Raw genomic sequence first — 57,671 nt, forward strand, 5'->3', positions numbered from 1 at the left:
CGGTGGTCAGGTCTCGGGGCGGCAGCGGGCGCAGCCCTTCGGTCAGGCAGGCGTCGTACGTGAGCAGGCCGAGCGACTCGGAGTTGCCGAAGATCGCCACCCGCGGCCCTGCGGGCAGCGGCTGGTCCGCCAGCATGAGGCCGACGTCCACGAGCTCCGTGACCGTGTCGACCCGGATCACGCCGGCCTGGCGCAGCAGCGCCGAGACCGTCGCGTCCGGAATGCGCGTGACCGGCACCGCGTGCCCCGGCGGCGCGCTGCCGCTGTGCCGGCCGCCCTTGACGACGACGACCGGCTTGACCTGCGAGGTGCGCCGGGCGAGGCGGGTGAACTTCCGCGGGTTGCCGAGCGTTTCGAGGTACAGAAGGGCCACATCGGTGGCGGGGTCCTCGTACCAGTACTGCAGGAAGTCGTTGCCGGAGACGTCGGCTCGGTTGCCCGCCGAAATGAACGAGGACAGCCCCGCGCCGCGCCTCAGCAGCCCCGACAGCAGGGCGATCCCGATCGCGCCGGACTGGGTGAACAGGCCGATCCGCCCCGGCGTGGGCGGCTCGGGTGCCAGCGAGGCGTTCAGCAGGACGTCGTCCGCGGTGTTGATGATCCCGAAGGCGTTCGGGCCGATGATGCGCATGCCGTACGACCGCGCCTGGCGGACCAGTTCCCGCTGCCGCTCCCGGCCGTCCGCGCCGCTCTCCGCGTAACCGGCCGACAGCACGACGAGGCCCTGCACGCCGTGCTCGCCACAGTCCGCCACCGCTTCGGGCACCCGGTCGGCGGGGACGGCCACGACGGCCAGGTCGACGGGCTCACCGATCTCGCCGACGGACCGGTACGCAGGGACGCCGTCGAGCGTGGTCCCTCCGGCCGGGAGGGCGCGGTTCACGGCGTACGTACGTCCGGTGAACCCGGAGTCGAGGAGGTTGCGCAGCACGGACCGGCCGACACCGCCGGGCGCGCGGCCGGCACCGATGACGGCGACGGCCCCCGGGGCGAGGAGGCGCTGCACGGAGCGCGCCTCGGCGCGCTGTTCGCGGGCGCGCTGCACGGCCACCGACCGGTCGGTGGGTTCGAGGTCGAAGGTGAGATGGACGGAGCCGTCCTCGAAGCTGCGCTTCTGCGTGTACCCGGCGTCCGTGAACACCTTGATCATCTTGGTGTTGGCGGGAAGCACCTCCGCGGCGAACCGCCGGATACCGCGCTCCCGCGCGACCGCGCCGATGTGTTCGAGGAGGGCGGAGGCGACGCCGCGCCCTTGGTGTGCGTCCTGGACGAGGAACGCGACCTCGGCCTCGTCCGCGGGGGCCGAGGCGGGCCGGCCCTCCGCGTTGATCCGGTCGAAGCGGACGGTGGCGATGAACTCGCCGCCGACCGTGGCCGCGAGGCCGACCCGGTCCACGTAGTCGTGATGGGTGAAGCGGTGGACGTCACGGTCGGAGAGGCGGGGGTACGGAGCGAAGAAGCGGTAGTACTTCGACTGGTCCGACACCTGCTCGTAGAAGCTGACCAGGCGTTCGGCGTCCTCGGTGGTGATGGGCCTGATCCGCGCGGTGCCGCCGTCGCGCAGCACCACGTCGGCTTCCCAGTGGGCCGGGTAGGCGTGGTGCAGATTCGGGGCCGGCGAGGGCTGCATGGGGAAAGAGTACGGGTCGCGGCGGCGCGGGGCGCGGGGCAGTCTGAGGAAGGCCGGACGGCCACCGGATTCGGGCCGGAGTCTGGACCCGAGCACTCCGCACCCCATGAGAGACTGGTCTAGACAACCGTAAAAACCTGAAGGGCATCACCATGGTTGAGCGCCGCGTCAACGTCGGCTGGGCCGAAGGCCTGCACGCCCGGCCCGCCTCGATCTTCGTCCGCGCCGCGACGGCCTCCGGCGTCCCCGTGACGATCGCCAAGGCAGACGGCAACCCGGTCAACGCCGCCTCCATGCTCGCGGTGCTCGGCCTCGGCGCTCAGGGCGGCGAGGAGATCGTGCTCGCGTCCGAGGCGGACGGCGCGGACGCGGCCCTCGACCGGCTCGCGAAGCTGGTCGCGGAGGGCCTCGAAGAGCTTCCCGAGACCGTCTGACCCGTAACCGGCTCTTGCCGGACCGTGCAGCGAAAACGGCTTTGCCGTTTTCACTGCCTTTTTTGTTCCCCGCGTTTTCCGCGCCGACCGCGTCACCGAATGCGGGCAGCAAAAAACAGCCCCCGCCAATAGCCCCTCTTTATATACGGCGGATCTGTTAATTGTGGGCGCTCGCGATGTTTACGGCATGTTGCGAAGTCCTCACCCTTTCGGCGCGCCGCAGCCGGTGCGCCGCGGCCACCCGCTCCGAGTGCTGCGCCGTCAGCGCCCGTGCCCGCTCCGCGTCTGCGCGCGCCACCGCGTCCACGATCGCGCCGTGCTCCGCCCACGACTCCAGCGGCCGGGCGGGCGCCTCGACCGCGTACATCCAGGCGATCTTGTGCCGGAGCTGAGTGAGCAGCGCCGTGAGGCCGGGACTGCCCGAGGCCTGGGCGAGCGTCTCGTGGAACCAGCCGCCCAGCGAGCGCAGGTCCTCGCCCTGCCCCCGGCGGACCCGCTCCTGCCCCAGCCTCACCAGGCCGCGCAGCACCTTGAGGTGCGCCTCGGTCCGGCGCTGGGCGGCCCGCGCCGCACCCAGCGGCTCCAGCAGCATCCGGATCTCCAGCAGGTCGGCCGCCTCCTGCTCGGTGGGCTCGGCCACGCACGCGCCCGCGTGCCGGCGGGTGACGACGAAGCCCTCGGACTCCAGGGTGCGCAGGGCCTCGCGGACGGGGACGCGCGAGACGCCGTAACGGCGCGCGAGCAGCTCCTCGGTGAGCCGGCTGCCGCGTTCGAAGACACCGGAGACGATGTCGTCGCGGATTGCCGTGCATACCGAGTGCGCGGGAATGCGCATGACCGGACCTCCGCCTTAATCCCCGCGAAACGCGGTCGAACGACACCTGTTCAGCGACTCTATTGCAGCGCGCGCCAATTTCCGATGGCGCCCGGGAATTCCTGCATATCTTTTGGCCGAAAGTCGTGCCGGAGAACGCGGGCGAACGCTGAAGGCCCCGGCGGGGAGCCGGGGCCTTCAGAAGCGGTGGGTACCTGGCGTCAGAGGTTGACACCGTGCGCGCGCAGGTAGCCGATCGGGTCGATGTCCGATCCGTACTCGGGGCTCGTCCGGGCCTCGAAGTGCAGGTGCGGGCCGGTGGAGTTGCCGGTCGAGCCGGCGAGGCCGATCTGCTGGCCAGGGGTGACGGACTGGCCGACGGCGACCGAGAGGGATGACAGGTGGCCGTACTGGGTGTACGTGCCGTCGTTCATCTTGACCACGACGTTGTTGCCGTACGCGCCGCCCCAGCCGGCCTCGACGACGGTGCCCATGCCCACGGCCCGCACCGAGGTGCCGGAGGCCGCGTGGAAGTCGATGCCAGTGTGGCTGCCGGAGGACCAGGCGGCGCCGCCCGCCTGGTAGGCGGTGGAGACGTAGGAGCCGGCGATCGGGGAGACGAAGGTGTTCAGGCGCTTGCGCTCGGCCTCGCGGGCGGCGCGCTCCTTGGCCTCGCGCTCCGCCTTGGCCTTCGCCTCGGCCTTGCGCTTGGCCTCCTCGGCCCTCTTCTTCGCCTCGGCCTCGGCCTTGGCCTTGGCGGCGGCCGCGTCGGCGGCCTGCTGCTGGGCCTGCGCCTGGGCGTCGATCTGCTCGGCGAGGGTGTCGGCGACGACGATGGCGTTGAGGCCGGTGTCCTCGACCGTCGCGGCCACAGGCTCGGCGGCGGCGAAGGCCGGAGAGCTCAGGGTGCCGACGACGCCTGCGCCGGCGAGGGTGGCGATGCCCGCGATGTTCGCGCTCCTGCGCGTCATACGGCTCGGACGACGGTGCTTCCCGGTGGCACGGGTGAACGCCATGAAGAGGCTGATCCTTTCCTTCCTTCTCGCCTACCGGGTTAGCTGACGGGTTCGGAGCAGGAAGGTCTCCTACGGGCTTCCTCTGGCGAGGAGGCCCGATTCACCCCAGGGACGCAAGTGGGTCCCCGGCTCCCCAGGCTCGCGCCTGACGGGGACTCGGCGATGGCTGTCCGGTGCCGCGGGTGCGGCGCTCACATCTGACGGACAGCCGGACAGACGCTAAGCGGCTCATCTGTCAATCACCAAACAGACACGCTTTTTTGTAGCGCACGCCACAGGCCAGACACCCAACCTCCACACCAAACCGGACATATAGCCGGACATGCACGAGGGACCCGGGTGGCCGGCCGGCCACCGGGGTCCCTCTTGTCCCTCTTGCTGCCGCTTACGCCCTATCAGCCGGTGACAACAGTCACTTCGCCGATCCCGAGCGCCTTCACCGGCTCCTCGATCTGCGACGCGTCGCCCACCAGCACGGTCAGGAGCCGGTCGACCGGGAAGGCGCTGACGACGGCCGTGGTGGCTTCCACGGTGCCGGTCTGGGCCAGCTGTACGTACAACTGCGCCTGGTAGTCGTCCGGGAGGTGCTGTTCGACCTGGTCGGCGAACGTGCCGGCGACGGACCCGGCCGTCTCGAACTTCAGCGGGGCGACGCCCACCAAGTTCTGTACGGCGACGTCCCGTTCGGCGTCGGTGAGCCCCTCGGCCGCGAGCGTGCGCAGCACCTTCAAGAGGTCGTCCAGCGCCGGGCCGGTGTGCGGGGTGTCGACCGAGCCGCTGATGGCGAGCATGGCGGCGCCCGGAGCGGCTCCGGAGGGAGCAGGAGCGGCGGAACGCAGCACCTGGCCGAAGGCGCGAACGCCGTACGTGTAGCCCTTCTCCTCCCGCAGGACGCGGTCCAGCCGGGACGTGAGAGTGCCGCCGAGGCAGTACGTGCCGAGAACCTGGGCCGCCCAGACACGGTCGTGCCGGTCGGGGCCGACGCGGCCGATCAGCAGCTGTGTCTGCACGGCGCCGGGGCGGTCCACGATCACCACGCGGCCCGTGTCGTCGGCGGTGACCGGGGGCACCGGACGTGGCTGCGCGGCGCCGCCGGTCCAGGCGCCCAGGGTCTCGGCGAGCACGGCGTCCAGGTCGGTACCCGTGTAGTCGCCGACGACCACCGCGGTCGTGGTGGCGGGGCGAACGTAGGCCTCGTAGAAGCCCCTTACGGCCGTGGAGTCGATCCGCGCGACGGTCTCCTCGCTGCCCTGCCGGGGGCGCGACATGCGCGCCTCGGCGGGGAACAGCTCCGCGGAGAGCTGCTTGGCCGCGCGGCGGGAGGGGTTGGCCAGCTCGTGCGGGATCTCGTCGAGGCGGTTGCGTACCAGCCGGTCCACTTCGCTGTCGGCGAACGCGGGCGCCCGCAGCGCCTCGGCGAGCAGCCCGAGTGCCTTCTGCAGCCGGGAGGCGGGCACTTCGAGAGAGACCCGCACGCCCGGGTGGTCGGCGTGCGCGTCCAGCGTGGCGCCGCACCGCTCGAGCTCCGCGGCGAACTCCTCGGCGGTGTGCTTGTCGGTGCCCTCGGACAGGGCGCGCGCCATGATCGTGGCCACGCCGTCGAGGCCCTCCGGCTCGGCGTCCAGCGGCGCGTCGAGGATGATCTCGACCGCGACGACCTGCTGGCCCGGGCGGTGGCAGCGCAGCACGGTCAGGCCGTTGTCCAGTGTGGCGCGCTCAGGGGCCGGGAAGGCCCACGGCTTGGCCTCGCCCGCCTGGGGCTGCGGGTGGAACTCCATGGCGGTGATCTGTGCGTCGCTCACTGCTGCGCCCCTTCGGTGTCGCTCTCGTCCGTGTCCTGTGCGCCCTCGGCGGCCTCCGCGTCCTCGGCGGCCATCGGCTCGTACACGAGGACCGCCCGGTTGTCGGGGCGCAGCCGGGCCGCGGCCACGGCCTGCACCTCCTCGGCGGTGATGTCGAGAACGCGCTGTACGGCGGTCAGGGCGAGCTGCGGGTCGCCGAACAGCACGGCGTACCGGCAGAGTTCGTCGGCGCGGCCCGCGACCGTGGAGAGCCGGTCCAGCCACTCGCGCTCCAGCTGTGCCTGGGCGCGCTCCATCTCCTCCTCCGTCGGGCCCTCGGCGGCGAAGCGCGCGAGTTCGTCGTCGACGGCAGCCTCGATCGTCGGCACCTCGACGCCGCCGGACGTCTTCACGTCCAGCCAGCCGAGCGAGGGCGCGCCGGCCAGCCGGAGCAGGCCGAAGCCGGCGGCGACCGCGGTCTGGTCGCGGCGGACCAGCCGGTTGTGCAGCCGCGAGGACTCGCCACCGCCGAGGACGGTGAGCGCCAGGTCCGCGGCGTCGCATGCGCGGGTGCCGTCCTGCGGGAGGCGGTAGGCGGCCATCAGGGCGCGGGCCGGCACCTCCTCGACGATCTCCTCGCGCAGCTGCTTGCCGATGACGTCCGGGAGCGAGCCGTCCCGGGGCGGCTGCTTGCCGTCGTGGGACGGGATCGAGCCGAAGTACCTCTCGATCCAGGCCAGCGTCGTCTCGGGGTCGATGTCGCCGACGACCGACAGCACAGCGTTGTTCGGCGCGTAGTAGGTACGGAAGAAGTTCCGCGCGTCCTCCAGGGAGGCGGCGTCCAGGTCGGCCATCGAGCCGATCGGGGTGTGGTGGTACGGGTGGCCCTCGGGGTACGAGAGGGCGGTCAGCTTCTCGAAAGCCGTGCCGTACGGGACGTTGTCGTACCGCTGGCGGCGCTCGTTCTTGACGACGTCGCGCTGGTTTTCCATCGAGTCGTCGTCGAGCGCGGTGAGGAGCGAGCCCATCCGGTCGGCCTCGAGCCACAGGGCCAGCTCCAGCTGGTGCGCGGGCATGGTCTCGAAGTAGTTCGTCCGCTCGAAGCTGGTGGTGCCGTTGAGCGAGCCGCCCGCGCCCTGGACCAGCTCGAAGTGGCCGTTGCCCGGAACGCTCGCCGAGCCCTGGAACATCAGGTGCTCGAAGAGGTGGGCAAGGCCCGTACGCCCCTTGACCTCGTGCCGTGAGCCGACGTCGTACCAGAGGCAGACCGCGGCGACCGGGGTCAGGTGGTCCTCGGAGAGCACCACGCGCAGCCCGTTGGCCAGGCGGTGCTCGGTCGCTGTCAGGCCGCCGGAACCGGCCTGCGCTGTGGCCGTGTGACCCATGGGCATGTACGTCCCTTCGATCGCGTGATGACTGCGTCACCAAAACAGTCCTGCCACTGTATGCAAGCGTGCCGAGACCTGGCGAAGTTCCCGTTCCGGAGCACCCGTACCGGGGACCACTCCTGTGAGGGAACTCCGAACGAACAGGGAACGAGGAGGGTCGAGGTCGGCGTTGTCAGTGGCGCGGTCCACAATGGTCCGCGACAGATCCAGACCATGTTGGTGAAGGAGCCGCAGCAGCGATGGCCCGCCGCAGCACGAAGACCCCGCCGCCGGAGGATTTCGAGGAGAAGATCCTCGACATCGACGTCGTCGACGAAATGCAGGGCTCCTTCCTCGAGTACGCCTACTCGGTGATTTACTCGCGGGCCCTGCCGGACGCCCGCGACGGCCTGAAGCCCGTACACCGGCGCATCGTGTACCAGATGAACGAGATGGGCCTGCGCCCCGACCGCGGCTATGTGAAGTGCGCCCGCGTCGTCGGCGAGGTGATGGGCAAGCTGCACCCGCACGGTGACGCCTCCATCTACGACGCGCTCGTACGCATGGCGCAGCCCTTCTCCATGCGGCTGCCGCTGGTCGACGGCCACGGGAACTTCGGTTCCCTCGGCAACGACGACCCGCCCGCCGCCATGCGGTACACCGAGTGCCGGATGGCCGACGCCACCTCGCTCATGACCGAGTCGATCGACGAGGACACCGTCGACTTCTCGCCGAACTACGACGGGCAGGAGCGGGAGCCGGTCGCGCTGCCGGCGGCCTATCCGAACCTCCTGGTCAACGGCGCCTCCGGGATCGCGGTCGGCATGGCGACGAATATGCCGCCGCACAACCTGGGCGAGGTGATCGCGGCCGCCAGGCATCTGATCAAGCACCCGGGCGCCGACCTCGAGACCCTGATGCGGTTCGTGCCCGGACCCGACCTGCCGACCGGCGGGCGGATCGTGGGACTCGCCGGGATCAAGGACGCGTACGACAGCGGGCGCGGCACCTTCAAGATCCGTGCCAAGGCGACCGTGGAGGACGTCACCGCGCGCCGCAAGGGCCTCGTCGTCACGGAACTGCCGTTCGCGGTCGGTCCGGAGAAGGTGATCGCCAAGATCAAGGACCTGGTCGGTTCGAAGAAGCTGCAGGGCATCGCTGACGTCAAGGACCTGACCGACCGGGCGCACGGGCTGCGCCTGGTGATCGAGATCAAGAACGGTTTCCACCCGGAGGCCGTCCTGGAGCAGCTCTACAAGCTGACGCCGATGGAGGAGTCCTTCGGCATCAACAATGTGGCGCTGGTCGACGGACAGCCGTTGACACTGGGCCTCAAGGAGCTGCTGGAGGTCTACCTCGACCACCGCTTCGAGGTCGTACGGCGGCGCAGCGAGTTCCGCCGCGGCAAGCGGCAGGACCGGCTGCACCTGGTCGAGGGCCTGCTGGTGGCGCTGCTCGACATCGACGAGGTCATCCGGATCATCCGGTCCAGCGACAACTCCGCGCAGGCGAAGGAGCGGCTCATCGAGCACTTCTCGCTGAGCGAGATCCAGACGCAGTACATCCTGGACACCCCGCTGCGCCGGCTCACCAAGTTCGACAAGATCGAGCTGGAGTCCGAGCGCGACCGGCTCACCGGCGAGATCGACGAGCTGACCGGGATCCTGGACTCGGACGCCGAGCTGCGCAGGCTGGTCTCCTCCGAACTGGCCGCGGTGGCCAAGAAGTTCGGCACCGACCGGCGTACGGTCCTGCTGGAGTCCGCGGGCGCCCCGGTCGCGGCGGTGCCGCTGGAGGTGGCGGACGACCCGTGCCGGGTGCTGCTCTCCTCGACCGGCCTGCTGGCGCGTACGGTCACGGGCGAGCCGGCCGACGACAGCGGCAAGCGGACCAAGCACGATGTGATCGTCTCGGCCGTCCTGGCGACGGCCCGCGCGGATGTCGGTGTGGTCACCTCAGCCGGCCGGCTGCTGCGGCTGCCGGTGATCGACCTGCCGCAGCTGCCGGGCACGGCGTCGGCGCCGAACCTGGCGGGCGGCGCTCCGGCCTCGGAGTTCCTGACCCTGGAGACGGGCGAGCAGGTCATCTGCCTGACCACGCTCGACGAGACCTCGCAGGGGCTGGCGATCGGCACCGAGCAGGGTGTCGTCAAGCGCGTCGTCCCGGACTACCCGGCCAACAAGGACGAGCTGGAGGTCATCGGCCTCAGGGAGGGTGACCGGATCGTCGGTGCGGTGGAGCTGGTCACCGGCGAGGAGGACCTGGTCTTCATCACCGACGACGCCCAGCTGCTGCGGTATCCGGCGGGGCAGGTCAGGCCGCAGGGCCGGGCGGCCGGCGGAATGGCGGGGATCAAGCTGACGGCGGGCGCGAAGGTGATCCACTTCTCGGCGGTCGACCCGGCCGCCGAAGCGGTGGTGTTCACGGTCGCCGGATCGCACGGCACGCTCGACGACTCGGTACGGACCGCGAAGCTCACCCCCTTCGACCAGTACCCGCGCAAGGGGCGGGCGACGGGCGGGGTGCGCTGCCAGCGCTTCCTGAAGGGCGAGGACCTGCTGGTCCTGGCCTGGGCGGGAGCGTCGCCTGCTCGCGCGGCGACGGCGAACGGCACGCCCGCCGAGCTGCCGTTCCCGGACCCGCGCCGCGACGGCTCGGGCACGCCGCTGACGGTGGCGGTGGCGTCGCTGGCGGGACCGGCGTAACCGGAGCCGGTACTGCCGGTTATTGCTGTACGAACCGCAGGACGCCCCACATGTTCCGCTCGTCGGCGGCGTCCTGCGGCGGCCGGGTCTCCCGGCACTCGTCGAGAGCCTTGCGCAGCGCCTCGGCGTCAACGCCTGAGCCGATCAGCACCAGTTGGGTGAGGGGCTGCTGAGCCCGCGGCCACGGCTCCGGTGTGAAGCGGAGGAACCGGCCGACCGCGTGCAGTCCGTACCGGTTGCGCGGGTCGGCCGTCCCGAAGTCGACGAAGCCCTTGATGCGGTAGAGGCCGTCGGGCCGGGTGTCGAGGAAGTCCATCAGCCGGCGCGGGTTCATCGGCTGCGGCGAGACGAAGTCCACGCTTTCGTACGCCGAGTGCAGATGCGCGCAGTCGCCCTCGTGATCGTGGTCGTGTTCCTGCTCATGCAGGTCCTCGAAGGAGAGCTGGCCGAACACCTCGGCCCTGGGCTTGCACTCGAAGAGCAGCTCGGGGTCGATCCGGCCGTACGCCGCCGGGATGACGGGCGTACCGGGGCTGAGCCGTCCGATCACCTCGTGCACGCGGTCGAGGTCCCGCTCGGACGCGCGGTCGGTCTTGTTGAGCACGACGAGGTCGGCGATGCCCAGGTGCCGGTCGATCTCGGGGTGCCGCTCCCGCGTTGCGTCGAACTCGGCGGCGTCGACAACCTCGACCAGGCCGCCGTACATCACGTGCGGGTTCTCACTGCCGAGGATCATGCGCACGAGTTCCTGGGGCTCGGCGAGACCGCTCGCCTCGATGACGATGACGTCGAGCCGGGCGGCGGGGCTGGTCAGCGTCTCCAGATAGACGTCGAGTTCGCTCCCGTCGACGGCGCAGCACATACAGCCGTTGCCGAGCGAAACGGTCGAGCCGGCCTGGCCTGCCAGTGTCATGGCGTCGATCTCGATCGCCCCGAAGTCGTTGACGATCGCGCCGATCCTGTTGCCCCCGCGACGGCTGAGCAGGTGGTTGAGGAGCGTCGTTTTCCCGGACCCCAGGAACCCGGCGAGTACGACGACGGGGATGGGGCTCCTGGTCACTGATCCGGTTCACCTTTCACACGGGTTTCGAGCTGCCCAGGATAGGTGTGCGGCTCGCGCGGCTTTCGGCTCGACGGCCCGGGGATGACTGGCCGACGGGAGGCCCGCATGCGATTTACGTAATTTGCGGATTCCGGAAAGCGGACCCGGGCCTCTAAGTTTCTGGACATGAGCGCTTCATCGACCGAAGCCGGAAGCCCCGGCAGCCCAGGCGACACGGCCGGCCCGGCCGGCACCGGGAGACCGGCACGCCACTGGCGGATCGGCTGGCCGCAGCGCGTCTTCTCCCAGGTGCTGCTGATGCAGCTGGCCATCGCCGGCGGTGTCGCGGTGCTGGCCACCGGCCTCTTCCTCGCCCCGCTCAGCGCGCAGCTCGACGACCAGGCGATGCGCCGCGCCCTCGCCGTCGCGCAGACCACCGCCGAGCAGCCGGGACTCGCCGAGCGGGTGCTCGGCTCGCGGCCGGCGCCGGGGAACCCGGTACAGGGCGAGGCAGAGCGGATCAGGGTCGCCACCGGGGCCGAGTACGTCGTGGTCGTCGACCGGCGGGGTGTGCGCTGGTCGCACCCCAACACCCGCGAGATAGGCCGGCTCGTCTCCACCGACCCCAGCGAGCCGCTGGCCGGCCGCGAGGTCATGGAGATCGACAGCGGTACGCTCGGCCGCTCCGCGCGCGGCAAGGTCCCGCTGCGTGACGCGTCGGACCGGATCGTGGGCGCCGTCTCGGTCGGCATCGAGTACGACAGCGTCCGCAACCGGCTGCTGGCCGCGATCCCGGGCTTGTTCGCCTACGCGGGAGGGGCCCTCGCGGTCGGCGCCATCGCCGCATATCTGATCTCCCGCAGGATCCAGCGGCAGACCCATGACCTGGCCTTTTCCGATATCACCGCCCTGCTGGCCGAGCGCGAGGCGATGCTGCACTCCATCCGGGAGGGCGTCGTCGCGCTGGACGCCGGCGGCCGCGTACGGCTGATGAACGACGAGGCCCAGCGGCTGCTCGGGCTCGGCCCCGAGGCCACTGGACGGCCGCTCGACGAGGTGCTCGGCGCCGGCCGCACGACTGACGTGCTGGCGGGCCGGATCGCGGGCAAGGACCTGCTGACCGTCCGTGGCCGCCGCGTCCTGGTGGCCAACCGGATGCCCACGGACGACGGAGGCGCCGTCGCCACTCTGCGCGACCGCACGGAGCTGGAGCAGCTGGGCCGTGAGCTGGACTCGACCCGGGGCCTGATCGACGCGCTGCGCGCGCAGGATCACGAGCACGCCAACCGGATGCACACCCTCCTCGGTCTGCTCGAGCTGGAGATGCACGAGGAGGCGGTGGAGTTCGTGACGGAGGTCGTGGGCGTCCACCGCGCCACGGCGGAGCAGGTCACCGAGAGGGTGCACGATCCGCTGCTGGCCGCGCTGCTGGTCGGCAAGGCGACGGTCGCCGCGGAGCGAGGTGTCTCCCTGACCGTTTCGGCCGCCACCCGCCTCCCCGACCGGCTGGTGGACCCGGGGGGCCTGGTCACGATCGTCGGCAACCTCGTCGACAACGCGCTGGACGCCTCGGCGGGCTCCGCGGACCCCCGGGTCGAGGTCGAGCTGCGCGCCGAGGGGCGTACGGCCGTCCTCCGGGTCTGCGACAGCGGGCCCGGCGTCCCCGAGGAGCAGCGCGGGTTGATCTTTACCGAGGGCTGGTCCACCAAGGAGGTCCCGGCGCACGGCAAGCGCGGCCTCGGCCTCGCCATGGTGCGCAGGCTGGCGGAGCGGCAGGGCGGCAGCGCGCGGGTCACCACGGGGCCGGACGGAGGCGCGGAGTTCTCCGTCGTACTGCCCGAAGCGCTGACCGACGCCGGGCTGGCAGCGGCGGCCGAGGGGGCACCATGAACGGTGTGAGCCGTGTGATCGAAGTACTGGTCGTGGACGACGACAATCGGGTTGCCCAGATCAACGCCGCATACGTGGAGAAGGTTCCTGGCTTCCGGGTAACCGGCCAGGTGTACTCCGCGGCCGAGGCGCTCGCCGTCATCGAGCGGGTCCCGGTCGATCTCGTCCTGCTCGACCACTACGTCCCGGACGAGAACGGACTCGCGCTCGCACGGAGGCTGCGCCGGCTCGGGCACCACACCGATGTGATCATGGTGACCGCGGCCCGTGATGTCGCCACCGTCCATTCGGCCATGCGCCACGGAGCCCTCCAGTACCTCGTGAAGCCGTTCGCCTTCGCCGGGCTGCGGGCCAGACTCGAGGCGTACGCCGTGCTGCGCCCGCCGCACCCTGGACGAGGGCGGCGAGGCCGAACAGGACCAGGTGGACCGGATCTTCGGGGCCCTCGCGACGGCCCACGCGGGCCCCGCCGAGCTGCCGAAGGGTCACTCCCCCGCCACCGCGGAGGTGGTGCGCCAGGTACTGCTGACGGCCGAAGGCCCGCTCTCCGCCCAGCAGATCGGGAGCGGGCGGAGCTGAGCCGACAAACCGCGCAGCGCTGTCTCAAGCTGCTGGAGCGAACCGGCCGGGTCCGGCTCGGCCTCAAATACGGCGAGACGGGCCGCCCGGAGCACCGCTACACCTGGGCGTCCAGCCCCTCATAGGGACGCTGAGCGCTAGACCGCTCCGGCCCCGGTCAGTGAACGGACTTCTGTCTCCGCGTGCTTGGCCTCGTCCGGGAGCTCGTGCGAGGTGACGGTGCCGATCCAGCCGGCCAGGAAGCCCAGCGGAATCGAGACCAGGCCGGGGTTCTGCAGCGGGAACACATGGAAGTCGACGCCGGGGAACAGGGCGTCCGGGCTGCCCGACACCACGGGCGAGAACAGCACCAGCAGCACCGCCGGCACGAGTCCCCCGTACACCGACCAGACCGCGCCGCCCGTGGTGAAGCCGCGCCAGAACAGCGAGTACAGCAGCACCGGCAGGTTCGCCGAGGCCGCGACGGCGAAGGCGAGACCGACCAGGAACGCCACATTGAGGTCCTGGGCGAGCAGTCCGAGTCCGATGGCGGCCGCTCCGATCCCCACCGCCGCCGCCCTCGCCACGGCGACCTCGCTGTGCTGCTTGGCATGGCGGCGCCTGAGTGAGGCGTAGAGGTCATGCGCGACGGAGGCGGACGAGGCGAGGGTGATGCCGGCGACGACAGCCAGGATCGTGGCGAAGGCGATCGCGGAGACCACCGCGAAGAGAACCGTTCCGCCAGTGGAACCCGGACCTCCGCCCAGATCCAGCGCGAGCAGCGGAACTGCCGTGTTCCCTGCGGCGTTCGAGGCACGTACCTCATCCGGCCCGACCACCGAGGCCGCGCCGAATCCGAGCACGATCGTCATCAGATAGAAGCTGCCGATGAGTCCGATGGCCCAGACGACCGATCGGCGGGCTGCCCGGGCGGTCGGCACGGTGTAGAAGCGCGACAGGATGTGCGGCAGACCGGCCGTACCGAGGACGAGCGCGAGCCCGAGGCTGATGAAGTCGAAGCGCGCGGTCCAGTCCCCGCCGTACTTGAGGCCGGGGGCCAGGAAGTCCTTGCCGTGTCCGCTGCGGTCGGCGGCGGAGACCAGCAACTGGTTGAAGTCGCCGTGGAAGCGGACGAGTACGAGCACGGTGAGCGCGATCGCGCCGCCCATCAGCAGTACGGCTTTGACGATCTGGATCCAGGTGGTCGCCCGCATACCGCCGAAGGACACATAGATCACCATCAGCGCACCCACACCGACAACCGTCCAGGTGCGGGCGGCTTCGCTCGTCCCGCCCAGCAGCAGCGCCACCAGGCTGCCCGCACCGACCATCTGTGCGACCAGATACAGCACGGAGACGGTGACGGCCGACGTGCCCGCGGCGATCCGCACCGGGCGTTCGGTCATCCGGGCGGCGACCACGTCGGCGAGGGTGAACCGGCCGCAGTTGCGGACGAGTTCGGCGACCAGAAGCAGCACCACGAGCCACGCCACGAGGAAGCCGACGGAGTACAGCAGGCCGTCGTAGCCGAAGAGCGCGATCAGGCCGGAGATACCGAGGAACGAAGCCGCGGACATGTAGTCGCCTGCGATGGCGAAACCGTTCTCCATAGGGGAGAACAGCCGCCCTCCCGCGTAGAACTCCTCCGCGGAACCACGCCGGTTGCGGCTCACCCAGGTCGTGATCGCCAGGGTCACGGCGATGAACGCGCTGAACAGCAGGAGCGCGAGGGTCTGGTGGTCGCTGCTCAACGCCCGGTCCCCCGGGTCAGTTCCTGAGCTCGCTGCTCCTCGAAAACCGTCCAGCGGAGGTCGAGTGCGGCCCGGTCCCGGCGCAGCCGCGCGTGCCGTGCGTACGCCCAGGTGAGTAGGAAGGTGGAGAGGAACTGCCCCAGCCCGGCCAGCATGGCGACGTTGACCGCTCCGGCGACGGGACGCGCCATCAGTGCCGGTGCCGTGGTCGCGGCGACGACGTAGGCCACGTACCAGGTGAAGAAGGCGAGGACCGCGGGGACGACGAACCTGCGGTAGCGGCTGCGCACCTCCTGGAAGGCCGCGCTGCGCTGCACCTCCAGATAGATGTCGGCCGCGCTGTGGCCCTGGTCCGGGCCGGCGGGAGCGGGCGACGGTGCGGACGCGGTGGCGCTCGTGGGAGCGCCCGCACCGGCCGGCTCGCCCCAGCCGGAGGCGAGCGCGTCGTACCAGGGGTCGTCCAGCCGGATCGTTCCGGCATCACGCCCTTCGTGCTTCTCCACCGCACTCTCCTTGCCCGCCGCCGCGCTGGCCGCGTGCCCAAGGATGTGCAGAACGGGAAGATCCCGGACTCTCCTCTCCCCGCTCTTCACCCCATTAGGTGATGGATCCGCCGGAACCCCGCCCCGGAACCTGCCCTGCGGTCACGCGTCGATGCGCGAGCGGTCCAAGGTCGCGGCCGAACTGGTGATGAACTCCTTGCGGGGTGCCACCTCGTTGCCCATGAGCAGGTCGAAGACCTGCTCGGCCGAGTCCAGGTCGCCGATGTTGATGCGCCGCAGGGTGCGGTGCCGCGGATCCATCGTGGTCTCCGCCAGCTGGTCGGCGTCCATCTCACCGAGGCCCTTGTAGCGCTGGATGGAGTCCTTGAAGCGCACACCCTTGCGCTGGAACTCCAGCAGTGTGGTGCGCAGCTCGCTGTCCGAGTACGTGTAGACGTACTTGTCCTGGCCCTTCTTGGGCTGGATCAGCTCGATCCGGTGCAGCGGCGGCACGGCGGCGAACACGCGGCCCGCCTCGACCATGGGACGCATGTAGCGCTGGAAGAGTGTGAGCAGCAGGCAGCGGATGTGCGCGCCGTCGACGTCGGCGTCGACCAGCAGCACGATCTTGCCGTAGCGGGCGGCGTCGATGTCGAAGGTCCGGCCCGAGCCCGCCCCTATGACCTGGATGATCGCGCCGCACTCGGTGTTCTTCAGCATGTCCGAGACGGAGGACTTCTGGACGTTGAGGATCTTGCCGCGGATCGGCAGCAGCGCCTGGAACTCGGAGTTCCGGGCGAGCTTGGCCGTACCCAGCGCCGAGTCGCCCTCGACGATGAAGAGCTCGCTGCGGTCCACGTCGTCGCTGCGGCAGTCCGCGAGCTTGGCGGGCAGCGAGGAGGACTCCAGCGCGGTCTTACGGCGCTGCGCCTCCTTGTGCTGGCGGGCGGCGATCCGCGTACGGGCGGCCGCGACGATCTTCTCCATGACCGAGCGGGCCTGCTGCTTGTCGTCCCGCTTGGTGGAGGTCAGGAACGCCTTCAGCTCCTTGGCGACGACGCCCGCGACGATACGTGTGGCCGCCGAGGTGCCCAGGACCTCCTTGGTCTGGCCCTCGAACTGCGGCTCGGCCAGTCGTACGGTCACGACCGCCGTGAGCCCCTCCATGGCGTCGTCCTTGACGACGTCGTCCTCGGCGACGCGCAGCAACTTGGCGGAGCGCAGCACCTCGTTGACGGTCTTGGTGATCGAGCGCTCGAAGCCGGACACGTGCGTGCCGCCCTTGGGGGTGGCGATGATGTTGACGAAGGACTTGACCTGCGCGTCGTACCCGGTGCCCCAGCGCAGGGCGATGTCGACACCGAGCTCGCGGGTGACCTCGGCCGGGGTCATGTGACCGCGGTCGTCGAGGACCGGGACGGTCTCCTTGAAGGTGCCCGATCCGGTCAGCCGGAGCACGTCGCAGACGGCCTTGTCCTGCGCGAGGTACTCGCAGAATTCACTGATGCCGCCGTCGAAGCGGAACGTCTCCTCGGTCTTGCCTGCCCCGTCGATGCCGCGCTCGTCGCGGACCACGATGGTCAGTCCGGGCACCAGGAACGCGGTCTGCCGGGCGCGCTGGTACAGCGTCTCCAGGGAGAGCTTGGCGTCCTTGAGGAAGATCTGCCGGTCGGCCCAGTAGCGCACGCGCGTACCGGTGCGGGTCTTGGGCACGCGCTTGCCCTTGCGCAGCCCGTTCGCCGGGTCGAAGGGCGCGTCGGGGCCCTGCTCGGTGAAGATGCCGGGGACCCCGCGGCGGAAGCTGATCGAGTGCGTGGCGCTGTTGCGGTCGACCTCGACGTCCAGCCGGGCGGAGAGGGCGTTGACCACGGAGGCGCCCACACCGTGCAGGCCGCCGGAGGCCGCGTAGGAGCCGCCGCCGAACTTGCCGCCGGCGTGCAGTTTGGTCATGACGACCTCGATGCCGGACAGCCCGGTCTTCGGCTCGACGTCCACCGGGATGCCCCGGCCGTTGTCCTTGACCTCCACGGAGCCGTCCTCGTGCAGGACGACCTCGATGTGGTCACAATAGCCACCGAGGGCTTCGTCGACGGAGTTGTCGATGATCTCCCAGAGGCAGTGGAGCAGGCCGCGGCTGTCGGTGGACCCGATATACATGCCCGGGCGCTTGCGGACCGCCTCGAGGCCTTCGAGGACGAGAAGGTGCCGCGCGGTGTAGTTGGAGCCGTCACGGTCTGCTCCGGTCAGCAGCGCAGTGGAAGGCACGGACGTGTCGGCGGTCACGCAGTTCGCTCCTCGCTGAATTTCTTTATATGGCCCGGTCGGGCCCAGGGATGGCTGGGTCGCCCGTCAGAGGGTACCGAGGCCTGGTAGAGCCGATGTAACGCCACCCTCGTGAACCCTCAGAGTAGTCCAGAGTCGTATGAATGTTCGATCCCTCGATGGAGTGAAGCAAACATCACGTTCCCTTCCAGGCATGAACCATTTAGGCTCCGGGCACGTCCTCATGAACAACCGGCAAGCCGGCCGGGAGGAAGACCGAGACAAGCAATGCGAAACCGTAGAGCTAAGCGATACGGCCCATTCGCCGCCAACCGGCAGCAGCCAGCCACTTCGGAAGGAAGTTTCGAGGAAAAGCCGTGAGCGGGAACGTTTTCGGCCTGGTTGGATGTTGACCCTGGTACGACAGCTCGTCGAGCTAGAGAAGAGGCGACGTGACTACTGTTCTGACCCCCGCGAGCCCCCTGACGGCCGCTGACCGATGCGACCGTTGCGGAGCCCAGGCATACCTGCGTGTCGTCCTGATGAGCGGCGGTGAACTGCTCTTCTGCGCCCACCACGGACGCAAGTTTGAGCCGGAACTCAAGAAGATCGCCGCTGAAATACAGGATGAGACTGAGCGGCTGACGGCCGCCCCGGCCTCCGCCGACGAAGAGGAACACTGAGACCTCGCACCCACGACGAGCCAGTACCGGTCCCGGACCGGGCTACGGGCGGCACTCCCGGTATGTCAGGGAGGCCGCCCGTTCTGGTACGCCGTGACGGGGCGAGGGGCTGCTGCCCCTGATCAGCCCGCCCCTGATCAGCCCCTGCCGGCCCCTGTCAGCGGCCTGACCGGCCCTGTGCCGCCACCGCGGCCGCCAGCGGTGCGATCCGCGTATAGACGCCCGGGCTGTCCGCACGGCCGCAGCCACGGCCCCAGGAAACCAGGCCGATGAGCCGGCCCCGCGCGACCAGCGGTCCGCCGCTGTCTCCCTGGCAGGCGTCCCGCCCACCCTGCGGATCACCGGCACACAGCATCGACGCCGCGAGATACCTGCCGTAGGCGTTGCCGGGGTACGCCGCCTCACACACCTTGTCCGGCAGCACGCTGACCTCGGCCGAGCGGAGCGAGTAGGCGTAGCTCCCGGCCCCGGTCATGTCCCCCCAGCCGTAGACGACCGCTCCCGCCCGCGGCGCGTACACGGGGTCTCCCGGCCCCGCCATCGGCAGTACGCCGGCGGCGGGTACCGCCTCGGAGAGCGTCAGCACGGCAAGATCACCGGCGTTCGAGGCGGTGTCGTACGCCGGATTGATCCAAGTACCGCTCACCGGGATCTCACGCCCGCCGGCCCCGAGCAGCTCGACCCTGCCCGCGACGACCTTCAGGTCGCGGACCGCCCCGAGGGGCACGCCGAGCGCCTCCTGACTCAGGCAGTGGGCAGCGGTCAGCACTTTCCTGGGGGCCACCACCACGCCCCCGCAGAACTGTCCGGCCCTGATACCTCCGAACCGGTCACGGCTGGAGAGGGCGACGACCCACGGGCTCTCGTTGAGGCTCACTGGACGGCCGCCGATGACGACTCCGTCGGCGACGGCCGGGGCGGTGGAGATCAGCGGGGAGCCGACCGCCCCGGCCAGCATGGCCAGTGCACCCATCATGGCTCGGGCAAGGGGGCGACGCATGACTGCCTCCTGACTCTGTGTGTGCATTGCTCACCCAGAGTCGACCGCCATGGCGTCGGGCGCACCTGCGAACGCCGAGGGCCCGGCGTCTCGTAGGCGAGACTCCGGGCCCTCGGCGGAACTGCCGTGGCGACCTAGTCGAGGTAGTCGCGCAGCACCTGCGAGCGCGACGGGTGGCGCAGCTTCGACATGGTCTTGGACTCGATCTGGCGGATGCGCTCGCGCGTCACGCCGTAGACTTTGCCGATCTCGTCCAGCGTTTTCGGCTGGCCGTCGGTGAGGCCGAAGCGCATCGACACGACGCCCGCCTCACGCTCGGAGAGGGTGTCCAGCACCGAGTGCAGCTGCTCCTGGAGGAGCGTGAAGCTCACCGCGTCGGCCGGAACGACCGCCTCGGAGTCCTCGATGAGGTCGCCGAACTCGCTGTCGCCGTCCTCGCCGAGCGGGGTGTGCAGCGAGATCGGCTCGCGGCCGTACTTCTGGACCTCGATGACCTTCTCCGGGGTCATGTCGAGTTCCTTGGCCAGCTCCTCCGGGGTGGGCTCGCGGCCCAGGTCCTGGAGCATCTGGCGCTGGACACGGGCGAGCTTGTTGATGACCTCGACCATGTGCACCGGGATACGGATGGTGCGGGCCTGGTCGGCCATGGCGCGGGTGATCGCCTGCCGGATCCACCAGGTGGCGTACGTGGAGAACTTGTAGCCCTTGGTGTAGTCGAATTTCTCCACCGCGCGGATCAGACCCAGGTTGCCCTCCTGGATCAGGTCCAGGAAGAGCATGCCGCGGCCGGTGTAGCGCTTGGCCAGCGAGACGACCAGGCGGAGGTTGGCCTCCAGGAGGTGGTTCTTGGCTCGGCGGCCGTCCTCGGCGATGATCTCCAGCTCGCGCTTGAGCTTCGGTGCGAGCTTGTCGGAGTTCGCCAGCTTGTCCTCGGCGAAGAGACCGGCCTCGATGCGCTTGGCGAGCTCGACCTCCTGCTCCGCGTTGAGGAGGGGGACCTTGCCGATCTGCTTGAGGTAGTCCTTGACCGGGTCGGCGGTGGCACCTGCGACAGCGACCTGCTGGGCCGGAGCGTCGTCCTCGTCGTCGTCGGAGAGGACGAAGCCCTTGCTCTCGCCGCCCTCTTCCTCCTCCTCGGCCCCGGCCTTGCCGCCGGTGCCGGGGGTCTCCTCGACGGGCTCCTCGTCGAGGACCTCGTCGGACTTCTTGGCGGCGGTCTTCTTCGCCGCCGTCTTCTTGGCCGCTGTCTTCTTCGCGGGCGCGGCCTTCTTCGCCGCCGTCTTCTTGGCGGCAGCCTTCTTCGCGGGCACGGCAGCGGCCTCGTCCGCCGGGGCGTCCACCGTCTCGTCCAGCTCCGGGGCCGCGGTGGCGGCCACGGTCTTGGCCGCGGCCGTCTTCGCCGGGACGGTCTTCGTGGCGGTGCGCTTGGCGGGGCTCTTCGCTGCGACGCTCTTACGGGTGCGCTTGGGCGACTCCGCGGCACTGACCATCAGCGTCACACCCTCTTCCTCGAGGATCTGGTTGAGGCTGCGCAGAACATTCTTCCACTGGGTTGGCGGAATCTGGTCAGCCTCGAAGGCCCGACGCACGTCATCGCCGGCGATCTGCCCCTCAGCCTTTCCCCGCTCGATGAGCGCCATGACAGACTCGGACTCGGCGATCTCCGGCGGGAGCGTACGGGATGTGCTGGCCGACACGAACAACCTCTCGGAACGATGGAAACGGCTTCCGGCCCCGTCCTCTGCTGGACCGGAGCCGACGACCGCCGACTGGGAATGGGCCGACGGCGCGGGCTGGGGCCGCGGAGCTGCACAGCGCCCTGAGCGGCTGCTGTATTCCCTCCTCGGCCATCACCTCTTAGGTCATCGCGCTGCTACGCAGAGCGTTACGCCCAATCTGCGTGGCCCGAGTCACACCCCGTAAGCAATCAAAGCGGCAAATACGAGGATAGACCCCACACAATGGTGTCGCCGGGCCCCCACGGGGCCCGGCGACACACGGTTCGTCTACGCGGTACTGCCGCCAGGCACGCGACCTGGCCGGGCTTGCCCGTCAGTGCTCGCGCGGTGCGGGCACCACGCGCTCCACCTCCGGGTGGACGGTGAGCAGCTGGCGCATCGCGGACTCGGCTCCCTGGGCGTCTCCGGACGCGAGGGCGTCGGCGATCCGGGCGTGGTGGGCGACCGAGGTCTCACTGGGGCGGTCGCAGGCCGTGACGGGGCTGCCGGAGACCTGGAGGGCGGCGGAGACGATCCCGGACAGATGCTCGAGCATGCGGTTTCCCGCGACCTGGATCAGCAGCGAGTGGAATTCGGCGTCGGCCCGGGCGAAGGTGACCGAGTCGGCCTGCGCGAGAGCGTGGCCCATGATCTCGACCATGTCGGTGAGACGCTGCTGGATGTCCTGGCGGCCGTGTCCCGCGGCGAGGCGGGCGGCGAGCGGCTCGATGGTCCAGCGCAGCTCGTTCAGCTCACGGCGCTGATCGTCGCGCTGCGGCCCGAACGCCCGCCACTCGATGATGTCCGGGTCCAGCAGGTTCCAGTCGCTGACCGGACGCACGCGGGTGCCGACGTTGGGGCGGGCGCTGACGAGGCCCTTGGCCTCGAGGACGCGAAGCGATTCGCGTACGACTGTGCGGGAGACCTCGAAGCGCTGGCCGATCTCTTCAGGGACGAGCGGACGGTCCGCGCCGAGGTCGCCCGAGACGATCATCTGGCCCAGTTGCTGGACGAGTTGGCCGTGCAGTCCGCGGCCGCGGCTGCCCGCCGCGCGTCGGCCCACCCGGCCCAACTCCACGTCCGCGCCGTCCCAGTGGGGGGCACCGACGCGGTCGGGGCCGGGCGCCTCCGCGTAGGGGTAGCGGTCGAGATCGCCCGGGCCTACGAGGCCTGCGTCTGCGTGGCGGGCGGCGGTCATCATGGTGTGCGCAAGGGTACTCACGCATCCTTTGTCGGCGTGGCTCCGGCGCCCCTTGAGGTCTTTGGTGAAAAGCACACGAAAGGGTGATCGCAGCCACCCCCACAATTGACGCCTTATCGGAAAGAACCGGGCGTTCTCCGGGAAGCTGTGGCCAGTTCGGCAGGGTGTGACCGCTAGACGGTCACCAACGGGCCCTACTGCGAAGGCCTGTGAACAGATACGCGCAAAGCAGAGCTACAAGTGACAAAGTGAGTGCCGCGCCGACCGGTTGTGACATGACGCGCATCGCGGCCACCAGCCAACGGTCCGCTGCGTGCGGCCACTCCACCCACGCCAGTTCCCGCAGCCGGGCCGGAAATCCGACCGCCGAACGGGCGGACGGATGGGCGATCGCCTTGTGTACGAGTGGGACGACCAGCACCGGCACCGCGAGTACCGCGGCCAGTCCGGCCGCCGTCGCGCGGAAGACGCCGGCAGCCAGCAGGCCGGCCCAGGCGCAGCCGATGGTGAGGCCCGCCCAACTCGAGGCGAGCGGGACCCAGTCGGCGGGGAGCTGTGTCACATCTCCCCCGTACACGAGGCGCACCGCCGTCATGGCAGCGGCGGCGGAGAGGCCGGCGAGCAGCAGCGCGACTCCGGCGGAGACAGTGAGCTTGGCCAAGAGCAGGCCGAGGCGGCGGGGGACGGTGCCGCGGTCGGCGGCGAGGGCGGGATAGCGGAATTCCTCACCGAAGGCCAGTGCGCCCAGGAGACCCGCGCCGAGGGCGGCGGGCGGCAGCGGGAAGAACTCCGGCCAGGCCGCGAACACCTGCGGCAACGGGGTGTGGCCGGTGCGGGCGAGGAGGACGGCGATGACGACGGAGCTGGCGAGGACGACCGCCGCCACCAGGGGTGCCGTCCTGACCCCGGCGACGCGGCGCAGCTCGTAACGGAAGGGGCGCAGCGGGTTGCGGACCGGATGCGGCAGCGCCGGGGGAGCGAGTGACTCCTCGGCGCCGGACCGGCCGGACGGGCCGGACGGGCCTGGGACGGCGGAGGCTGCGGTCGGGCCGGAATCACCTACCTCGTCGGCGAGTTGGTGGACGAGGATGCCGTGCCGGAAGGCGGTTTCGCCGATGATGGCGCAACTGCTGCCGTACACCGAGAGACGGTTGCCGTCCTCGGCGACCACCTCGACGGAGCGCTGGGCCGCCCGCGCCTCCCGTGCGACGAGGTCCGCGAGTCTGGCGGCGTGCGGCGTCCGCACGGCGACGCGGGGACGGAGCCGGGTGCGGGCGAAGTCGACGGCCTCCTGATCGGCGACCAGCCGCCCTTCGTCGATGGTGACGACACGGTCGGCCGTCCGCGCCGCCTCCTTGGGGTCGGCGGTGGTGAACAGGACCGTGCCGCCGTGTGCGGCGTGGCCGCGCAGCAAACCGTGCAGCCAGCTCTGCTCGCGCAGCGAGAGACCGTCGGCGGGCTCGTCGAGGACGAGAGTGCACGGGTCGCCCAACAGCGCGGCGGCCAGCCCCAGCCGGCGGTCCATGCCGAGCGAGAGGGTGCCCAGCCTCTGGTCGCGGAGCCCTGAGATACCGACGACTTCGAGCATGTCGTCGGCCCGGGACGCCGGGACGCCGGAGGCCGCGCAGAGCATGCGGAGCTGGCTGCGGACGGTACGCGCGGGGTGCCCAGGTACGTCTCCGAGCAGCACGCCGACCTCCCGGGCCGGGTGGGCGATGCGGTGCAGGGGGCGTCCACGGAAGTACGTGACACCGCGGCCGGGTTCGAGTTCGAGCATCAGCCGCAGCACGGTGGTCTTGCCCGAATCCGGGGCACCCAGGAGGGCCGTGACCCGGCCGGGCCGTGCCTCGAAGGTGAGGTCGTCCACGGCTGGCGGGAGATCTCGGCGGGGGGCGCTGGTCAGTCCGATGGCCTGGAGCATCGCTTCTCTCGCGGGAGGTGAGACCGCTCGGCGGCAGAGTGGTTACCGCAGCAAGATAACGCGACATTTCCGACTTTTAGTGCAGCGAGCGGGCCGCGGGTGTCAGACCTCTGGGCGGAGCATCGGCGGATTGAGCACAGTCGCTCCCCCGGCCCTGAACAACTGTGCGGGCCGGCCGCCCTGACGGGTCGTGGTGCCGCCCGCCGGCACCAGGAAGCCGGGAGTCCCGGTCACCTTGCGGTGGAAGTTCCGGGGATCGAGCACGACACCCCAGACCGCTTCGTACACCCGGCGCAGCTCTCCCACGGTGAACTCCGGGGGGCAGAAGGCGGTGGCGAGCGAGGAGTACTCGATCTTGGACCGGGCGCGCTCCACCCCGTCCGCGAGGATCTGCGCGTGATCGAAGGCGAGCGGGGCAGGCTGCTCTCCCTCCCGGCCGAAGCCACCTTCCTGGTTGAGCAGCGCTTCGACAGGAGCCCAGCGCACGCTGTCGGCGTCCCCGCCGGCCCGGGGTGCGGGGAGGTCGGGTGCGAGCGCCAGATGCGCGACGCTGACCACGCGCATCCGCGGGTCGCGCTCGGGGTCGCCGTACGTGGCGAGCTGCTCGAGGTGGGCGCCGTTGCCGGACACCGGGGTGGCGGGGTCGTGGGCGCACAGCCCGGTCTCCTCGGCGAGCTCCCGCGCGGCCGCCGCCGCCAGATCCTCGTCGCCCCGGACAAAGCCGCCAGGCAGCGCCCACCGGCCCTGGAACGGCGGCTCACCTCGGCGGACCACGAGCGCGCAGAGCGCGTGCCGCCGCACCGTGAGCACGACCAGGTCGACAGTGACGGCGAAGGGCGGAAAGGCCGACGGGTCGTAGGGGGACATGCCGCGATCATAGTCGTCTGCCTGACGATAAACAGTCGTTTGGCGATCCGCTTCACTCCCCGTCGCACCGCTTCACACCCCGAGCTGAAGCCCATCGGCTGCCTCCTCGACCATCACGAGCCCGAGCCTGCTGACGCGTACGGCGAAGGGCTCTCCCGCGACCCTCAGTTCGGACAGCTGCAGAGCCCCGAGCGGGGCACTGCGCACCGGAGTGAACGCGACCGTCCCCGCCGGTGCGTCGGGGCGGATGCCGGCCAGCGTGGCGAGCAGATGGATCCCGGCGGCTGCGGAGACCGCAGCCGGGCGGCAGGCCGCCGGGTGCGGCAGTGGGGCGCCGCCGGCCGTGCGCTGCTCTCCCGCGTACATCTCAGGGAGCCGATGGCCGAAGGTCTCGGCGGCGTCCAGCACGCCCCTCAGCAGGGCGCACGCCTCCTTCTCGTAGCCGGCGGCCGCGAGTCCTGCGACGGCAACAGCCGTCTCGTGCACACGCACCGCGCCGCCGCGGTGACCGAAGGGGTTGTAGCCGGGCTCCCTGCTGCCCAGGCTGCGCAGCCCCCACCCGGAATCCATCGCAGGACTGCCGAGCAGCCTGGCCAGCTGCTCGGTCTGCGCCCCGTCCAGCAGGCCGGCGGCGAGCCGTCCTGATCCGAGCAGGCCGGTGTCCAGCAGGTGTACCGCTCCGCTGCCGAGGCAGGGCATCGGCCGGCCGTCTGGGCTGAGCGCGGCGGCCGGTCGTCCGCCCGCCCGGTCCTCGAACCAGAACGCCTCCCGGAACCGCCGGCGCAGCGCTCCCGCCCATTCGCGCAGACCGTCGGCACCCACCCGGCCGCACTCCGCGAGAAGCTCGGCGCCGAGCAGTGCGGCCCGGTGGGCATGGGCCTGGGTCTCGCACCGCCGCGGGCCGGCCGGGAGCGGTTCCGGGAGGAGTGCACCGTCCCCGGCCGCGGAGCGCAGCCAGCCAAGGCAGCGCTCGGCGGCCGGGAGCAGTTCCTCAACGTCCCGCTCCGGCAACCCCCAGCGCCTGGCCTCGGCGAGCACAACGGGGAACGCGAGGGTCGCCTCCATGCCCGTACAGCTCGGCGGGAGATGCGGTCCCGCTGCTCTCAGCGGGCCGGGGATGCGCCCGGAATCCCGTCCGGATCCGGTCAGTTGGGTGCGGGCGAGCGTACGCAGGGTGTCCGCGGCCAGCCGGGTGCCGAGCGGCAGTGCCATCCGCGCCGCCCACAGCGCTTCGGCGGGCGCGAGGCCACACCGCCACGGCGCTCCGGCCGCCAGATACGCGTCGCAGGGATGGGCGGGGGCCCGGAGCAGTAGCGCGCGCAGGTCGTCGAGGCTGGTGCCGAAGAGTGCCTCTGCGCGGGGGTCGTCCGCCTCTGCCCGGGCGGGTGCCAGGACGGTCGCGGGGCCGCCCGAAGTCCTGGCCGACCGGTCCCGGCCGGTCCGCAGCTCGATGGTCCGGCTCGCTCCGGGAGCAAGCTCCAGCTCCCAGCGCAGCAGCCCGGCAGAGGCCAGGGCGTCGTCGGGAGGCGGGTCCGCGGTGATTACGGCCTGCGCCCCCGCGGACGTCCAGCGCAGGCCGGCGGCATGGACGGATGCGGGCAGTTCAGGGCCGGACCGGCCTGCGGCGATCGCGCTCAGCTCCGCGAGATCGGTGCCCAGTGAGATCTCCACCGGCAGGCGCAGATGGCGGCCCGCGGCGCTGCGCAGGGTGATCCGCTCCGTGCCGTCCGCGTACCGAAGCCGTTCCACGCTGATGTCGGGGTCGGGTCCGCCGTCGGACGCCGTGCGCACGATGGAGACGAATCGGGCACGGTCGGCGGAGACTTGTCTGCCCTGCACGGCTACCGGTTCGCGGCCCGCCACCAGCAGACGGCAGCGGGAGAGCAGCCGACGGCCGGACCGGTAGACGCCCTCCAGGCCCTCTCCCGTCAGCTGGCCGTGTTCCGCGGAGATCGCGAGGAACGGCACAGCGACACAGATGAGGGAGGCGTGCACCGGCGGCAGCTCCCCGGGACGGCGCCGCCCGGGTGCCGGCGGCTTCCCGGCCGGTACGGGAGTGTGTCCTGCGGCTGAACGGCGGGCGGAGGGAACGAGGTGGGCCATGGGTCGCCTTGTCTGCACTGCGGACGGTTTCACCGGTCGGCGGCGCGGGTCGCCCCCTTCCACCACACAGCTGAACGGCGAGGCCGGTGAGCTGGTCACGGCCGCAGTGTGGCGGGCCCGCCGGCCCGGCGTACGCGACCTCACTGCTCGCTCCTGACCCCGCGCTGCCCCGTCCGGCGGCGCGCACGGGCCTGCGGCGCCACACCTCCGGGACGGGTCCTGAGCCTGGCCGGGCTCTTGGGGACCGGTGGGCGCCTCCTCGCCGACTTGGCGTGAGCCGGGGTCTCCCGCTGGTCCCGCTCGCTCCGCAGGCAGCGGCGCAGGGCCTCCGGGTCCAGGCCTTCGTTGCAGGCATGGTGCAGTAGCTGGGCAAAGTGGTACTCGGAGTCGACGCGCAGTGCCACGCCGAGGGTGACCCGCGCGCCCGGTTCGTCGCCGGTCGACCAGGCGACCCAACCGGCCAGGGTGAGCGGCGGCGCGCCATGTTCCGCGTACGGACCGACACAGCGGCGCGCCAGTGCCCGCCAGAGCCGCAGCGCCGGCTGCGCCTCGGGGCCCTCCATCCATTCCGCGGCGATGTCGCGGGTCACCCGGTCCTGAAGGCCGAGGATGACCGTCGCGGCCTCGTCATGGGTGAGCAACCCGTCGTCCCACCGATCCGCTTCCGGTCCGGACACCGGTGCCGGCGCCCCTTCGAACCTCGTCATCAGCGCCCGCGCCAGCCCGAGGGTTTCGGAGCCGACCTGCTCGCGGTCCGCCCCGCCCAGGATCCTGGGCACCAGCGCGGCCCCTGCGGCGTCCAGGGCGAGCTCCTGTTCCACCGCAGCAGGGCCGCCCCACGGCGCCAGGCGCGCCTCCATCTCCTTCAGCGAACCCCGCACCTGCACTCCCGCGTAAGTGGCCGCCGCCGCCATGACGGACGTCCCGGGGAGGGCCAGCGCGCTTCCCTCGGGCGGACAGCACCGCGTATCGGGACAGCAGAAGGACCAGTAGCGTCCGTCGGAGATGCACAGCGCCTCGAGCACCGGCACCTCCAGCGCGCCGCATGCGGTGCGCAGCCGCTGAGCGAGGGGCCGCAGCCGCTCCATCACCTGCTGCCCGGTTTCGCCCTCCGCCGGGTCCAGGCAGAGGAAGACGATGATGCCTTCGGGGCGCGCACCACGGCGTTCGCTGCCGGTCACCAGGCAGTCGGCGAGCTGTTCCGCGGTCTGCGCCCACTCCCCCGGCGCGCGGGGGATGCCGAGCCGCAGCCGTCCGCCGAAGCGGCCACGACTCCCGTGCAGCGCGACCATGACGATTGATTCGGTCGGGTGGAAGCCCATCAAGTACGGCAGGGCATCGGCGAGTTCGGCCGGGCTGCGCAGGGTGATCTGCTGCTCGGAGGACGGCCCGGTGGATTCTTGGTGCTTGGTCATGGCACGACGGTCCCGCGGCAGCCCTCACCGCGCGACCCCTGTGGATAAAGTTATCCACAGGCCGGCGCCCGCATTGGGCAATGTCAGAGCCATCAGGTTGCATGGGGGCATGAGCAACGCAGACCTCAGGTCCTCGGCCGATTCGGTTCTCGCCCGCCTCGTCGGTGACGCCACCGGCGGCGCCCGGCTGCGCGAGGACCAGTGGCGGGCGATTGAGGCGCTCGTCGCGGACAAGCGCCGGGCCCTCGTCGTCCAGCGCACCGGCTGGGGCAAATCTGCGGTGTACTTCGTCGCCACCTCGCTGCTGCGCAAGCGCGGCAGCGGCCCGACGGTGATCGTCTCGCCTCTGCTTGCGCTCATGCGCAACCAGGTCGAGGCCGCCGCACGAGCCGGCATCCGGGCCCGGACCATCAACTCCTCCAATCCGGAGGATTGGGAGACTATCCAGGCCGAGGTCGCCGCGGGCGACGTGGATGTCCTGCTGGTCAGCCCCGAGCGGCTGAACAATCCCGAGTTCCGTGATCAGGTGCTGCCGAAACTGGCTGCGGCCACCGGCCTGCTGGTGGTCGACGAGGCGCACTGCATCTCCGACTGGGGCCACGACTTCCGACCCGACTACCGGCGGCTGCGCACGATGCTGGCCGATCTCCCGCCCGGCGTCCCCGTGCTCGCCACCACCGCGACCGCGAACGCCCGCGTGACCGCCGATGTCGCGGAGCAGCTCGGTACGGGGGCGGGCACAGACGCCCTGGTGCTGCGCGGCCCGCTGGACCGGGAGAGCCTGAGTCTGGCTGTCCTGCGCCTCCCGGACGCCGCCCACCGGCTGGCCTGGCTCGCCGACCATCTCACCGAGCTGCCGGGGTCCGGGATCATCTACACCCTCACGGTGGCCGCGGCCGAGGAGGTCACCGCGTATTTGCGCCAGTGTGGGCACACCGTCGCCTCGTACACGGGCCGGACGGAGAACGCGGAGAGACAGCAGGCAGAGGAAGATCTGCTGGCGAACCGGGTCAAGGCGCTGGTCGCCACATCCGCCCTGGGCATGGGTTTCGACAAGCCCGATCTCGGATTCGTGGTGCATCTCGGATCTCCCTCCTCTCCGATCGCCTACTACCAGCAGGTCGGCCGTGCCGGACGCGGCGTGGAGCACGCGGAAGTGCTGCTGCTGCCGGGGCAGGAGGACGAGGCGATCTGGAAGTACTTCGCCTCGGTCGCCTTTCCGCCGGAGCAGCTGGTGCGGCGCACCCTCGATGTGCTCGCGCAGGCCGGAAAGCCGCTCTCGCTGCCTGCCCTCGAACCACTGGTGGAACTGCGGCGCACGAGGCTGGAGACGATGCTCAAGGTCCTGGACGTGGACGGCGCGGTACATCGGGTGAAAGGCGGCTGGACGTCCACGGGAGAGCCCTGGGCGTACGACGCCGAGCGCTATGCGTGGGTCGCGCGACAACGGTCGGCCGAGCAGCAGGCGATGCGTGACTACGCGTCGGAGACGGGTTGCCGGATGGAGTTCCTGCGCCGTCAGCTCGACGACGAGGAGGCAGCGCCCTGCGGACGCTGTGACAACTGCGCGGGGGCCCGGTTCACCGACGCGGTGTCCACGGCGGCCCTGGACACCGCGCGCGGGGAGCTCGGCAGGCCGGGTGTGGAGCTGGAGCCCCGGCGGATGTGGCCGACCGGTCTCGCTTCGGTCGGGGTGGATCTCAAGGGCCGGATTTCCGTAAGCGAGTTGGCCTCTCCCGGGCGGGCTCTGGGACGGCTCTCCGACATCGGGTGGGGGAACCGGCTGCGCCCGCTGCTCGCTCCGCAGTCCCCGGACAGGCCGGTTCCGGACGATGTCGCGCAGGCCGTCGTGAGCGTGCTCGCCGACTGGGCGAAGGGACCGGGAGGCTGGGCGTCCGGAGCGGAGGGCGCACCCGCACGGCCGGTGGGGGTCGTCACCGTTGCATCGCGCAGCAGGCCCGAGTTGATCGGCTCCCTGGGCGAGCGGATCGCCGCCATCGGCCGGATGCCGCTGCTCGGTTCCGTGGAGTACGCCCCTGGGGCACCGGAGGGCCGTATCCCGGCGTCCAACAGCGCCCAGCGGGTGCGGGCGCTGCACCAGGCACTCACGGTGCCTCCCGCACTGTCCGATGCGGTCGCCGCCGCCGGCGGTCCGGTTCTGCTGGTCGACGACCTCTCGGAGAGCGGCTGGACGCTCGCCGTGGCGGCGCGGTTGCTGCGCAAAGCCGGTGCGCAGGAGGTGTTTCCGCTGGTCCTCGCCGTTCAGGGATAGCGGGATGAGTCGTCAGTGGCGCAGCGGGGCAAGGATATGAACGGCATACCGACTGAATCCGGTCGGTCGTCCCAATTGCTCGTTGCCGCAGACTGACCGGCCCGCAAGAATTGGAAGCGCTCCCGGCACGGCCCGCTCCCGGTCCGCCAGGGCTGTGCCGCGGTGCGCCCTCACCCAACCCTGCCCGCATTGTGGGCGTGTAGCCGAAGGGAGGACCGTGACCTTCGGATTCGCTCCGTCCGCAGCAGCGTCGATGCCCGCGTCCGCCGATGCCGCCAACCGCCTCGGCCGGATGCTCGAGCCCGCCGAATGGGCCGCCGCGGGGATTCCGTTGCTGCGCAATCCTCGGGAGGTCGTCAGCGGCCTCCACGCCCGGCACCGTCCGATGCCCTCGACCGCTGTGATCGCCGTCCTCGGACCGGAGGAACGGCTCGCGGCAAGCGCCTCGTTCACCCGGCGCTCGGCCGCGGCCGACGGCTGGGAGTTCCGCAACTCGCTGCTCGCCCAGCTCCGCCGGGTCATTCCACACGATCTGCGCCGCCGCACGCCCGTGCGGACAGCCGTTCTGCTCTACTGCCGCGACGGGGACGAGCGCTGGACCGAGGAGGACGGCGCATGGATGTGGGGGCTGCGCGACGCCTGCACCCTGCATGGGCTGCGCTGCGGCGCGTACATCACACTCACGCGCGGCGGCTGGCAGGTACTCGGCGAGGGCCGCGGTGGCCGGCACCCGAGCTCCGAGTCACGGCCCGGCCGGCTCGCGGATACGGGAGGGAAGGCAGACCCCGCCCCGGTGCGTACCGGCGGCGGTTCGGCCGAGGCGCTGCGGCGTACGGCAGCCCGCTGACCCGCGGCGAATCACCGCCCGGCCGCCCTCGCAGCAGTGAAGGGCCACCGGGCGGCGCAGGCTCCGCCAGGACGGGCAGGCGTCAGACGCCCGCGCCGAGCACCGCGTTGATCTGCTTCGGGTCGCCGCAGACGATCAGCAGTGCCCCGGCGCGTCCCAGGGCGACGGGCAGCGCGCGAGCGGCCTCCTCGTCGAGGCCGCCGTTGGCGGCGAAGACCACCACGGGGCGGGAGGCGGCGCGGCCGGCGACGGCTGCATCGGCGTAGAAGACATCGTCACGGGCGTCGTGCTGGGCCCAGTAGGCGCCCTCGCCGAAGGTCAGCTCGTGCGCTGCCCACGGGTGCGGCTCGCCGGTGGTCAGCACCAGGATGTCGCTCGGCGCGCGACCGGAGTCGAGCAGCAGGTCGACGGCTTCCTCGGCAGCGTCGAGCGCGCCGTCCGCAGGGGCCGAGATCAGCTGGATCTGCGGCACGGCGGGCGCGGCCGGGGCGGCCGACGCGGTCGGCACAGCGGCGGGGCCGGGCCTCACCGGCTCGCGCGGCGTGCGCTGCGCGGGCGGTGCAGGCCTGGCGGGACCGGGGCGTCCGGGGCGCGGTACGGCGACCGGACGCGGACCAGGTACGGGGCGAGGGGTCGGCGCGGTACGGCTTGCGGCCGGCGTGACGCGGGGACCCTGGGCACTCTCGTGAATCTGAGGCTCCTCGGGGATGGGAGGCATGGGTGGATGTCTATCAAACGCCGGTACGAGGCGTATCGGCGGGTGGGTACACAAGTGCGATCAGAAGTCGAAGCCGAGTTGGCCCCCGATTTCCAGTTCGCATGCTTCCGCACCCAAGCGGACCTTCTTGAGGTGCCGCCACTGGGGCAGTGCGTCGAGATAGGCCCACGAGAGCCGGTGGTACGGGGTGGGCCCCCACTCCTCCAGCGCGGCCCGGTGCACCGGCGAGGGATAGCCTGCGTTGGCCGCGAAGGCGAAGTCTGCATGGTCGGTACCCAGTTCGGCCATCATTTTGTCGCGGCGGACCTTCGCTATCACGGAGGCGGCGGCGACGGCCACGCAGGACTGGTCGCCCTTGATGACCGTACGGACCCGCCAGGGCCCGCCCAGGTAGTCGTGCTTGCCGTCGAGGATCACCGCGTCCGGCCGCACCGGCAGTGCGTCCAGCGCCCGTACCGCGGCCAGCCGCAGGGCTGCGGTCATCCCGAGTTCGTCGATCTCCTCCGGGGAGGCGTGGCCCAGCGCATGTGCGGTGACCCACTGCTCCAGAAGCACGGCCATCTCGTCGCGCCGCTTCGGACTGATGAGTTTGGAATCGGTGAGCCCCTCGGGCGGCCGACGCAGGCCAGTGATCGCGGCGCAGACGGTGACCGGACCGGCCCAGGCCCCTCGCCCGACCTCGTCGACCCCGGCAATGATCTTGGCTCCGGTGGTGGCGCGGAGGGAGCGCTCGACGGTGTGGGTGGGTGCTTCGTAGGGCATGGCGCCAGCAAGGTTACGCCGCCCTGGGCCGGCCGCGACACCCCGGGCGTCAGTCGGCTCGTGAGCGGAGCAGCGGCACCATCACGTGATCGATCATCTCGGCAATGTCGGTGTCGCCCCATTCGCTGCCGCACACCTTGGAGCGGTACATCATCATCGCGGGGATGACGTCGAAGATCAGGTCACCGGTGGCGTCGGGACGGACGTCACCCCGCTCCATGCCGCGCCGCACCACCTCCCGGAAGAGACCGCTGGACGGTTCGATCACGCCCCTGACGATCAGCCCGTGGAACCGCTCGGCGCTCCCGCTGTCGCATTCGTGAAGCACCGCGCGGAGCGCGAAACCGGATCGCGAGTACATCGCGTCACGCACCGCCCGGCACAACTGATAGAGGTCCTCGCGGAGCGACCCGCAGTCGGGCGCCTCGTCGAGTTGCGGCAGGCCGGCCTCCAGCGCGTCGGCGACGAGGTCCTCCTTCGAGGGCCAGCGGCGGTAGACGGCGGCCTTGCCGGTCTGCGCGCCGGCGGCGACCCCCTCCATCGTCAGACCGTTCCAGCCGACCGTGCTCAGCTGCTCGAGCGCGGCGTCGAGGATGGCGCACTCCAGTACGGGACCACGGCGGCGCAGGGAGACCGGCTGGGCATGAGCAGTTGACCAGCGCGAAGCAGCCATCTGTATCTCCATCGGGGGGGAACTTTAGTGAACGCTTGCGTTCACTAACGGGGACTCACTACCGTAGTCGACAGTGAACGTCATCGTTCACTAACTCACTTGTGGGGGAACCATAGTGACAACCTCTCAACTAGCGACACCAAGCAAGCCGGGCGCGGCCCGCCGGGAGGGGCGTCCCGGAGTCGCGCTTACCGTCATCGCCGCCTGCCAACTCATGGTGGTCCTCGACGCGACGATTGTGAACATCGCACTCCCGCACATCCAGGACGCGCTCAGCTTCTCCACCACCGATCTGTCCTGGGTCCTGAGCGCCTACACCCTCACGTTCGGCGGGCTGTTGCTCCTCGGCGGCCGGGCCGGCGACATTCTGGGGCGCCGCCGGGTCTTCCTGACCGGCATCCTTCTCTTCACACTGGCTTCGCTGCTCGGTGGATTCGCGCAGGAGCCCTGGCAATTGCTCGCGGCCCGGGCTCTGCAGGGCGTCGGCGGCGCCATCGCCTCCCCGACCTCGCTGGCACTGATCACGACCACGTTCCCCGAAGGCCCCGAACGGAACCGCGCGTTCGGCGTGTTCGCCGCAGTCTCGGCGGGCGGAGGCGCGATCGGACTGCTCGCGGGCGGGATGCTCACCGAGTGGCTCGACTGGCGCTGGGTGCTCTTCGTGAACGTACCGATAGGCATTCTGATAGCGGTGCTCACGCCGCTCTACATCAGCGAGTCCGAGCGTCATCCCGGTCGGTTCGACATCGCCGGCGCGTTGACCTCCACGGGGGGCATGGCCTCGCTGGTGTACGGATTCATCCGTGCGTCGGAGGAGGGCTGGCGGGACACGCTCACCCTGGTCTCGTTCGGTGCGGCAGTCGTGCTGTTGGTGGCCTTCGCGCTCATCGAGTCGCGGGCGCGGGAGCCGATCACCCCGCTGAGGATGTTCGCCGACCGCAATCGCTCGGGGACGTACGTGATCATGCTGAGCCTCGCGGCCGCGATGTTCGGCATGTTCTTCTTCATCGTGCTGTTCGTGCAGAACGTGCTGGGCTACACACCCATCCAGGCGGGTCTCGCCTTCCTGCCGGTGACGGTCGCGATCGTGACCGGCGCCGGGCTGTCGCAGCGCTTCCTGCCGGTGCTCGGGCCGAAGCCGTTCATGGTGACCGGTTCGGCGCTGACGGGCCTGGGGCTGGCGTGGCTGACGCTCATCGACGACGGCAGTTCGTACGTGGGCGGGGTGCTGGGGCCGATGGTGCTGTTCGGCTTCGGCATGGGCCTGAACTTCGTCACGCTCACGCTGACCGCCGTATCGGGAGTGGCGCAGCACGAGGCGGGCGCCGCTTCCGGGCTGCTCAACGCGACCCAGCAGGTCGGCGGCTCGCTCGGTCTCTCGATCCTGGTCACCGTCTTCGGGACGGCCGGCAGGAACGAAGCCGAGCGACAAGTTCCGGCTTTCATGGCGCAGGCCACTCCGGAGCAGCAGGTGGAGTTCGCCAAGACCAAGGAGCTTCCGGCGCCTTGGGGGCACGAAGTGCTGACGGAAGGCATATCGACGGCGTTCATTGCGGGCGTGGGCATGGTGGCACTCGCCCTGCTGACCGCACTGCTGGTGATACGGGTGCGCAAGAGCGACCTGGCGGCGCTGAACGGCGCGGCGGCCGACGCGGGGCCCATGGCGTAACGCTGCGGCGGCCGGGGTCCGTCGGGACGGCCCCGGCCGCGAACGCAGTGGCTACGGGTGGCGTCAGTACGCATCGCTCGAATCGCGGAACGTGCCCAGCTGGCGGCAGGTTTCCCAGTCTGTTTCAGGGGCCGCTCGTTGAGGATGACCCGGGCTCGGTACTCGCCCAGGCTGGTGGCGTACCAAGCCTCGTCCCCGTCATCGGCCAGCGCGTCGTTGATCCCGCGCAGGGCACAGGAGCGCAGCGGCTCTGGCAGCTTGTCGAGGGCGGGCGCGGCATCCGCGGAGAGGTCCTGGAGATACGCCAGATCGATGCCCTCGTGGTCCTGGGGCCGGTCCTGGCCGTCCTGCGTGTGCTCGTTGGCGGCCACGTAGCGCTCGTAGCGTGCGACGTTCTGCTCGGCGACCAGGGCGTCCGGGGAGAGCAGGCCGAAGGCGAGCACGGCGGCGGCGCCGCTCGCCGCGACGGCGCGGGGCGGTCGGCCAACGCCACGCGGTCGGTCAGCGGCTCCGCCACCGACACCGGCCGCCATGATCAGGACGACGACCAGCCCCAGCCACATCTCCATCGCGGCGACCGATACCCGAAGCCGGGTCAGCCCGTACTCATCGACGTACAGGTCCATGCGGCGCAGTGCGGAGGCGACGACCACGAGAGTGAGCAGACCGAGCACGCCCAGCACCGACCGCACCAGCGTGCGGTCGCGCGGTCGCGCGGTCCGCCGCGCGGCGCCCAGCGCAGGGCACCCGCGATGACGGCCAGGGTGAGCAGTGTCGCAGGAGCTGCCAGAAGCCCTGGCGCGCGTATTCGGCGTAAGTCAGACCCGTCTGGCTGAGCACGTTGTCGTATCCGCCGAAGAGGGCGGTCAGCTGGACGGCGATGAAGGCCGCGAACAGCACATTGAGCGTGATCAGCGGAAGTGCCCACTCCACCCGCCCGCGGGCCCGTCCCGGCTTGACCCGGATCCGGTCCCAGCGCAGCGGCGCGGCGGCGGTGTGCGCTGCGGCGAGGGCGCCGAGCAGGCCGAGAAGAAACAGGAGGAACCGCCAGGGACCGTCCTGGACCGAGACTTCGGGAGCCAGTCCGCCGAGCAGGTCGGCGAAGGCGGCATCGGCGCCCGCGAACAGCGCGCCGAAGACGATCAGCAGAACGGCGGCCACCGCGGTCGTACGGACGATCGGCCCCCAGCGGTCCTTCGAGCCGTCCGCGCGGTCACGCAGCCCCTGCCAGGCCCAGGCCATACCGGAACCCAGAGATCCGAGGACGCCGAACGGGAAGATCAGGACACCCAGCCAGGTGCGGCTGCCGGTCAGGGCCAGGGAACCGCACGCCAGCGCCGCGACGACGGCGAGGAATACCGGCCAGCCGGCGTCGCGCAGAGCGGGCACAGAGAGCAGGGCGAGCCCGCCGAGTGCCCAGACGGCGGTCCACGGACGCAGCCTGCGGCCGGCGGCCTGCGCCGCGAAGAAGGCGGCCAGCGCGGCCGGCAGAGCCGCGAGCAGGAGACTGATCCCCATGCCGTCGCCCAGCAGCAACGCAGGGCGGTGGCGAGGACCGACCACAAAGTGGCCGGCCGGATCGCGACCGGATCGGCGGCACTCACGGCGGCGAGCCACTCGGGCGGCTCGGTCCGCGGAGGCTGCCAGGCCACCTGCTGACGCGGCGGAGAGTACGGCACCACCCGCACCGCGGCCTCGGCCGGCCCCGGCCCAGCAGATCCGGACGTGGGCCCGTGCGCAACCCCCGGCGCCGGCTCCGGGCCGGTCGCTTGTGGCGGCGCTGCGTCTGGCGGTGCTGGCCTCTGCGTTGGTACCGCGTCCTGCGGTTCATCGCCAGGGGCAGATGTTGCGGGTGGTGTGGACGGTGGTTCGGACACGGGACCCCCTCCCGACCGGGTCCCGCTCATCAGCGAGGCAGGCGTACGACCCGGTGTCGCGTCGGCAACCGCCGTCAAGATCAACGAGGCGGCGTGGCCGACAGGCTAAACCGGCCGACGCGGAGCCTCCCGTTCCGGGCCGGGGGGGTGGCAGGACCGTGACAGTCGCGCCGACGCCGGAGGTTTCAGCCGGTCACGACGGGTGTCCAGTCGGGCAGCGCCTCGGTCTGCTCCAGCCACTTCGCCGGCGGTAGCGCGGTCCGCCCCGCCGCGACCACTCCGCCGACGATGGCACAGGTGGTGTCCACATCCCCGCCCACCTGCGCCGTGGTCCAGAATGCCTGCTCGAAGTCGTCGAGACTCCTGGCCGCCGACCACAGGGCGAACGGCACGGTGTCGTGCGCGCTGGTACGCCGTCCGCAGCCGAGGACCGCGGCGACCGTACCGGCGTCGCCGTAGTCGAGCATGTCCCGGGCCCGGCGCAGCCCCGCTCCGACGGCGCTGCGCGGTACGAGCGCGATCACGCCGTCGAGGAGGGCCGCCGCGGTGGGCGGTCCGGCCGGGGCCGCGGCGAGCGCGGCAGCGGCGGCCACGGCCATCGATCCGACCACCGCCTCGCGGTGCTGATGTGTGGTGTAGGCCGAGATCTCCGCCTGGTGCGTGGCCTGCTCGGGGTCGTCCGCGTACCAGGCGCCGAGCGGAGCGACGCGCATCGCGGCGCCGTTGCCCCACGAGCCCTGGCCCTTGAAGAGCGCGGAGGCGAGCTCACGCCAGTCGCCGCCCTCCCTGATCAGGCGCAGCATCCGGTTGACCGCCGGGCCGTAGCCGCGGTCGAAGTCGTGATGCTCGGCGAAGGAGCGCGCAAGCGCGTCCTGGTCGATACGGCCGTGCGAGACGAGCACCGCCAGCACGGAGCAGGCCATCTCGGTGTCGTCGGTCCACTGCCAGGGCGCGGGCGGCAGTTCCCGGCACTTGAGCAGCGGATAGTTCGCGGGGACGAAGAACTGGGAACCCAGTGCGTCACCCACGGCCAGTCCACGCAGGCTGGCCAGAGCGCGTTCGAAGCGCCGGTCGGGAGAGGAGTCAGCGGTCATCGCACAGCCACTCTAACCGGTGATGTCGTATGGCTCGGGGGTGCACCAGCGTTCGAAAGGACGGTCGAGGTAGTAGCGCCCTCGCTCGTCCAGCACCAGCATGCGCGACTCCCCGTTGCCGGGGTTGGACAGCGACTCGAACTCGGCGACCGACCAGTGGAACCAGCGCATGCAGAACAGCCTCATGGTCAGCCCATGGGTGACCAGCAGCACGTTCGGCGGATGATCGGGCGCCTCGAAGCTGCGGAAGAGGCTCTCGAGGAAGGCTCCCACCCTGTCGTACACGTCGGCCCCGGACTCGCCCTGCGCAAACCGGTAGAAGAAGTGCCCGTACGCGTCCCGGTATGCCTTCTGCAGCCGTACGTCCTCCCGGTCCTGCCAGTTCCCCCAGTCCTGCTCACGCAGCCTCGGCTCCTCCCGGACCCGGACCAGGGACGGGTTGAGGCCGAAGGCGCGGAAGGTCTCCAGCGTGCGCCGGTACGGAGAGACGTAGGCACTGATCCGCTCCTCCCCGAACAGCTCCCGCAGCCGTGTCCCCGTCTCCTGTGCCTGCCGCCGCCCGGTCGCGGTCAGCCGCAGCGCGTGGTCCGGCTCCCGCTCGTACACCGTGTCGTCGGCATTGCCCTCCGATTCTCCGTGTCTGACAAGGACGATGCGCCGCGGTCGTGCCATGCCACGACCCTAGAACGGACGCGGCCCGGCCGAGCAGCCGTCCGGCGTCCATCCGGCGTATACGGCGCCGAACCGGCGGTGAACCGGCGACGCAGCTGCTTACACCGTCCAGGACGGTTCGAGCTCCACCACGTCACCGGCCAGCGCCGCGACGTCGGCCTCCGTCTGCGCGCGCAGCGAGAGCCGCTCCACCCGCTCCGCACGGTATTTGCCGTGCTCGGCCGCGGACTTCCACATCGACAGCACCAGGAACTCATGGCCGGGTGCCTCACCGAACACCCCGCGCAGCATCCCCGGAGATCCGGCCATCGCCGGATTCCAGACCTTCTCCTGCATCAGGGCGAAGTGCTCTACGCGATGCTCATGGACTCGGCAGTGCGCGATCCGCACCACGTCGGCGTCCGTGAACCGCGGCTCGAAGCCGGTCTTCACATCGAACCGGTAGTCGAACAGCTTGACTTGTATGTCCTTGTACGTTCCGTTCTGTGCGGCGGCGAGCCGGTCGTGCGAGCGCGCCATGAAGGAGTCGTAGAACGCCCGGCTCTCCCAGAAGGCGAACACATGGGCCACTCCCCGCCGCCCCCTGCTCCAACCCCCGCCCTGTCCCCGGAATCCCGGTTCACCCAGCAGCCCCGCCCATTTTCGCTGCCCCCGCTCAAAACCTCGACGGTCCACCACCGTGCAGCGAATCCACTTGACCAGCACCGCGCCATCGTACGGCGCACGGCATGACGCCGGTCACACTCCGACGGACTATCACGGCGTCAGCCACGGCCTGGTACTGGAGAACATTGCCCGATCAGCTCGCGACCGCCACGTCGTATCCAGCACTGACGAGAGCAAGCGGCGGCAGCGGGTCCCAGCGCACCGGTACGTTGCGCATCAGCAGGGCGGAGTCGAGGAGTGCGCTGCCGGGCGGGAAACGGTCCGGGTCCTCGAAGAACGACGAGCGCACCGAGCGGATTTCGGTGGCCTCGACCCGCCAGGCGTCCGCGTGAAGTTCCATGCCGTCCAGATGAAGCCCCGTGCGGGTGGCGGAGAATCCTTTCGGCCCGCGCCGGAAGAACTCGGACGCCTCATCGAGGCCGCGGAAGAGCACACTGCCGCGCAGTTCGTCCACCACCCGCGCCTCGGCCGACACCCGCGTCGCGCCGTCCCGGGTCTCGTACTCGATCCGGACCTCGTCCGGCGTCTCCTGTACGTCGAACACCGCCGCACCGTGCTCCCCCGGGAAGACCCGGCCGCCCGCGAGGACGTTGATCCGTGATCCGCTGTCCCGCCTCGGGATGTAGACCCCGGTCTCGACGCCCGCCGGCCCGTCCCACTCCACGGCGATGCGGTGCGCAGCGTTCTCGCTGCGCAGGCCGGTACCGCCGGGGGCCCAGCGTGGCCGGGTGTCTCCCAGCCGCAGCAGACAGATACCGCCGACCGCCCAGCCGCGCACCAGCTGCGGCCGCAGCGGCGCGGGCAGCAGGGCCGCGGCCATGCCGGGCTCGACGCGGTAGTTCACCAGCAGGCGTCTCTCGATGACGCCCGAAAGCCGTGGAGCGATCACGCTTTGTCCTCCCCCTCGGTTCCTCTGCGCCGGCTGTGGCGGAGCACGATCTGCTCGGGGCAGACCGCGCGCAGGAACCTGCCGACCGACGCCGCCAGCCGTTCCTCGACGAGCGAGTACAGAATCCGGTTCCCGTCGCGCCGCTCCCGCACCAGGCCGGCGGACCTGAGCACGCCGAGGTGCCGCGACACGGATGGCGCGCTGATCGGAAACCGGCCGGCGATGTCCCCGGCGGCCAGCTCTCCGGCGCGCAGATCCTCCAGGATCTGCCGCCTCGTGGGGTCGGCCAGCGCCCTGAAGACACCGACCTCGTCGTCCCTGCCCTGCGTCATGTTTACTTTTTAGCACAGTAGCTAAGTAGCTAAGTAGCTAACAACTGTGAGAGCACTCGGAGCTAGCCTGACCCCAAGACATCGGCCAGGAAGGGAAGTTCGTGAGCAGCGTCAGCAAGGGGATCCGCAAAGTCCAGGTGATGCTCAGGTGGGACCCGAGCCTGATCGGCGCACCGGCCCATGACCTCGACATCATCGCCGCGACGTACCTCGCGGACGCCCCACAGGGCCCTGCGGCCTACCTCGTGCACTTCGACAGCCGGTCGCCGGACGGCACGATCCTCCTGAACCGGGACAGCCGCACCGGTCAGGGCTTCGGGTTCGACGAAGTCATGACCCTGGAGCTCGACCGGTTGTCCTCGGCCTACTCGCGCGTGGTGGTCGGCGTGGCCATCCAGCAGAAGGGCGAGCCGAAGGCCTTCGGCGACATAGCGAACACCGGGGTCCGGCTCGCGGAAGGACACACCACGCTGTTCGAGGACGACTTCGCCGACGTCCAGGGCTCCACGGCGGCAACCGTCGCCGAGTTCACGCGCGACAGCACGGGCACCTGGGGTCTCGTCGCCGACGTACGAGGCTTTGACGGCGATCCCGATTCCTTCGCCGCGACGATGGGCGGCAGCGACTCCTGACAAGCCACGCCCGGCAACGGCAGAGGGGTGGTGAGCCGACCGGCTCACCACCCCTCAGGACCTCTGTCCACTCAGGCGACGCTCAGCTGCATCTCAGCTTTCAGCTCTCAGCTGCAGCCGCTCGTCGAGCCGCAGCCCTCGCAGATGTAGCAGCTGCCCGCGCGCTGCATCTTCGTACCGCAGGAGAAGCACAGCGGCGCGTCGGCGCTGATGCCGAGCTGCATCTCGACAAGCTCCGCCGAGGTGTGCGCCTCCTTCGGGGCCTCGTCGACCACGACGGCCTCGGTCTTCGGCGCGGCGACCGCCTTCAGGGGCTCGACCTGCCGCGGGGCGGACTGGGCCAGGCCCTCGACGTCGACCTCGTCGTCCGACGGCTCGTACGAACCGGTCTCCAGGTGACGCTGACGCTCATCGGCCGAGTGGATGCCGAGTGCCGAGCGGGTCTCGAAGGGCAGGAAGTCCAGCGCGAGGCGGCGGAAGATGTAGTCGACGATCGACTGCGCCATCCGCACGTCCGGGTCGTCCGTCATGCCGGCCGGCTCGAAGCGCATGTTGGTGAACTTCGAGACGTACGTCTCCAGTGGAACGCCGTACTGCAGACCGACCGAGACGGCGATCGAGAAGGCGTCCATCATGCCCGCAAGGGTGGAACCCTGCTTGGACATCTTCAGGAAGACCTCACCGAGACCGTCGTCCGGGTAGGAGTTGGCGGTCATGTACCCCTCGGCGCCGCCCACCGTGAAGGAGGTGGTGATGCCGGGGCGGCCCTTCGGGAGGCGCTTGCGCACCGGGCGGTACTCGACGACCTTCTCGACTGCGGCCCGGATCGTCTCCTCGGCCTTCTCGGTGACCTCGGCCTTCTGCTGGACCTTCTTCTTGGCGGAGAGGGGCTGGCCGACCTTGCAGTTGTCGCGGTAGATGGCGAGCGCCTTGACGCCCATCTTCCACGCCTCGAAGTAGACCTCTTCGACGTCCTCGACGGTGGCGGTCTCCGGGAGGTTGACCGTCTTGGAGAGCGCGCCCGAGATCCACGGCTGGATGGCCGCCATCATGCGGACGTGGCCCATCGCGGAGATGGAACGCTCGCCCATGGCGCAGTCGAAGACCTCGTAGTGCTCGGGCTTCAGGCCGGGGGCGTCGACCACATTGCCGTGCTCGGCGATGTGGGCGACGATCGCCTCGATCTGCTCCTCCTGGTAGCCCAGCCGGCGCAGAGCCTGCGGGACGGTGCCGTTGACGATCTGCATCGAGCCGCCGCCGACCAGCTTCTTGAACTTGACCAGGGCGAGGTCGGGCTCGAGGCCGGTGGTGTCGCAGGACATCGCGAGGCCGATGGTGCCGGTGGGCGCGATGACCGAGGCCTGGGCGTTGCGGAAGCCGTTCTTCGCACCGAGCCGGATGACGTCCTGCCAGGCCTCCGTGGCGGCGGCCCAGACCGGGCTGTCCAGGTCGTCCATGTGGACGGCCCTGGCGTTGGCGTCGGCGTGCTGCTTCATGACGCGCTGGTGCGGCTCGGCGTTGCGGGCGTAGCCGTCGTACGGGCCGACGACCGCGGCGAGCTCGGCGGAGCGGCGGTACGACGTGCCGGTCATCAGCGAGGTGATGGCGCCGGCGAGCGCCCGGCCGCCGGCGCTGTCGTACGCGTGGCCGGTCGCCATCAGCAGGGCGCCGAGGTTCGCGTAACCGATGCCCAGCTGACGGAAGGCGCGGGTGTTCTCGCCGATCTTCTGGGTCGGGAAGTCCGCGAAGCAGATGGAGATGTCCATCGCGGTGATGACCAGCTCGACGACCTTGGCGAAGCGCTCGGACTCGAAGGACTGCTTGCCCTTGCTGTCGTCCTTGAGGAACTTCATCAGGTTCAGCGAGGCCAGGTTGCACGAGGTGTTGTCCAGGTGCATGTACTCGCTGCACGGGTTCGACGCGGTGATCCGGCCGGACTCGGGGCAGGTGTGCCAGTTGTTGATCGTGTCGTCGTACTGGATGCCGGGGTCGGCACAGGCCCAGGCGGCCTCGGCCATCTTGCGGAAGAGCGACTTGGCGTCGACCTCCTCGATGACCTCGCCGGTCATGCGGGCGCGCAGACCGAACTTTCCGCCGGTCTCCACGGCCTTCATGAACTCGTCGTTCACCCGGACGGAGTTGTTGGCGTTCTGGTACTGGACGGACGTGATGTCGTCGCCGCCCAGGTCCATGTCGAAGCCCGCGTCACGCAGGGCGCGGATCTTCTCCTCTTCCTTCACCTTGGTCTGGATGAAGTCTTCGATGTCGGGGTGGTCGACGTCGAGGACGACCATCTTGGCCGCGCGGCGGGTGGCGCCGCCCGACTTGATCGTTCCGGCGGAGGCGTCGGCACCGCGCATGAAGGAGACCGGGCCGGAGGCGTTGCCGCCGGAGGACAGCAGCTCCTTGGAGGAGCGGATACGGGAGAGGTTCAGGCCGGCGCCGGAGCCGCCCTTGAAGATCATGCCCTCTTCCTTGTACCAGTCGAGGATCGACTCCATGGAGTCGTCGACGGCCAGGATGAAGCAGGCCGAGACCTGCTGCGGCTGGGGCGTGCCGACGTTGAACCACACGGGCGAGTTGAAGCTGAAGATCTGGTGCAGAAGGGCGTACGCCAGCTCGTGCTCGAAGATCTCGGCGTCCGCAGGCGAGGCGAAGTACTGGTGCTCCTCACCGGCCTTGCGGTACGTCTTCACGATCCGGTCGATCAGCTGCTTGAGACCGGTCTCGCGCTGCGGGGTGCCCACGGCGCCCCGGAAGTACTTGCTGGTGACGATGTTGACCGCGTTCACCGACCAGAAGTCGGGGAACTCGACGCCACGCTGCTCGAAGTTGACCGAGCCGTCGCGCCAGTTGGTCATGACGACGTCGCGCCGCTCCCAGACCACCTCGTCGTACGGATGCACGCCGGGGGTGGTGTGGATGCGCTCGATGCGCAGCCCCTGTCGGGCCGCGGCAGCCTTGGATCCCTTGGCGCGGGATCCTCGTGCCGGACCGCTCGTCGTCTCTGTCATGCCGCCTCCCATATACGGACGAAAACGCCCTGAAGTGCCCACATCTTCCCGTGGCACGGTGTCTGTCTCTGGCGCCCGAGGCGCGTGGAGCGCCGCGGGCAGGTCTGGTGTGCCGTCGCCCGGCCGAGCAGTCGGTCTGTCGGTCAGTCGGCGGCGGTGGCGGGCACGGGGACCTCGCGGGTCACGCCGGGCTCGCAGTCGTCGAGCGGAGGCCGCTGCTCACGCAGCTCCGTGATGGCGGCCTCGAAGTCTTCGAGCGAGTCGAACGCTCGGTACACGGACGCGAAGCGCAGGTACGCGACGAGGTCGAGTTCCTGCAACGGGCCGAGTATGGCCAGCCCCACGTCGTGGGTGGTCAGTTCGGCACTCCCGGTGGCGCGCACCGCCTCCTCGACCCGCTGGCCGAGCTTGGCGAGGGCGTCCTCGGTCACCGGCCGCCCCTGGCACGCCTTGCGCACGCCGGAGATGACCTTGGTACGGCTGAAGGGTTCCGTCACGCCGCTGCGCTTGATCACCATGAGTGACGCGGTCTCGACCGTGGTGAAACGGCGGGAGCAGTCTGGGCACTGGCGGCGGCGACGGATCGACGTGCCGTCGTCGGTGGTGCGGCTGTCGACGACGCGGCTGTCCGGGTGCCTGCAGAAGGGGCAGTGCATGGATCCCCACCCCTTCCTTCTCGGCACGACTGAATAGCCTCAACAGGCCGGTCAGGGCCCCTCGAAGCAGCCACCAGCATAGGCGATATCCAGGGCCTCGGCGGACCGTAGACACAACTTCTGGGTGGCTGAAATCATCCAACCACTACATGTGGTGTCCGGCCGCAATCTCGCCCCCGAGCGTGTCGCGCGGATCCGGCCAGGCACGAGGGTACGGGAAGGGGTCCGGTCCCCAGGTTGGGGGTCCTCGGATGCCACACTGGACACACCCCCGCGGCGGGACCGCCGACGGCGGGCGGTACCGTAATGGACCGAATTGGCGTTCGGTTTCCCGCTCGGCTATACACCCGGACTTGTGATCACGTCCGGTGATCTGCAATTTTTCACTCGAACGTGTGTTTGGCGCAACCTTTCGAAAGCAACTACCGTTGTCCGACTAGGGAGAACATCTCGAGAGGGGCCTACGACGTGACCACGACCGCAGACAGTGCCACCATCACTGCCCAGGACCGCTCCCAGAGCCGACTCGAGCCGGTGCATGCAATGAATGACGCAGCCATGAACCCGGAGGGGCCCAAGCCGGCGCGCTCGCTGCCCGGGCGGCCCCCAGGAATTCGGGCGGACAGCTCCGGCCTCACCGACCGGCAGCGGCGGGTGATCGAGGTCATCCGGGACTCGGTGCAGCGGCGCGGATACCCGCCGTCCATGCGTGAGATCGGCCAGGCGGTGGGGCTGTCCAGCACGTCTTCCGTCGCCCATCAGCTGATGGCGCTGGAGCGCAAGGGATTCCTGCGCCGCGACCCGCACCGGCCCCGTGCCTACGAGGTGCGCGGCTCCGACCAGGCGAGCCCTCAGCCGACGGACACGGCGGGCAAGCCGGCCGCCTCCTATGTCCCGCTCGTCGGCCGGATCGCGGCCGGTGGCCCGATCCTCGCCGAGGAGTCGGTCGAGGACGTCTTCCCCCTCCCCCGCCAGCTGGTCGGTGACGGCGAGCTCTTCGTCCTCAAGGTCGTCGGTGACTCGATGATCGAGGCAGCCATCTGCGACGGGGACTGGGTGACGGTGCGGCGCCAGCCCGTCGCGGAGAACGGCGACATCGTGGCCGCGATGCTGGACGGCGAGGCCACGGTCAAGCGGTTCAAGCGCGAGGACGGCCATGTGTGGCTGCTCCCTCACAACGCCGCCTACCAGCCGATCCCCGGTGACGAGGCCACCATCCTCGGCAAGGTCGTGGCGGTGCTGCGGCGGGTGTGACCACCCCGCCGGCAAGGACCGGGCCCCGGGACCCACTGCGCCGGTCCCGGGGCCCTGCTCTTACGCCCAAACCTCTTGCGGCTGAACCGGCTCCGCTCTCGCGGAGGTGGTTGCTCGCCGGGGGGTGTCTCAATTGTTTGGTGCGGTCACTGCGCCCTCGGTCGCCTTGGCGGCAGTATTGATGGCGGCCAGCGAGCGGCGCGCCTGATTACGGTCCGTCGTGAACCAGAAGTCGGGCAGTGAAGCCCGCAGGTAGCTGCCGTAGCGGGCCGTGGCCAGCCGCGGATCGAGCACGGCGACAACGCCCCGGTCGCCCGACGCCCGTACGAGACGGCCAGCGCCCTGAGCCATCAGCAGGGCGGCATGCGTGGCCGCGACGGCCATGAATCCGTTGCCCCCGCCCTCCTCGACCGCCTTCTGGCGGGCGCTCATCAGCGGGTCGTCGGGCCGGGGGAAGGGGATCCGGTCCATGATCACCAGCTGGCAGCTGGGTCCCGGCACGTCCACGCCCTGCCAAAGGGAGAGCGTGCCGAACAGGCACGTCTTCGGTTCGGCGGCGAATGTCTTGATCAATTCGCCCAGCGTCTCCTCGCCCTGCAACAGGATCGGCATGTCGATCCGTCCGCGCAGCTCCTCCGCGGCGGCCTGGGCCGCCCGCATGGAGGAGAAGAGTCCAAGGGTGCGGCCACCGGCGGCTTCGACCAGTTCGGTGAGCTCGTCGAGCATGTCGCCGCGCGAGCCCTCGCGGCCCGGCGCGGCCAGGTGCTTGGCGACGTACAGGATGCCCTGCTTCGGGTAGTCGAACGGCGAGCCGACGTCGAGTCCCTTCCAGACCGGGGTGTCCTCTCCCGCCATGCCCTCGGGCGCGAGCCCGAGCGAGGCGCCGACTCCGTTGAAGTCGCCGCCGAGTTTGAGGGTGGCCGAGGTGAGGACGACGGACCGCTCAGCGAAGAGCTTCTCCCTGAGCAGGCCGGACACGGAGAGCGGGGCGACTCGCATGCACGCGCCGAACCGGTCGTGGCGCTCGTACCAGACGACGTCGTACTCCGAGCCGTTGGTGATCCGCTCGGCAACGTCGTGGATGCTCTCGACGGAGGCGAGGGCCTGCTTACGGACCGCGTCCTCGTCCTGGACCGACTTGTCGCGCGTAGTGCCCAGGGCAGAGATGACCGTACGCGAGGCGTCGCGCAGCGACATCAGCGCGTACCCGAGATCCTCGGGGACCTCTTCGAGGCGGCCGGGCAGCGCGAGCTCCATGAGGCGCTCGAACGTCTCGGCGGCCGTCTGGAGCGCGTCGGCCGCCTTCTCGTTGACGAGCTTGGCAGCCCGACGCACGGCCCGGTTGACCTGCCCGGGGGTGAGTTCGCCGGTGGCGACGCCGGTGACCCGGGAGACCAGTTCATGGGCCTCGTCAACGATCAGCACCTCATGCTGCGGGAGCACCGGGGCGCCCTCGATCGCGTCGATGGCCAGCAAGGCGTGATTGGTGACTACGACGTCGGCGAGCTTGGCACGCTCGCGGGCCGCCTCGGCAAAGCACTCCGCTCCGTACGCGCACTTGGTCGCACCCAGGCACTCGCGCGAGGAGACGGAGACCTGGGCCCAGGCGCGGTCCGAGACGCCGGGCGTCAGGTCGTCGCGGTCGCCCGTCTCGGTCTCGTCCGCCCAGTCGCGCATCCGCAGCAGGTCCTGGCCCAGCCTGCTGGTGGGCGCGGCGGCCTCGAACTGGTCGAAGAGTCCGTCCTCCTCTTCCTGCGGCACGCCCTCGCGGAGGCGGTGCAGGCACAGGTAGTTGGAACGGCCCTTGAGCATGGCGAATTCGGGACGGCGGCGCAGCTGCGGGTGCAGCGCCTCCACCGTCCGTGGAAGATCGCGCTCGACCAGCTGCCGCTGGAGCGCGAGCGTGGCCGTCGCGACGACGACCCTCTCTCCGTGGGCGAGGGCAGGCACCAGATAGCCCAGGGACTTTCCGGTGCCGGTGCCGGCCTGGACGAGCAGATGAGAGTTGTCGTCGATGGCTTCGGCGACGGCTTGGGCCATGGAGACCTGGCCGGGGCGCTCCGTACCGCCGACGGCGGTGACGGCGGCGTGCAGCAGGTCGGGGAGGGAGGGCTTCGTCATAGCGAGTCCACCCTACGGGGCGGCACTGACAACAGAGCCATCACGCCTGATGGAGGGGGTTGGGGACGGTTCCGTGGACGGCCGCGTGCGGCCTGGTCGGACGGTCGCGGTAGCCGTCAAGGTGGAGGCGGTTTCGGTTCAGGCAGAGCCGGTCGATGCGGGGGGTGAGCAGATCGAAGATCTCGAACCGTTCCTTGAGCTCCGGGAAACGTGCCTGGTAGCGGAGGATCTCTGCCCGGACGAGCGACCAGAAAGCGGATTCCGGGACACCCAGTTGTTCCTCGCAGAGGGGCGCCAGGTAGCGGAAGACGCCGACGAAGAGCCCCGAGTGGATGAACTGGGGGAGGAAGGACGGCGGCTCGGTGAGCAGGATCTCCCGTACGTCGTCCGGCATGGACTCGTGTTCGGGCAGCGGCTCCGCGCTGACGTTCACGTCGTCCACGAAGTCCTTGACTGCGAGACGCACCGGCACATCCCGCTCGTCGAAGACGACGATCGCGTTCTCACCGTGCGGGGAGAAGACCGTGCCGTAGCGGTACAGGAAGTGGAGCAGCGGGGGGAGCAGCGCGGCGAAGAGGTGGCGCAGCCACACGTCGGGGGCGAGTCCCGAGCGGGCCACGAGCTCCGCGGTGAAGGCCCGGCCGTGGGGGTCGGTGTGGAGGAGGGAGGCCAGGGTGCGAGCCCGTTCGCCGGCCGCCAGCCGTGACGGCAGGGGTTCGCGCCAGATGGCACCGAGGAGCTCCCTGTACTGGTACGGGACCTCGGGGAGCGCGTCATAGACGGGGTGGGTGACGGTGACGGAGGCGATCTCGCCGAGCAGGATCACTCCGCACCCGTCGCTGAGGTACGGATCGGCGTCTCGCAGCGCGTGTACCCAAGCGGTGACCGCGGGTGCGGCGAGGGTGCGCTCGGTGGGCAGCCCACGCCATACGAGGGTGTTGAGTACCGAAAGCGGCAGCTTGACGGTGTGCCGGTCGGGCCGACTGGTGTTGAGGAAGGTCCGGATCGACTGCTGGGGCAGCCGCAGATCGTCGTCGGCCGGCAGCGGGACGATGGTGCCGCGGGCAAGGGCTTCGGCGAACAGCGGATGGACGATCTCGTCCCACTGCCAGGGGTGTACGGGCAGGTAGAGGTATCCGCGGGGGTCCAGTCCGCGCGCCCGGAGGACCTGGTCGAAGGCGGCTCGGGTGGGCGGATCGAGCTCGCGGGAGTAGAGCAGTTCGGCTTTGGTGAGGGCTCCGGTGCCGCGGTAGGCGGCGATCGAGGTGTGGGCCGCGATCCAGGGCAGGCGCTGGGGAGTGCGGGCTTCGGGCGCCCAGCGGGCGGTGTCGGTGCCGGAGAAGCCGAGGCGGCCCTTGTTGAGGACGAGCCAGGGGTGGCCGGTCTGGTGGCCTTCGAGTTCCGCGTAGTCGAGGTCGGCCAGTCGCTCGGCGGTCACGGCGGTGTGGTCGAGCCGGGCGTCGGCGCTGAGGGTGACGGTCAGTTCGCGGATCAGGTGGCCGAGGGTCGCTCCGTCCAGGCGGAGGAGGCGCCGGGCGAGGACCAGGAATCGGAGTGGGTCGCCGAAGGCGTCGGCTTCGCCGTCGGCCCGCTCCCGAAGGGTGATGCTCTGCGGATCGGCGAACCAGCTGCCGTAGGCGCCTCGGCGGGCCCGGAAGCTCAGCGTCCCGCCGTCGTCGAGCGCAAGGGTCCACCGGTCGCCGTCGGGTGTCTGTACGGGCTCGACGATCTCCTCGTATGCGAACTCGCCCAGCATCTTGGCGAGCAAGCGGCGTGCGGCTCGGTCCCAGGCGCCGCGGTTGAGCTCGGGCGGGGTCCGGGGCGGGAAGTGAGGCGGGGAGTGGGGCGCGGCGGGATGTTCGGAGTCGGGGGTGGCAAGTGGATTCGGCACGGGGACTCCTTGGGTGGAACCGATCGGGCGCGAGCGGTGTATCTAAGTCAGCGGTCCAAAAAAGGTCAGGTCATAGCAGGTTGCGCAGGGCCCGGTCGCGGACCATGAGCGCGGCCCGCTTGTCGGGGAGGTCCACTTCGGCGGAGAAGCGGAAGCCGGAGCTCAGGAAGGCTGAGATCGAGGGGGTGTTACGCAGGTCCGGTTCGGCTACGACGCGCGCGCAGCGGGGCCGGTTGTCCAGGACGAGGTCGGCGACAGTTCGCAGAAGGGTGGTGCCGAGGCCGCGGCCGCGGTCGGCGACACCGCCGATGAGGAGGTGGAGTCCGGTGTCGTGGGGACGGGCGGGGTAGTAGCGGGCAAGGGGGTCGAGATCAGCGCGGTAGATCTCCCAGTAGCTCATGGGGGTGCCGCCGAGCACGCCGAGGCAGGGGATGCTGCGGCCGTCCCCGTCGAGTTGGGTGCGCAGGTGGGCGGCGGTGACGGAATCCGGACCCGAGAGGTCCCAGAACGCGGCGACCGCGGGGTCGTTCATCCAGCGGCAGATGATCGGCAGATCACGGTCGATCCGCACCGGGACGAGCTGGAAGACACCGGCCGGGGTGGCGGCGGGTCCCCAGTCAGCCGGGGAGTCGAGAAGGTCGGCCTCGGCGAGGTGGGGCAGGCCGGCTGCCGTACCGAGGGGGCCGGCGCCGGGGGCGGACCGCTTCGGAACCGTCAGGGCCTCTTCGTCGAAGAGGGTCAGGCCCGGGAGGAGTTCGTCGGTGAGTACGTCGCCGTCGGGCAGCCGGAAGTCCAGGGTGTCCTCGGCGCCTGAGTCCGTATCGGGTCCGGGGCCGGCGCCGGCGTCTGTGCTCGCATCGGTGGGAGGCACGGAGAGGCTCTCCTCTCTGCAGATCGGACGGGTCGTGAGCCGTCAGTCGTGAAGGGGGTTGGTGATGGTGACGTAGACGGACTGGGTGTCGACCGGGCCGACGAGTTCGTCGAGGCCGTGCAGCCGGGTCATCAGGTTGGCCTTGCAGCGCAGCTGTGGACTCTCCAGGAGTTGTGCCGGCAGCGGGGAGCCCAGCGCGGCCGCCTTTCCGAGGAACCTGCGGAAGGCCGCGATCAGGACGCGTTCGTCGGCGAGACGCTGGGCGCCGAACGCTCCGATCAGCCCGAGCACGTTGTTGATGCCGAGGTAGTAGGCGAAGCGTTCGTCGGTGACGGCGTCGGAGACGAAGGTGTCGCTGGCTGCGCCGATGCCGGGCAGCCGGCGGTCGAGGTCGGCCCGGTGGGACTCGCGGAAGTAGTAGCCCTGGTTGTCCCGGTAGCGGCCGCCGACGGGCCAGCCGTGGGGGTCGAGGAGTACCAGGGTGTTCTGCTGGTGCGCTTCGAGGGCGACGCCAGCGGTGCCGTCCAGCCAGAGCACCGGCTGTACGACGTGATCGAGGTAGCGCATGAACCACTCGGCGGCGACGGCAGCGGTCGGCCGACCGGTGCTCGCGGCGAGCCGGCCCACGATGTCGGCGAGCCGGGAGTACATGCCGGGGCGGCCGGGCCAGGGACGCGGGGCACCGAGCCCGGCGATGCAGACCGCGTCGTCCTCCGGGCGGAAGGGGTTGTGGCGCAGCAGCGCGTCGAGCCCCGGGACCGGTTCACCGTCCGGGGTGTCAACGGCGAGCCAGGCGGGATCGCGGACGATGTCGAAGCCGGGGTGTGCGGCCTGCCACTCCTCGGCGAGGCCGCCGCGGAGAAGTCGGTGGACCTCGACGCCTCGGTGCAGTTCCTTACGGAGGTTCTCCCTGCGGGAGTTGGTGATGCGTACGCCGAGGGAGAGCTTGAGCATCGCGGCGGCACCCGGCCGGTGCACGGTGCGGACGGAGGAGGTGGGATGCCAGGCGTCGCCGTGCGGGCCGAGATCGTGGAGGAGGCCGGCGTCGAGCAACGCGGCGACGGCGGGACGGTGCTTCAGCTCGCGGGCCTGCCACGGGTGCAGCGGCAAGGGTGCGGTGCCGTCGGGGAGGGCGAGGTCCGAGGCCAGCCTCGCGAGGAGTTGCTCGGCGGGGACGGTGCGGCCGCGCTCGGTCCAGGCCGAGTCAGTGGCGAGTACGGACCGTTCGACAGCCATCCAGTGCAGCGGAAAGGAGCCGTACAACTCGGGTGAGTAGAGGCGCGTTTCGGTCTCGGAGAGGCCTTCACGGCTCTTGGGTGTCGGATGCAGGGGGTGGCCGAGCAGGAGGGACTGTTCCGCGGTGAGGAAGAGGTCCGAGGTGGCGGGAGCTTGGGGACGGGTGCGCCGGTCGGCGATGAACTCGGCGGTGCGGCGCACTGAGTCGGACACCCGGCCGACGAGGTCGGCGCCGCCATGCCCGCCGGCTTCGCGCACGAGCAGCGCGGCGACGGTGACGGCGTCCACAACCGGAGCGTCCCGGGGGCCGCCCTCCAGAGCGGGGGTGCCGAACCGGTGCCAGCCGGTGTCCGACCAATGCCGGACGGGCACGAGGAGCGCGGTTCCGCTGGCGGCGAGTTGGATTCGCAGGGTGGGCCCGTCCGGCCGCAGGAGGTCGTTCTCCCGGGTCCAGCAGCGCAGCAGGTTCTCCACCGCGGCGGCCTCGGCGGCGGAGGACGGCTCGGGGTTGTCGAGGGGGTCCGGCCCGAGGGGCAGGTCAGTGAGGCGGGTTGCGCCGGAGCCTGGCGTGCTCGGCTCGCCGCCGCGGCCCGACTTCTGCCGGGGCACCGTCGCCGGCCCGGCCGTCTCGGGGCTCTGGGCGCCACTCGGACCGTGGTGGGGGGCGGTGGGGTGGCCGTCGGCCGGAGTCTGCTCGGGGGCGGGGATGGAGTTCACGGAGGTCTTCCTTGTGAGGGTGTCCGGGTTCAGTGCGACAGCCCGGGTTGTTCGAGGCGGTACGGAGTGCGTTCGGCGGCGGCGAGGGCGTCGGCGAGCCGGTCGAGGACCGCCGTGGCCTGTTCGTCGGTGAGGGTGAGGGGAGGCAGCAGACGTACGACGCTGGAGTGACGGCCGCCGAGTTCGACGATGAGGCCGCGCCGCAGGCACTCCTGCTGGACCGCGGCGGCGAGGGCCGGCGAGGCCGGGGCGGGCGCGCGGCCGGTGGGGTCCTGTGCCTCGGGGTCGACGAGTTCGACACCGATCATGAGGCCGCGACCGCGGACGTCCCCGATGCACGGATGCTGTGCGGCCAGCCCCTGGAGCTGGCCGAGCATCCGCGCCCCGAGGGTGGCCGCGCGGTCGGCGAGACGGTTCTCCCGTACGTATGCGAGGGTCGCCGCTCCCGCCGCCATGGCGAGCTGGTTGCCGCGGAAGGTGCCGGCGTGGGCTCCGGGCCCCCAGGCGTCCAGATCGGAGCGGTAGACCACGACGGCCAGCGGGAGGCTGCCGCCGATGGCCTTGGACAGGACCATCACATCGGGAACGATGCCGCTGTGCTCGACCGCCCAGAAGGCGCCGGTCCTGCCGACGCCGGTCTGTACCTCGTCGGCAATGAGCGGAACGGAGCGGTCCGCGGTGATCTCGCGCATCCGGCGCAGCCAGTTGTCGGGCGCCGGGATCACGCCGCCCTCGCCCTGCACGGGTTCGAGGATCATCCCGGCCGGGGCGGGTACGCCGCCCTTGGGGTCGTCGAGCAGGCTCTCGGTCCAGCGGGCGGAGAGTTCGGCACCGCGTTCGCCGCCCACTCCGTACGGGCAGCGGTAGTTCTGCGGGTAGGGCAGGCGGGTCACCCGCACGTCCTCGGCGCCGCCGGAGGCGGCGAGGGCTCCTGCCGTCATCCCGTGGTACGCACCGGTGAAGGCGAGGATGCCGCTGCGCCCGGTTGCGGTGCGGACCAGCTTGAGGGCCGCCTCGACGGCATCCGTACCGGCCGGTCCGCAGAACTGCACCCGTGCGTTGTCGGCGAGTTGGCGGGGAAGTGTCGAGAACAGCTCGGTGGTGAAGGCGTCCTTGACCGGCGTGGCGAGATCCAGGACGTGCAGCGGAGCCCCGGAGTCGATGACCTTCCTGATCGCCTCCAGGACCACGGGGTGGTTGTGGCCGAGCGCCAGCGTCCCCGCGCCGGAGAGGCAGTCCAGATAGCGCCGCCCGTCCGCCCCCTCGATCGTCAGGCCCCGCGCGCGCACCGGCACGATGGGCAGTGACCGCGCGTAGGTCCGGGCTGCCGATTCGCGCAGGGACTGCCGCCGCAGGATGCCCTCGTGCACGGCGGTCGGCGCCGCCTGAGCGGCAGTCTCGGTCACGGCCACGGCTGTTGGTCCTCCCGCGGTGGTTGCTGTTCGAACATGAACGCTGTCCTGGTGTCCCCCGTACGTACCAACGACGCCGACGGCGGCGGATCACGGGTCAGCCGGAAGATCTTGCGGGAACGGAACCGCGGCCCTGCCCGTCGCCGTCCCCATCGGCACCGGCATAGTGGGGGGCTGCACTCCGGGGCCCACCGCTCGGACGCCGGCGTGAGCAACGAGTTCGCTTCAGCTTTCGAAGTCCCAGGGGGATCAAGACATGCGACCCATACGCCCGGCTTTCGCTGCCCGACGCGGGAGGAGCGCGCGTCGCAGAAGCCCCGTGCGTGCGGCCGTCGGCCTTTCCGCCGTGCTCGCCCTGACCGTCACCGCCTGCGGTCCGGGGGAGGACAACGCCGGCGGCCCGCCGTCCGCCTCCGCGAGCCAGTCGGCCGACGGCAAGATCACCATCCCGGACGACCTGAAGGACCGGCTCAAGGAGCACGGTGTCGACCTGGACAAGTGGAAGAACGGCGCCTGGAAGAACTGGGACAAGGACGACTGGCTGCGCGAGGCCGGCGACTACATCAACCCGATCATCGAGGACCTCTGGGACCCGGACCGGATGCGTGACGCCGAGCAGCCCGACAAGCCGGTCGAGGAGGAGGACCTGTCCGGCGACCAGGGCAAGACCGACCCGACGCCGGCGCCGGTGAAGGCGAAGGCCGTCAATCCGCCGTACCACGGCAGTGTTCCCGAGGCCGGGAAGGTCTTCTTCGACGGTCCCGAGGGCTCCATGGTCTGCTCCGCGACCGTCGTCAAGGACCCGGCGCACCCGGGCAAGTCCAACATGGTGTGGACGGCCGGCCACTGCGTGCACGCCGGCAGGAACGGCGGCTGGTACCGCAACATCGCGTTCGTCCCCTCATACAACGATGCAGGCAAGTCCGCGGCGGAACTGCCGGGTGCCAAGCGCGAGCAGGTCGCCCCTTACGGCGTGTGGTGGGGTGACTGGGCGCAGACCTCGGAGCAGTGGATCTCGCAGGGCGGCCCGACCGGTGGCCAGGGCGCGCCGTACGACTTCGCGGTGCTGCACGTCACCCCGGAGAAGGGCAGCGGCGGCAAGTCGCTGGAGGAGACGGTCGGTTCGGCGGTGCCGGTGGAGTTCAACGCTCCGGCCGTGCAGCAGGTCAGCCGCATCACCGCCACCGGCTACCCGGCCGCGCCGCCCTTCGACGGGCAGCAGCAGTTCCAGTGCGCCGACCGGCCGGGTCGTCTGTCGCTGAACGCCACCGATCCGACGATGTACCGCATCGGCTGCACCATGACCGGCGGTTCGTCGGGCGGAGGCTGGTTGGCGACCGGCCGGGACGGCAAGCCGGCCCTGGTGTCCAACACCTCCATCGGCCCGGTGACGGCCGGTTGGCTGGCGGGCCCGCGGCTGGGCCAGGAGGCCAGGGGCATCTACGACGCGGTCAGCGAGAAGTTCGCCGGTCAGTAGCCGGTGACGGACCGGGGTCCCGCACGCCGACGGCGGGTGGGACCCCGTGTCTCTGCCTCACAACTTCACAGGCGTAGTGGGGTGTTGCGTTTCCGGTCGGCCCACGGGTTCGCCCGAAAACGTGACACGTTCATGACGCAAGAGAAGAACCTATCGGGGGCCATACGTCCGCTGCTGGCCGGCACCGGCCTCGCCGCGGCACTGGCGCTCACCGCCACCGCCTGTGGTCCCACCGAGGACAAGGCGAGCGACAGGACAGGCGACTCGGCTTCCACACCGGCCGGCAAGGAAGGCGGCGCCGATGTCGCCGACCTGGCCGACCAGCTGAAGCAGCACGGCATCGACCCGGACAAGTGGAAGAACGGCGCCTGGAAGAACTGGGACAAGGACGACTGGCTGCGCGAGGCCAAGGACTTCGTCAACCCGGTCATCGAGAACCTGTGGAAGCCCGAGCGGATGACGACGGCGAAGTCGCCGGCGAAGACGCTCGCCGCCGGTGACATCTCCGGCGACCAGGGCGTCACGGACCCGGAGCCGGCCCCGGTGACGGCCGAGGCCGAGGAGAAGCCGTACCACAAGAACGCGGCTCCGGTCGGGAAGGTCTTCTTCGACGCCCCCGAGGGCTCGATGGTCTGCTCCGCCACCGTCATCAAGGACCCGAAGAACCCGGGCAAGTCCAACCTGGTGTGGACCGCGGGGCACTGCGTGCACGCCGGGCAGTCGGGCGGCTGGTACCGCAACATCGCCTTCGCCCCCGCCTACAACGATCTGGGCAAGTCCCCGGCCGAGCTGGAGAACGCCCAGCCGCAGGAAGTCGCGCCGTACGGCGTCCACTGGGCCGACTGGGTCTCGACCTCCGGTGAGTGGATCTCCCAGGGCGGCCCGACCGGCGGCGAGGGTGCTCCGTACGACTACGCGGTGATGCACGTGAAGCCCGAGAAGGGCACCAAGTCGCTGGAGGAGACCGTCGGCGTGGCGCTGGAAGTCAACTTCGACGCCCCCGAGGCGCAGAGCATCTCCGCGATGGGCGCCTGGGGCTACCCGGCCGCCCCCGAACCTCGGGCTGACTCGCCGGTCCGCGGCAGGGGGAGGGTGCCCAGGAGATCTACTTCTGATCTTGCGCAGCGCTCCCCCGTTCACGGGGGGTGAAGCGCATCCTTCGCCCCTGCGGCGCGGAGCGTCGCAACTCCCTGCTAGTGTGCGAACTCCCAGCAGCGATAACCAAGTTGCCGGAACACGGCAGATCACTGACCTGCCCGGCGGTCGGGAGGATCGTCGC

The 57,671-nt window shown here is 70.6% G+C and carries 42 protein-coding genes, 2 pseudogenes and 1 riboswitch (1 of these 45 cut by a window edge); of the genes and pseudogenes, 12 read left to right on the plus strand and 32 right to left on the minus strand.

The genetic code is table 11. From position 1 onward, the window contains the following. Nucleotides 1-1,630, minus strand: the start of a protein-coding gene (locus NLX86_RS10595; protein ID WP_254371374.1) for a GNAT family N-acetyltransferase. The gene continues 1,916 nt to the left of window position 1, outside the view; the window shows 1,630 of its 3,546 coding nt (coding positions 1-1,630); the start codon lies at nt 1,628-1,630; the stop codon falls past the left edge of the window. A 152-nt stretch (nt 1,631-1,782) separates the two neighbouring features. On the opposite strand from NLX86_RS10595, the gene NLX86_RS10600 reads away from it, so the two are divergent. Next, nucleotides 1,783-2,064, plus strand: coding sequence for an HPr family phosphocarrier protein (locus NLX86_RS10600; protein WP_254371375.1), 282 nt, complete (start codon nt 1,783-1,785; stop codon nt 2,062-2,064). A 157-nt stretch (nt 2,065-2,221) separates the two neighbouring features. On the opposite strand, the gene NLX86_RS10605 is transcribed toward NLX86_RS10600, so the two are convergent. From NLX86_RS10605 to NLX86_RS10620, 4 genes are all read right to left on the minus strand, one after another. Beyond that, nucleotides 2,222-2,899, minus strand: a complete 678-nt coding sequence (locus NLX86_RS10605; RefSeq protein ID WP_254371376.1) for a GntR family transcriptional regulator — start codon at nt 2,897-2,899, stop codon at nt 2,222-2,224. A 200-nt stretch (nt 2,900-3,099) separates the two neighbouring features. Beyond that, a complete protein-coding gene (locus NLX86_RS10610) occupies nt 3,100-3,894 on the minus strand; it encodes a M23 family metallopeptidase (protein WP_254371377.1) in 795 nt (264 codons plus the stop codon). Between the two features lie 12 nt (nt 3,895-3,906). After that, nucleotides 3,907-4,066, minus strand: a riboswitch (cyclic di-AMP (ydaO/yuaA leader). 223 nt (nt 4,067-4,289) lie between these two features. Continuing rightward, nucleotides 4,290-5,672: a pitrilysin family protein gene (locus NLX86_RS10615; RefSeq protein ID WP_254371459.1), complete on the minus strand. Its 1,383-nt coding sequence runs from the start codon at nt 5,670-5,672 to the stop codon at nt 4,290-4,292. Nucleotides 5,673-5,692: 20 nt separating this feature from the next. Continuing rightward, complete coding sequence (locus NLX86_RS10620) at nt 5,693-7,066, minus strand: pitrilysin family protein (RefSeq protein ID WP_254371378.1); 1,374 nt, start codon at nt 7,064-7,066, stop codon at nt 5,693-5,695. 236 nt (nt 7,067-7,302) lie between these two features. Between NLX86_RS10620 and NLX86_RS10625 the strand changes: the two genes are divergently transcribed. Further along, the gene (locus tag NLX86_RS10625; RefSeq protein ID WP_254371379.1) at nt 7,303-9,747 is read left to right on the plus strand and encodes a DNA topoisomerase (ATP-hydrolyzing) subunit A; all 2,445 of its coding nucleotides are present in this window, start codon (nt 7,303-7,305) and stop codon (nt 9,745-9,747) included. A 19-nt stretch (nt 9,748-9,766) separates the two neighbouring features. Here NLX86_RS10625 and NLX86_RS10630 read toward each other — a convergent pair whose 3' ends face one another. Next, nucleotides 9,767-10,807, minus strand: coding sequence for a GTP-binding protein (locus tag NLX86_RS10630; protein WP_254371380.1), 1,041 nt, complete (start codon nt 10,805-10,807; stop codon nt 9,767-9,769). 300 nt (nt 10,808-11,107) lie between these two features. Between NLX86_RS10630 and NLX86_RS10635 the strand changes: the two genes are divergently transcribed. After that, a complete protein-coding gene (locus NLX86_RS10635; RefSeq protein ID WP_254371460.1) occupies nt 11,108-12,679 on the plus strand; it encodes a sensor histidine kinase in 1,572 nt (523 codons plus the stop codon). A gap of 14 nt (nt 12,680-12,693) precedes the next feature. Next, nucleotides 12,694-13,383: pseudogene (locus tag NLX86_RS10640) on the plus strand (response regulator). A gap of 12 nt (nt 13,384-13,395) precedes the next feature. On the opposite strand, the gene NLX86_RS10645 reads toward NLX86_RS10640, so the two are convergent. The 3 genes from NLX86_RS10645 to NLX86_RS10655 all read right to left on the minus strand — a co-directional run bounded on the left by NLX86_RS10645 (nt 13,396) and on the right by NLX86_RS10655 (nt 17,753). Further along, on the minus strand, nt 13,396-14,988 hold the full coding sequence (locus NLX86_RS10645) for a cation acetate symporter (RefSeq protein WP_254371381.1): 1,593 nt from the start codon (nt 14,986-14,988) through the stop codon (nt 13,396-13,398). Then, nucleotides 14,985-15,491 (minus strand): DUF485 domain-containing protein, encoded by a 507-nt coding sequence (locus NLX86_RS10650; protein ID WP_254371382.1) that lies wholly within the window; start codon nt 15,489-15,491, stop codon nt 14,985-14,987. Before NLX86_RS10650 ends, NLX86_RS10645 begins: the two co-directional genes overlap by 4 nt. 141 nt (nt 15,492-15,632) lie before the next feature. Beyond that, on the minus strand, nt 15,633-17,753 hold the full coding sequence (locus NLX86_RS10655; RefSeq protein ID WP_254371383.1) for a DNA topoisomerase IV subunit B: 2,121 nt from the start codon (nt 17,751-17,753) through the stop codon (nt 15,633-15,635). 431 nt (nt 17,754-18,184) lie between these two features. On the opposite strand from NLX86_RS10655, the gene NLX86_RS10660 reads away from it, so the two are divergent. Then, nucleotides 18,185-18,415: a hypothetical protein gene (locus NLX86_RS10660; protein ID WP_254371384.1), complete on the plus strand. Its 231-nt coding sequence runs from the start codon at nt 18,185-18,187 to the stop codon at nt 18,413-18,415. 157 nt (nt 18,416-18,572) lie between these two features. Here the strand turns inward: NLX86_RS10660 and NLX86_RS10665 are convergent, their stop codons facing one another. The 7 genes from NLX86_RS10665 to NLX86_RS10695 form a co-directional block, all read right to left on the minus strand. Continuing rightward, nucleotides 18,573-19,415: a trypsin-like serine protease gene (locus NLX86_RS10665; protein WP_254371385.1), complete on the minus strand. Its 843-nt coding sequence runs from the start codon at nt 19,413-19,415 to the stop codon at nt 18,573-18,575. Nucleotides 19,416-19,549: 134 nt separating this feature from the next. Continuing rightward, on the minus strand, nt 19,550-21,112 hold the full coding sequence (locus NLX86_RS10670) for an RNA polymerase sigma factor (protein WP_254371386.1): 1,563 nt from the start codon (nt 21,110-21,112) through the stop codon (nt 19,550-19,552). 355 nt (nt 21,113-21,467) lie between these two features. Then, nucleotides 21,468-22,409, minus strand: a complete 942-nt coding sequence (locus NLX86_RS10675) for a FadR/GntR family transcriptional regulator (RefSeq protein ID WP_308409572.1) — start codon at nt 22,407-22,409, stop codon at nt 21,468-21,470. Nucleotides 22,410-22,515: 106 nt separating this feature from the next. Then, nucleotides 22,516-24,255, minus strand: coding sequence for an ATP-binding cassette domain-containing protein (locus NLX86_RS10680; RefSeq protein ID WP_254371388.1), 1,740 nt, complete (start codon nt 24,253-24,255; stop codon nt 22,516-22,518). 102 nt (nt 24,256-24,357) lie between these two features. Then, entirely contained in the window at nt 24,358-25,122 is a 765-nt protein-coding gene (locus NLX86_RS10685) for an NUDIX domain-containing protein (protein ID WP_254371389.1), read from the minus strand. A gap of 72 nt (nt 25,123-25,194) precedes the next feature. After that, nucleotides 25,195-27,126, minus strand: a complete 1,932-nt coding sequence (locus tag NLX86_RS10690) for a glycogen debranching N-terminal domain-containing protein (RefSeq protein WP_374213862.1) — start codon at nt 27,124-27,126, stop codon at nt 25,195-25,197. Between the two features lie 239 nt (nt 27,127-27,365). After that, nucleotides 27,366-28,640: a DUF4192 domain-containing protein gene (locus NLX86_RS10695; RefSeq protein WP_254371391.1), complete on the minus strand. Its 1,275-nt coding sequence runs from the start codon at nt 28,638-28,640 to the stop codon at nt 27,366-27,368. A gap of 109 nt (nt 28,641-28,749) precedes the next feature. Between NLX86_RS10695 and NLX86_RS10700 the strand changes: the two genes are divergently transcribed. Beyond that, the gene (locus tag NLX86_RS10700; RefSeq protein ID WP_254371392.1) at nt 28,750-30,912 is read left to right on the plus strand and encodes a RecQ family ATP-dependent DNA helicase; all 2,163 of its coding nucleotides are present in this window, start codon (nt 28,750-28,752) and stop codon (nt 30,910-30,912) included. Between the two features lie 217 nt (nt 30,913-31,129). After that, entirely contained in the window at nt 31,130-31,759 is a 630-nt protein-coding gene (locus NLX86_RS10705) for a hypothetical protein (protein WP_254371393.1), read from the plus strand. Nucleotides 31,760-31,841: 82 nt separating this feature from the next. Here the strand turns inward: NLX86_RS10705 and NLX86_RS10710 are convergent, their stop codons facing one another. From NLX86_RS10710 to NLX86_RS10720, 3 genes are read right to left on the minus strand one after another with little or no spacing between them, the layout of a single operon-like run. Next, nucleotides 31,842-32,477, minus strand: a complete 636-nt coding sequence (locus tag NLX86_RS10710; protein WP_254371394.1) for a hypothetical protein — start codon at nt 32,475-32,477, stop codon at nt 31,842-31,844. 60 nt (nt 32,478-32,537) lie between these two features. Continuing rightward, nucleotides 32,538-33,239: a ribonuclease HII gene (locus NLX86_RS10715; protein ID WP_254371395.1), complete on the minus strand. Its 702-nt coding sequence runs from the start codon at nt 33,237-33,239 to the stop codon at nt 32,538-32,540. A 49-nt stretch (nt 33,240-33,288) separates the two neighbouring features. After that, on the minus strand, nt 33,289-33,912 hold the full coding sequence (locus tag NLX86_RS10720; protein WP_254371396.1) for a TetR/AcrR family transcriptional regulator: 624 nt from the start codon (nt 33,910-33,912) through the stop codon (nt 33,289-33,291). A 115-nt stretch (nt 33,913-34,027) separates the two neighbouring features. Here NLX86_RS10720 and NLX86_RS10725 point away from each other — a divergent pair, with 115 nt between their 5' ends. Next, complete coding sequence (locus NLX86_RS10725; protein WP_254371397.1) at nt 34,028-35,581, plus strand: MFS transporter; 1,554 nt, start codon at nt 34,028-34,030, stop codon at nt 35,579-35,581. Nucleotides 35,582-35,715: 134 nt separating this feature from the next. On the opposite strand, the pseudogene NLX86_RS10730 reads toward NLX86_RS10725, so the two are convergent. The 6 genes and pseudogenes from NLX86_RS10730 to NLX86_RS10755 form a co-directional block, all read right to left on the minus strand. Further along, a pseudogene (locus tag NLX86_RS10730) lies at nt 35,716-37,488 on the minus strand (DUF4153 domain-containing protein); the annotation flags it as partial. A gap of 155 nt (nt 37,489-37,643) precedes the next feature. After that, nucleotides 37,644-38,552, minus strand: coding sequence for an ADP-ribosylglycohydrolase family protein (locus NLX86_RS10735; RefSeq protein WP_254371398.1), 909 nt, complete (start codon nt 38,550-38,552; stop codon nt 37,644-37,646). A gap of 12 nt (nt 38,553-38,564) precedes the next feature. Then, the gene (locus NLX86_RS10740; RefSeq protein WP_254371399.1) at nt 38,565-39,224 is read right to left on the minus strand and encodes a histidine phosphatase family protein; all 660 of its coding nucleotides are present in this window, start codon (nt 39,222-39,224) and stop codon (nt 38,565-38,567) included. Nucleotides 39,225-39,323: 99 nt separating this feature from the next. Next, complete coding sequence (locus NLX86_RS10745) at nt 39,324-39,929, minus strand: DUF4937 domain-containing protein (protein ID WP_254371400.1); 606 nt, start codon at nt 39,927-39,929, stop codon at nt 39,324-39,326. A 94-nt stretch (nt 39,930-40,023) separates the two neighbouring features. Further along, on the minus strand, nt 40,024-40,779 hold the full coding sequence (locus NLX86_RS10750) for a DUF2071 domain-containing protein (RefSeq protein WP_254371401.1): 756 nt from the start codon (nt 40,777-40,779) through the stop codon (nt 40,024-40,026). Beyond that, on the minus strand, nt 40,776-41,111 hold the full coding sequence (locus tag NLX86_RS10755) for a metalloregulator ArsR/SmtB family transcription factor (RefSeq protein WP_254371402.1): 336 nt from the start codon (nt 41,109-41,111) through the stop codon (nt 40,776-40,778). Before NLX86_RS10755 ends, NLX86_RS10750 begins: the two co-directional genes overlap by 4 nt. 101 nt (nt 41,112-41,212) lie before the next feature. Here NLX86_RS10755 and NLX86_RS10760 point away from each other — a divergent pair, with 101 nt between their 5' ends. Next, nucleotides 41,213-41,743 (plus strand): TerD family protein, encoded by a 531-nt coding sequence (locus NLX86_RS10760; protein WP_254371403.1) that lies wholly within the window; start codon nt 41,213-41,215, stop codon nt 41,741-41,743. Between the two features lie 107 nt (nt 41,744-41,850). Here the strand turns inward: NLX86_RS10760 and NLX86_RS10765 are convergent, their stop codons facing one another. Further along, entirely contained in the window at nt 41,851-44,757 is a 2,907-nt protein-coding gene (locus NLX86_RS10765) for a vitamin B12-dependent ribonucleotide reductase (protein ID WP_254371404.1), read from the minus strand. A gap of 143 nt (nt 44,758-44,900) precedes the next feature. Then, nucleotides 44,901-45,413, minus strand: coding sequence for a transcriptional regulator NrdR (gene nrdR, locus NLX86_RS10770; RefSeq protein ID WP_254371405.1), 513 nt, complete (start codon nt 45,411-45,413; stop codon nt 44,901-44,903). Nucleotides 45,414-45,881: 468 nt separating this feature from the next. On the opposite strand from nrdR, the gene lexA reads away from it, so the two are divergent. Then, nucleotides 45,882-46,667, plus strand: a complete 786-nt coding sequence (gene lexA, locus NLX86_RS10775; RefSeq protein ID WP_254371406.1) for a transcriptional repressor LexA — start codon at nt 45,882-45,884, stop codon at nt 46,665-46,667. A 129-nt stretch (nt 46,668-46,796) separates the two neighbouring features. Here the strand turns inward: lexA and NLX86_RS10780 are convergent, their stop codons facing one another. The 5 genes from NLX86_RS10780 to NLX86_RS10800 form a co-directional block, all read right to left on the minus strand. Beyond that, nucleotides 46,797-48,788: an ATP-dependent DNA helicase gene (locus NLX86_RS10780; protein ID WP_254371407.1), complete on the minus strand. Its 1,992-nt coding sequence runs from the start codon at nt 48,786-48,788 to the stop codon at nt 46,797-46,799. A gap of 40 nt (nt 48,789-48,828) precedes the next feature. Then, entirely contained in the window at nt 48,829-50,679 is a 1,851-nt protein-coding gene (locus NLX86_RS10785; RefSeq protein ID WP_254371408.1) for an IucA/IucC family siderophore biosynthesis protein, read from the minus strand. A gap of 70 nt (nt 50,680-50,749) precedes the next feature. Beyond that, nucleotides 50,750-51,550 (minus strand): GNAT family N-acetyltransferase, encoded by an 801-nt coding sequence (locus NLX86_RS10790; RefSeq protein ID WP_254371409.1) that lies wholly within the window; start codon nt 51,548-51,550, stop codon nt 50,750-50,752. Nucleotides 51,551-51,592: 42 nt separating this feature from the next. Beyond that, nucleotides 51,593-53,503 (minus strand): IucA/IucC family protein, encoded by a 1,911-nt coding sequence (locus NLX86_RS10795; RefSeq protein ID WP_254371410.1) that lies wholly within the window; start codon nt 53,501-53,503, stop codon nt 51,593-51,595. 29 nt (nt 53,504-53,532) lie between these two features. Continuing rightward, on the minus strand, nt 53,533-54,915 hold the full coding sequence (locus NLX86_RS10800; protein ID WP_374213859.1) for a diaminobutyrate--2-oxoglutarate transaminase family protein: 1,383 nt from the start codon (nt 54,913-54,915) through the stop codon (nt 53,533-53,535). 256 nt (nt 54,916-55,171) lie between these two features. Here NLX86_RS10800 and NLX86_RS10805 point away from each other — a divergent pair, with 256 nt between their 5' ends. Continuing rightward, complete coding sequence (locus tag NLX86_RS10805) at nt 55,172-56,392, plus strand: serine protease (protein ID WP_254371411.1); 1,221 nt, start codon at nt 55,172-55,174, stop codon at nt 56,390-56,392. Between the two features lie 132 nt (nt 56,393-56,524). Further along, nucleotides 56,525-57,541 (plus strand): serine protease, encoded by a 1,017-nt coding sequence (locus NLX86_RS10810; RefSeq protein WP_254371412.1) that lies wholly within the window; start codon nt 56,525-56,527, stop codon nt 57,539-57,541. Nucleotides 57,542-57,671: the final 130 nt, after the last annotated feature.

The sequence above is a fragment of the Streptomyces sp. A3M-1-3 genome, assembly GCF_024213665.1.
GTDB lineage: Bacteria > Actinomycetota > Actinomycetes > Streptomycetales > Streptomycetaceae > Streptomyces.

Coding starts and splice junctions, on each gene's coding strand:
- NLX86_RS10740 (WP_254371399.1), bottom strand. CDS start 39,224: ATGGCACGACCGCGGCGCATCGTCCTTGTCAGACACGGAGAATCGGAG.
- NLX86_RS10685 (WP_254371389.1), bottom strand. CDS start 25,122: ATGTCCCCCTACGACCCGTCGGCCTTTCCGCCCTTCGCCGTCACTGTC.
- NLX86_RS10600 (WP_254371375.1), top strand. CDS start 1,783: ATGGTTGAGCGCCGCGTCAACGTCGGCTGGGCCGAAGGCCTGCACGCC.
- NLX86_RS10610 (WP_254371377.1), bottom strand. CDS start 3,894: ATGGCGTTCACCCGTGCCACCGGGAAGCACCGTCGTCCGAGCCGTATG.
- NLX86_RS10615 (WP_254371459.1), bottom strand. CDS start 5,672: ATGGAGTTCCACCCGCAGCCCCAGGCGGGCGAGGCCAAGCCGTGGGCC.
- NLX86_RS10695 (WP_254371391.1), bottom strand. CDS start 28,640: ATGACCAAGCACCAAGAATCCACCGGGCCGTCCTCCGAGCAGCAGATC.
- NLX86_RS10805 (WP_254371411.1), top strand. CDS start 55,172: ATGCGACCCATACGCCCGGCTTTCGCTGCCCGACGCGGGAGGAGCGCG.
- NLX86_RS10620 (WP_254371378.1), bottom strand. CDS start 7,066: ATGCCCATGGGTCACACGGCCACAGCGCAGGCCGGTTCCGGCGGCCTG.
- NLX86_RS10680 (WP_254371388.1), bottom strand. CDS start 24,255: ATGCTCCAGGCCATCGGACTGACCAGCGCCCCCCGCCGAGATCTCCCG.
- NLX86_RS10735 (WP_254371398.1), bottom strand. CDS start 38,552: ATGACCGCTGACTCCTCTCCCGACCGGCGCTTCGAACGCGCTCTGGCC.
- NLX86_RS10710 (WP_254371394.1), bottom strand. CDS start 32,477: ATGCCTCCCATCCCCGAGGAGCCTCAGATTCACGAGAGTGCCCAGGGT.
- NLX86_RS10755 (WP_254371402.1), bottom strand. CDS start 41,111: ATGACGCAGGGCAGGGACGACGAGGTCGGTGTCTTCAGGGCGCTGGCC.
- NLX86_RS10605 (WP_254371376.1), bottom strand. CDS start 2,899: ATGCGCATTCCCGCGCACTCGGTATGCACGGCAATCCGCGACGACATC.
- NLX86_RS10625 (WP_254371379.1), top strand. CDS start 7,303: ATGGCCCGCCGCAGCACGAAGACCCCGCCGCCGGAGGATTTCGAGGAG.
- NLX86_RS10780 (WP_254371407.1), bottom strand. CDS start 48,788: ATGACGAAGCCCTCCCTCCCCGACCTGCTGCACGCCGCCGTCACCGCC.
- NLX86_RS10810 (WP_254371412.1), top strand. CDS start 56,525: ATGACGCAAGAGAAGAACCTATCGGGGGCCATACGTCCGCTGCTGGCC.
- NLX86_RS10665 (WP_254371385.1), bottom strand. CDS start 19,415: ATGCGTCGCCCCCTTGCCCGAGCCATGATGGGTGCACTGGCCATGCTG.
- NLX86_RS10700 (WP_254371392.1), top strand. CDS start 28,750: ATGAGCAACGCAGACCTCAGGTCCTCGGCCGATTCGGTTCTCGCCCGC.
- NLX86_RS10635 (WP_254371460.1), top strand. CDS start 11,108: ATGCAGCTGGCCATCGCCGGCGGTGTCGCGGTGCTGGCCACCGGCCTC.
- NLX86_RS10715 (WP_254371395.1), bottom strand. CDS start 33,239: ATGCCCTACGAAGCACCCACCCACACCGTCGAGCGCTCCCTCCGCGCC.
- nrdR (WP_254371405.1), bottom strand. CDS start 45,413: ATGCACTGCCCCTTCTGCAGGCACCCGGACAGCCGCGTCGTCGACAGC.
- NLX86_RS10765 (WP_254371404.1), bottom strand. CDS start 44,757: ATGACAGAGACGACGAGCGGTCCGGCACGAGGATCCCGCGCCAAGGGA.
- NLX86_RS10720 (WP_254371396.1), bottom strand. CDS start 33,912: ATGGCTGCTTCGCGCTGGTCAACTGCTCATGCCCAGCCGGTCTCCCTG.